We start from the raw sequence: 56181 nt of genomic DNA, 5'->3' as shown, positions 1-56181 counted from the left end.
TGCACTCGAGCCCAGCCTCGGCCATGCGCGCCGGCAGCGTCGCCATCACCGACAGCCGCTCCGTGCGGTCCATCTTGTGCCAGCGCGCGATCTCCGGGAGCGTGCGGCCACAGCCGAAGCAGAGCTTCGTCCTGGGGTCCATCATGCAGACTGCGATACACGGCGTCTCTGAGCTCATTGTTCAAGTGTTGAACGGTTTCGGCGGCCAGTGCAAGCCGGCTGACGTGGGGTGCTGCATCACGCCTCGGCTTTTTGTCGCGAGCATGGTCCTGGCGCGAACGCCTTGGGTTTATTGCCAAAGCGTTTTCGAGCGAAGTGGATACCGGTTCGCGTAAAGAAAACGCGTCAGAACCAAGATCTGGAGCCCTGTTCCGAATCGATCGGAACGGAAAGGGCTCTAGCGATAACCGCGTCACGATCTTCCGCGACATGCTCTACAATCCGGTGCCGGCACTCATGATCGACTTGCGGCGCACGCGTTTCCGGTCGGCGCCCATCGCGGGCTCGACGGGCTCCGGCGGCTGCATCGGCGGCGCTTCTTCCGCCATAGGCGCCAGCGCGCTCATCACCCGTTCCGGCGGCAAGGTGACGATCACCTCGGTGCCGATGCGCAGCTTCGACTTCAGCGTGAAGGTGCCACCATGCATGTCGATCAGGCTTTTCGCGATCGGCAGGCCAAGGCCCGCGCCCTGTTCCGCCGACTTGATCGAGTTGGAGCCCTGGCCGAAGGAGGCCAGCACGACCGGGATCTCGTCCTCGGCGATGCCGCTTCCGGTGTCCTTGACGCTCAGATATTGCCCGCCCGACGCGGTCCAGCCGACCTTCAGCCAGATTTCGCCGCCCTGCGGGGTGAACTTGATCGAGTTGGAGAGCAGGTTGAGCACGACCTGGCGGATGGCGCGCTCGTCGCCCCAGATCCTCGGCATGCCGTGCTCGAACACCTCGTGGATGGTGATGCCGCGGCTGGAGGCGCGCAGCTTCAGGAGATGGTGGCAGTCGGCGACGACATGCACCAGCGCCACGGCCTCCTCGTTCAGCTCGTAGCGGCCGGCTTCGATGCGCGACAGATCGAGGATCTCGTTGATGAGATTGAGCAGGTGCACGCCGGAATTATGGATGTCGGCGGAGTATTCCTTGTAGACCGGCACGGTATGCGCGCCGAAAATCTCGCTCTTCATCACCTCGGAGAAGCCGAGGATGGCGTTGAGCGGCGTGCGCAGTTCGTGGCTCATCTGGGCGAGGAAGCGCGATTTGGCGACGTTGGCGGATTCGGCACGGTGCCGCGCCTCGTCGGAGATCGCCTTGGCCTGTTCCAGCTCGCCGATCAGCGCATCTTTTTCGGCGCGGGCCTCCAGCGTCGCCAGCGTGGTCGAATGCAGGCGGTGCGCGAGCAGGGCGAAATAACCTTCGGCCGCAAGCGCCAGCAGTGCCAGCACGTAATTGTCGAACGCGCCGTTGAGCACGAGGTCGAGCGCGATCCCGACCGTCACCGGAACGGTTGCCGCAAGGGCTGCGATCGGCAGGCTCGCGGCCAGCATGCTGGAGACCGCGATCACCAGCAGCATCAAGAACATCATCAGGGTGTTGGAGGCGAGATCGCGCCCGGCGGGGTGGATCAGGATCGCGGTCCAGCACAGGCCGTAGAGCAAGTCGAGCAGCACGAAGCGGGTCCGCCATTTGCGGGTGACCGCGACCGAGGTTGGTTCGGCGAGGAAGCGGGAACAACTGCGGATGATCGCGAGATGGACGCAGAGGATGCCGACTGTCCAGGCGCCGGCCACGATCGGCTTCATCCAGAGGCCAAACAGCACGCCGGTTGCCACCACGAGCAGCATCACGACGTAGGACGCCGAGATCCGGGTCTGGGCGTATTGACGGAGCAGTTCGGCGTCGAACGCCGGGCGGGTTCCACTGGTTGACGTTAACCGATCCCGCGCCTCGCGCACCCGCTGCGCGGCGACGCGCCGGCTGTTCACCGGCACCGTCACCTGAGGTCCTGCCGGAAGCGCTACAACTTCAGGCTTTTCTGCGGGATTACTCATCAACAACACAAATCCTGCCCACGAACCGCGCGGGCTTTTTGCATTGTCTATCTGTGACGCTAAATCATTAAGCGTTGCCTTAAAGAGCTAAGGAAAAGCGTAAACGGGAAGTTAAATTAACTTTTGCGCGGGCGTCCCGCTGTTGTGCGATGGCGGGCGCACACGCGCACGCCGGGTCCGACAATTCCATGTTGTCATAGCCGGGCTGTCCCGGCCATTTACGTCTTGCTTCTCGTGGATCCAAAGACGTGGATGCCCGGGACAAGCCCGGGCATGACGAGATGGTGGGAAGTTTTACCGCTGCAGCCGCGCCAGCAGGCTCGACGTATCCCAGCGCTTGCCGCCCATCTTCTCGACCTCGGCATAGAACTGGTCGACCAGCGCGGTGGCGGGCAGGGTGGCGCCGTTGCGGCGGGCCTCGGCCAGCGCAATCGAGAGATCCTTGCGCATCCACTCGACCGCGAAGCCGAAATCGTACTTGCCCTCGTTCATGGTCTTGTAGCGGTTCTCCATCTGCCAGGACTGCGCCGCGCCCTTGGAGATGGTCTCGATCACGGCGGCGACGTCGAGGCCGCTCTTCTTGGCAAAGTGGATGCCCTCCGACAGGCCCTGAACCAGACCCGCGATGCAGATCTGGTTGACCATCTTCGTGAGCTGGCCGGCGCCCGCCGGCCCGAGCAATTTGCACATCCGCGCGTAAGCGCCGGTGATGATCGGCTCGGCGCCCGCGTAGGCGTCTTCGCTGCCGCCGCACATGACAGTCAGCACGCCGTTCTCGGCGCCGGCCTGGCCGCCCGACACCGGCGCGTCGACGAATTTGAAGCCGGCCTTGGTGGCGGCAGCATCGAGCTCGCGGGCGACTTCGGCGGAGGCGGTGGTGTGATCGACGAAGGTCGCGCCCTTCCTGATCCCGGCGAAGGCGCCGTCGGGGCCGATCGTGACCGCGCGCAGGTCGTTGTCGTTGCCGACGCAGCACATCACGAAATCCTGGCCTTCGGCGGCGGCCTTCGGGGTCGGTGCGGTCTTGCCGCCAAACTTGTCGGCCCATTCCTTCGCCTTCGCCGCGGTCCGGTTGTAAACGGTGACCTCATGGCCGCCCTTTTTCACGAGATGTCCCGCCATCGGGAAACCCATTACGCCGAGACCGAGGAAAGCGACTTTAGCCATGTCTGATACCTTGTGATTTGCCGTGGTGATCGCCCTTCGCCTGCCGGCAAATTCGCGGCGGGCAGGGCATTCCGTCCATGGAAGGAGCCGCACCATACCCCCTGTGCAGCGGAGGGCAACGGCCTTGGTGGGATGGCAGAAGGCGGTTTTGTGCTAGGATTGGCCCACCAACGAACTTCACAAAAAAGGGAGTATATCGCATGGGCATGAGCGTCGGTGTGCTCGATCATTTCAATATCCGGACCCGGAATCTCTCCGCCACGGTGCGGTTCTATGAGGACATCCTGGGCCTGGAAAAGGGCGCGCGGCCGAACTTCGCGTTCCCCGGTGCGTGGATGTACAGCGAGGGCAAGGCGGTCGTGCATCTGGTCGATATTTCGGCGACCGACGAGGCACAAAAGCCTGACTCGGGCGTCGTCCATCACGTCGCCTTTGCCAGTCAGGGCTTCGATGGGATGCGGCAGCGGCTTCAGTCCAAGGGCATGGAATTCGACTCGCGCCAGGTTCCCGGCGGCGATCTCTGGCAGATCTTCGTCAACGACCCCAACGGGGTCATGATCGAGCTCAACTACGAGGCCGCCAAGGAAGGCGGCTCGGCTGCGCCAGCCGAGCGGCGGGACGACGTCGGAGCGAGGTAGCCTTTTGCGCTGCAACGCTCTATGGGTCGGTCTCTTGAACTTTCCAGGAGATGCGCGGTGAGCGTGACGCAGCAACAGGTTCTCGATTGCCTTGCCAAGGTGATGTCGCCACGCGGCACAGCCTTGACCAACGCCAATGTGCTGTCGGCGATCACGGTCACCGACGGCAAGGTGTTCTTCTCGATCAATGTCGACGCCGCGGAGGCCCGCGCCTGGGAGAGCGTGCGTGCGCAGGCCGAGAACGCCGTGCGCGCCATTCCCGGCGTCAGCGTCGCGATGATCGCGCTGACCGCCGAGCGCAAGGCGGGCGCTGCGGCACCGGCGCCGCGGCCGGCCGCCGGCGTCCCGCCGGCGTCCGCCCATCGCCATCCACATCCGCCCGGCGGGCAATCGCCGATGGCCCGGCAGGCCGAGATCCCCGGCATCTCCGCCGTCATCGCCGTCGCCTCCGGCAAGGGCGGCGTCGGCAAGTCGACCACGGCGCTCAACCTCGCGCTCGGCCTGCGCGACCTCGGCCTGCGCGTCGGGCTGCTCGACGCCGACATCTACGGCCCATCGGTGCCGCGGCTGACCGGCATCCGCGAGAAGCCGCAGCTCAATGACGACAAGAAGATGGTCCCGCTGCAGCGCTTCGGCCTGTCGATCATGTCGATCGGCTTCCTGGTCGAGGAGGACACCGCGATGATCTGGCGCGGACCGATGGTGATGTCGGCGATCACCCAGATGCTGCGCGACGTCGCCTGGGGCACGCTCGACGTGCTCGTGGTCGACATGCCGCCCGGCACCGGCGATGCCCAGCTCACGCTGGCGCAGAACGTTCCGCTCAAGGGCGCCGTCATCGTCTCGACCCCGCAGGACCTCTCGCTGATCGACGCCCGGCGCGGGCTTGCGATGTTCAAGAAGGTCAATGTGCCGGTGCTCGGCATCGTCGAGAACATGAGCTATTTCCAGTGCCCGCATTGCGGCACCCGCTCTGATATCTTCGGCCATGGCGGCGCCCGCCACGAAGCCGAGAAGCTGGGGGTGCCGTTCCTCGGCGAGATCCCCCTGCACATCGCGATCCGTACCGCCTCCGATGCCGGCAACCCGGTGGTCGAGAGCGAACCGGACGGCCCGCACGCGGCGATCTACCGCGCGATCGGCGGCAAGGTTCGCGAGCAGCTGCAAGGCGTCATCGCGGCAGCCTGAGCCTGCGCTGCTGTCCCGCCGGGCCGATTGGCCGCGAAGTGTCGGGAGCCCGGCGGCTTTCTTCACAGGCCCGTGGCCCTTGGTGCCTCTGGACGATTGCTGAATCGGTTCCGGCCTGTATGTTTATGCAGGAGTGGCCGAATCGTACCACCGCTTCGATCAGCGGAAGGCGGCCACGGGTGAAGCCAAAACTGCGGGAAGGGGCCGTGAGGCGACCATCGACATGGCAGCATCACGCGAAGCAAACAAACAGCACCGCAAACATCTGACGCGGGAGAAACGCGCAGAGGCCTCCCGGCTGGCATTCAACATGGCCAAGAAATCCGACTCGATCGGCGAGGCTGCCGAGGCGATCGCCAAGACGTATGGCGTCAGCAAGACAACCGCGCAAAGCTGGATCCGGCGCGGGCGGTATTTGGCTGATCAAGCCAAGAAGGCGCGGGCGACGACGCGGCGCTGATTGCTCCGGTAACCCGACGGTTGAGAGCGGGCCGGACGGCCCGCACGCGGCGATTTACCGCGCGGTCGGCGGCAGCTCCGCGGCCACCTGCCAAGCGTCATCGTCGCTGCCTGAAGGCGCATTTTCCGGCTGATTTCCAGCCCCATCAGACTTTCGTTTAATTGGCGCGGTCATGCCATTGTCGCGTTTCCGTGAAGCCGCCTTCCGTGTTAAAGGGCCGACCCAGAGCGCCTCGGCAAGCCTTTCACGCGCCTGCCGGAGAACTGCTTGCGGTCACTGGGAAACGCCCCTGAAGGAGAAGTCGTACGATGAAGCGTCGTGATTTTTTGAAAGTTTCTGCGGCCGGTGCTGCCGCGACGGCGGTTGCCGCGCCGGCGATCGCGCAGTCCTCGCCTGAAATCAAGTGGCGCCTGACCTCGAGCTTCCCGAAGTCGCTGGACACCATCTATGGCGGTGCCGTCGAGCTGTCGAAGTACGTCGCCGAAATGACCGACAACAAGTTCCAGATCCAGGTGTTCGCGGCGGGTGAAATCGTCCCCGGCCTGCAGGCGCTGGACGCGACCTCGAACGGCACGGTCGAGATGTCGCACACTGTCGCCTACTACTATGTCGGCAAGGACCCGACCTTCGCGATCTACGCGTCGGTGCCGTTCGGTCTCAATGCCCGCATGCAGAACTCCTGGTGGTACCAGGGCGGTGGCCAGGAGCTCGGTAACGAGTTCTTCAAGAAGTTCGGCGTGATCGGCTTCCCGACCGGCAACACCGGCACCCAGATGGGCGGCTGGTTCCGCAAGGAGATCAAGACCGTCGCCGACATGTCGGGCCTGAAGATGCGCATCGGCGGCATTGCCGGCCAGGTGCTGCAGAAGGTCGGCGTGGTGCCGCAGCAGCTCGCCGGCGGCGACATCTATCCGGCGCTCGAAAAGGGCACCATCGACGCGGCCGAGTGGGTCGGTCCCTATGATGACGAGAAGCTCGGCTTCCAGAAGGTCGCCAAGTACTACTACTACCCGGGCTTCTGGGAAGGCGGTCCGACCGTGCACTCCTTCGTCAACCTGGAGAAGTGGAACGCGCTGCCGAAGAACTACCAGGCGATCCTGGCCAACGGCGCCGCCAACGCCAACAGCTGGATGGCCGCGCGCTACGACATGCAGAACCCCTCCGCGCTGAAGCGGCTGGTTGCCGGCGGCACGCAGCTGCGTCCGTTCACCAACGAGGTGCTCGAGGCCTGCCTCAAGGCGACCAACGAGCTGTGGGGTGAAATCTCGGCCAAGAATGCCGACTTCAAGAAGTCGATCGAGGCCATGCAGGCGTACCGCTCCGACCAGTATCTGTGGTGGCAGGTCGCCGAATACACCTTCGACAGCTTCATGATCCGCTCGCGCACCCGCGGCTGATCGGCGTCTAGCCTTTCGGACGAGCGTTCGCGCGATGCGAACGCATTGCCCGGCCTCCGCAAGGAGGCCGGGTTTTTTGCGTCTGGCATTCGTGAGGAGGATGCTCCATGCTCGCATCCGAAGCCTCGGCACGAAGGCGGCGTGTGATCGGTCACCGGTCATGACGGCAAAAAGAAAAGCGGCGCGACGATCGAAAGCAGTCGACGCTCGGACAACACAATCGAACAGGGCAGGATTCAAATGAAGCGAAGAGATTTCATCAAGGTCACGGGTCTGGGCGTCGCCGGCGCCGCCACGGTCGCAGCTCCCGCGATCGCGCAGTCGATGCCGGAGCTCAAGTGGCGCTTGACGACGAGCTGGCCGAAGTCGCTCGACACGCTGCACGGCGGCGCCGAGCTGATGGCGAAGGCGGTCGGTGAAGCCACCGACAACAAATTCCAGATCCAGACCTTTGCCGCGGGCGAGATCGTGCCGGGCCTGCAGGTGCTCGACGCCGTGCAGAACGGCACCGTCGAGATGGGGCACACCGCGCCCTATTATTATTTCGGCAAGGACCCGACCTTCACCTTCGGCTCGGCGGTGCCGTTCGGGCCCAACATGCGCCTCAACCAGGCCTGGTTCATGCTGGGCGGCGGCAAGGAGCTGCTCAACGAATTCTACAAGAGCTACAACGTCACCTCGCTGCTCGCCGGCAACACCGGCTGCCAGATGGGCGGCTGGTTCCGCAAGGAGATCAACAGCGTCGACGATCTCAAGGGTCTCAAATTCCGCATCGGCGGCTTTGCCGGCAAGGTGATGCAGAAGCTCGGCGCGGTGCCGCAGCAGCTCGCCGGCGGCGACATCTATCCGGCGCTGGAGAAAGGCACCATCGATGCGGCCGAGTGGGTCGGTCCCTACGACGACGAGAAGCTCGGCTTCTACAAGGTCGCGCCGAACTATTACTTCCCCGGCTGGTGGGAAGGCGGTCCCATGCTGGTGGCGATGATCAATCTCGACAAGTGGAACGCGCTGCCGAAGCATTATCAGTTCGTGCTCGAGCAGGCCGGCCATCTCGCCAACAACTGGATGATGGCGCGCTACGACCAGGCCAATCCGATCGCACTGAAGAAGCTGCTTGCGGTCGGCACCAAGCTGCGTCCGTTCCCGGCCGCGGTGATGGAAGCTTCCTTCAAGGCCGCCAAGGAGCTGCATGCCGAGGTTTCGGCGTCCAACGCCAACTTCAAGAAGGTCTATGACTCGCTGACCTCGTTCTCCAACAACGGCTATCAATGGTTCCAGGTCGCCGAGGTCGGCTACGACAATTTCATGGCGCGCCATTCGCAGGCGTGACTGCTGCGAGTTGGACAGGAAATCAGCCTCGGAGCGAAAGCGCCGGGGCTTTTTCATGCCGCGATCGCGGCCGCGGCGCGACGCGGCTTGCGAAGACGCATGACCGCCGGTCGCTGGCCGTGGCGGCAGCTGCCAGTTCTCGATCTCCGGGCGCGAACGCGCAATCCGTTATGTTATCATGGCTAGCTGACGTCAGCCTTACACGGGCGCAATCAAAGGCGCCTGGCGTAGATTTTGATTGCAGCGGGGAGGCGGTATCTGTTTTCAGGGCAGTAACACGAGCTGGAGCAACATGCGCTTGTGTCGCCATCGAGACGTCACCTTCGCATGCGTCTTGTTTTGACGACAGCAAGCAGAAGATCGATTGAATGAAGTCAGGACTGCTGCGATGCGCCTTCTGATCGTCGAGGACAATGTCGAGCTCTCGCGGCTGCTGGCCAGCGGGCTGATGGCGGCGGGATACGAGTCCGATGTCGTCAACAGCGTTGCCGAGGCGCGCGATGCGCTGCGCAGCGTCAGTTATGCCGCCATGATCCTCGATCTCGGTCTGCCCGACGGCGACGGCTTGTCGGTGCTGTCGGAGCTTCGCCGCAAGACCGATCCGCTGCCGGTCCTGGTGCTGACCGCGCGGGGCGGCCTGCAGGATCGGGTCAGCGGCCTGCGCAGCGGCGCGGACGACTATCTGGCGAAGCCGTTCGCGCTGGAGGAGCTGGTGGCGCGGCTCGAAGCCATCCTGCGTCGGCCCGGCCAGCTGCTCGGCTCCTCGCTGAAGCTCGCCAATCTGGTCTACGACACCGAGAGCAAGCAGGTGTTCGTCGACGGCGCTCCGCACGTGTTCTCCGCGCGCGAGACGTCGGTGCTGGAGATCCTGTTGCGACGGCAGGGGCGGGTGGTGCCGAAGAAGAATGTCGAGGACCACATCTTCGGCCTCGCCGGCGAGGTCGCCTCGAACGCGGTCGAGGTTTACGTGTCGCGGCTGCGCAAGCTGCTCGCCGAGCACCGCGCCAGGGTCATCATCCATACCATTCGGGGCGTCGGTTATCTGATGGCGGAGGAGAAGTAGGCGTGTTCCGCTTCAAGTCGCTGACGTCGCGGATCGTGTTCCTGCACATCGTGGCGGTCGCGGTCGCGGCGATCTTCCTGCCGCTGCTGCTGCTGTGGCTGTTGAATTCGGAGATTAATCAGCTGCATCGCGAAGCGATGCGCGACCAGGCCGCCGATCTCGGCCAGAACCTCTCGGTCGATGCCGCGGGCAAGGTGCAGCTCAACCTGCCGGACAGCCTGAGGGGGCTCTATTCCGACGCCTATGGCCGCTACCGCTACGACATCTACGATGCCGACGGTCATCTGCTGTTCTCGTCGCATCGCGAGGCGCCGCGACTGCCGGCGTCCGCCAACCGGATTTCCGGTGCCAGCGTCACCAAGCTGCTCGGCGGCCAGACGCTGCGCATCCTGGTCGCCGAGGACCTGTCGCATCGCGACGTCATCATCGACGACATCGTCTCCAATTTCTTCCGGCGGGTTGGCTGGATCACCATCCCGATCCTTCTGATCCTGCTTGCCACCGACATCCTGATCTTCCGCCGCGCGGTGACACCGCTGTTGCGGGCCTCGGAGGAGGCGAGAAGCATCGGGCCGGCAAGGACCGATATCCGCCTTCCGACGGAGGGGATTCCGAGCGAGATCCTGCCGCTGGTGACGGCCGTCAACCAGGCGTTCGATCGCCTTGAGGAAGGCTTTCACGTGCAGCGCCAGTTCACGGCCGATGCCGCGCATCAGTTGCGCACGCCGCTTGCGATCCTCAGGACCCGGATCGAGACGCTCGATGCGGCCAAGGGGACCAGGGAGCTGCATGCCGACATCGAGAGCATGAGCCGCATCGTCAGCCAGCTGCTCGAGATCGCCGAGCTCGACACGCTGGTGCTGGATCCCGGCGAGACCGCGGATTTGCGTGCGGTGTGCGCCGAGGTGGTCGGCTCGATCGCGCCCTACGCGCTGGCGCAGCAGAAGGACATCGCGCTGCGCGGCACCGACAATCCGGTGCAGGTCAGGGGCAATGCGGAGATGCTGCAGCGGGCCATCTTCAATCTGGCGGAGAACGCCATCAAGTATACCGCCGAGAGGACCTCGGTCGATGTCGAGGTGCACGACAATGGTTCGGTGCAGGTGCGCGACTGCGGGCCGGGAATTGCGCCCGCCGAGCGGGGCCTGATCTTCCAGCGCTTCTGGCGCAGCGATCGCCAGCGCACCGACGGCGCGGGGCTCGGGCTCTCGATCGTGCGCGGCGTCGTCGACGATCACGATGCGACGGTAAGAGTGGAGAACCTGCCGTCCGGCGGCGCCCAGTTCACGCTGCGCTTCCGCCTCGCCAAGGCGGAGCCGGCGGCGTCCTGAGCCGGCCTGCGGCCTTGCCGACCTATTTCACCTTGCCGTCGGACAGGTCCATGATCATGCGTGTGGTCAGCACCAGGCGCGGCACGATGCTGTTGATCTGCACGTATTCGGCATCGTTGGAGTGCGCGCCGAAGCTCGACAGGCCCATGCCTTCCACCACGGCGCCCTTGGTCTTGAGGGCGGCAAATGCGGCGTCGGTGCCGCCGCCGGTGGCCCGCTCGGCGACGTTCAGCGACATGCCGAGTTCCTGATAAATCGTCTTGCCGTGGCCGGCCACGCGGCGCGAGGCGTCGCTCGCTTCGAGCGGCGGGCGGCGCACCTCGAACTTCACGTCCACCCTGGAGTCCGGCAGCAGGCGATTCTTGATCTTGTCCTGCAGGGCTTTCTCGAGCTCGTCGAAATCCGCCACCTTGAGCGCACGCGCATCGGCCTGGGCGGTGGCTTCGGCGGGGATCACGTTGCGGTTGGTGCCGGACTTGGACACCGTCCAGTTCAGCTTCAGACCCTGCTCCGGCTTGGACAGGTCCTTCATCTGCAGCACCTGGTGTGACAACTCATAGAGCGCATTCACGCCGCCTTCGGGCCTGGCGCCCGCATGCGACGACTTGCCGTGCGCCGTGAGATAGGCCGAGCCGATACCGCTGGTGGCGAGGCGCAGCGTGCCGTCGGCGCCGCCGCTCTCGAACGAGAACACGGCATCCTGTTCCGCGGCGATGCGGGTGATGGTGCTGCGCCAGCCGGGCGAAGAGATCTCCTCGTCGCCATTGATCAGCACGGTGAGCGTACCGTAATTCTTGAAGTTCAGCTTCTGCAGCAACTCCACGGCGTGGAGGATGGTGGCGACGCCCTGCTTGTCGTCGGCAATGCCGAGCCCATAGGCCTTGTCGCCATCGATGCGGAAGGGTTGGTCCTTCAGCATGCCCTTGAGATACACCGTATCCATGTGCGCGATCAGCATGATCTTCGCGCTGCCCGTGCCCTTGAAGACGGCCTGCACGGCGGGACCGATTTTCTCGGGCGTGTCGTCGAGGCGGTAGATATCGGTGGTCTGCAGGATATCGACCGTGCCGCCGAGCTGCTTGAGCTGGCCGGCGATCCGCTCGGCGAGCTGGTTCAGGCCCTCGATGTCCTTGCTGCCGGATTCGATCTGCACGAGGTCGCGCAGGGTGTCGAGCAGCGGCTGCTGTTCCTGTTGCGCCAGCGCGCGAAGGTCGGCTGCATGCGCTGCGGGCGCGGCAAGCGCCAAACCAAGCGACAGCATCAGCGGGCGAATGAGCGAGTGGGCGGGACGCAGTTGAGGCATGGGCGGCGATCTGTGAGTTGGAGGACGATCCGTATCCTCGTCTTCACAGGCCTCGCCGGTGCCGTCAACAGCGGTGTGCCTTGCGCCCGCAAGAGCGCTTTCGAGCGAAGTGGACGCCGGTTCGCGCGAAGAAAACGCGTAAAACAAGAATCCAAGGCTTCGGTTCTGATTTAATCAGAACCGAAATGCTCCAGGCACGCCGAATGCGCTGATCCCGGCTACTGCTTCGGTTGTCCGAAGTCGAGCGGCGGCAGGTCGATCTGCGGCACCTCGATCTTGACCTTGTTGAGGTCGACATCGAGCGGCTTGTCGAGCAGTCCGGTGACGACGACCGGGAACGCGATCACCAGCGCCACCATGATCGCCTGCAGGCCGATCCACGGCATTGCGCCCCAGTAGATGTCCGAGCTCTTCACTTCCTTGGGCGCCACGCCGCGCAAGTAGAACAGCGCGAAGCCGAACGGCGGATGCAGGAACGAGGTCTGCATGTTGACGCAGAGCATCACGCCGAACCAGATCAGCGCGGCGTCGGGGCCGACCACCGGCGCCAGCACCTTCTGCGCGATCGGCGCCACCATCGGCAGGATGATGAAGGCGATCTCGAAGAAGTCGAGGAAGAACGCCAGGAAGAAGATGAACAGGTTGATGAAGATCAGGAAGCCCCAGACGCCGCCGGGCAGCGAGGTCAGATGGTGCTCCAGCCAGGTGCCGCCGGATACGCCGAGGAACACGACCGAGAAGCAGGTCGAGCCGATCAGGATGAAGGTGACCATGCAGGTGATCCGCATGGTGGTCTCGTAGCCCTGCTTGATCAGGTCACGCAGGTCCCGGATCTTGACGGCCTCGAGGCAGATCCAGACCACCGCGGCGTAGGTGATCGCGAAGGCGAGCTTGAAGATCAGGTTCTCGCTGTAGAGCATCGCGATGATGGTGCCGATGCCGCCGGCGATCACGCCTGTTATCAGCACCTTGTTGCCGGTGGCGCTGAAATCCTTGTGGTGGATGGCGGCGAGCACGATGGCGCCGACCGCGCCCATGGCGCCGGCTTCCGTCGGGGTCGCAAGGCCCATCATCATGGTGCCGAGCACGACGAAGATCAGCACGGCGGAGGGAATGATGCCGAGCAGGCACTTCTTCCACAGCGCCCAGCCGGTCAGCGTGCGCGCCTCGATCGGCACCGCAGGGACATGGCTCGGCTTGAAGATGCCGAGCAGGAAGGTGTAGCCGGCGAACAGCAGGATCTGGAACACCGATGGGCCCCAGGCGCCGAGATACATGTCGCCGACCGACTTGCCGAGCTGGTCGGCGAGCACGATCAGGACGAGAGAGGGAGGGACAAGTTGCGTGATGGTGCCGGAGGCGGCGAGCACGCCGGTGATGTAGCGGATGTTGTAGCCGTAGCGGATCATCACCGGCATCGAGATCAGCGCCATCGCGATCACCTGCGCCGCCACCGTGCCGGTGATGGCGCCGAGGATGAAGCCGACGATGATCACGGAATAGCCGAGGCCGCCGCGGATCGGGCCGAACAGCTGGCCCATCGAATCCAGCATGTCCTCGGCGAGCCCGCATCTCTCCAATATCGCGCCCATGAAGGTGAAGAACGGGATCGCCAGCAGCAGCTCGTTCGACAGCACGCTGCCGAAGATGCGGCCCGGGATCGCCTGCAGGAAGTTGAGGTCGAAGAAGCCGAGATAGATCGAGAGGAACCCGAACGACAGGCCGACGGCGGCGAGCGTGAACGCCACCGGATAACCGATCAGCATCGCTACGATCAGGCCGCCGAACATCAGTGGCGGCATCATCTCCAGCGTGATCATTGAGTCGGCCTCTCATACTTCGCGTCGATGGTCACGTAGCCCTGCAGCGCGGCGATCCGCTTGATCACCTCTGAGACGCCTTGCAGAGCAAGCATCACGAAGCCGGACGGGATAACGAACTTGATCGGCCAGCGCAGCAGGCCGCCGGCGTTGCCGCTCATCTCGCCGACTGCATAGGCCTGGTAGAAGAACGGCCAGGACAGATAGGCGAGCAGGAGGCAGGCCGGGATCAGGAAGAACAGCGTTCCGATCAGGTCGAGCCAGAGCTGGCCGCGTTCGGACAGCATCAGATACATGATCTCGACGCGGACATGCTCGTTGCGCTTGAAGGTGTAGGAGGCGCCGAACATCACGAGGATCGCGAACATGTACCACTGCGCCTCGAGCCAGCCGTTCGACGAGTAGCTGAACGCGTAGCGGATCATGGCGTTGCCGGCGCTGACCAGGCACGAGATCAGCACCAGCAGGTTGCAGATGTAGCCGATCTTCTCGTTGAGTTGGTCGATGGCCTGACTTAATGCCAACAATGGGCGCATCACGATCTCCACGGTCGCGCCATCCGCGCGCCGAATATCTCTTCAAGCATCATCTGGCCGCCGCGCGCATGCGCACGGAGCCACGGCTCACTTTCAGGAGCAGTTGCAAACGTTCGTCCTCCCCCGAAATCCGCTTCAGCCGTTCTTGGCTGCCGGGAATCGTCGACAGGAGCCGACGGAGGGCAGCGGCCTATGCTGGCCAGACTAGCGTGAAAGCTGATTCACCAAATCAGCGCCATGGAACGCCGTCAATCGGAAAATGGACAAATTGACGCCGCGGCAAACTGTTGTCCCGCCTTGGTAATCGGGGGACAGGCCGCGCGTCGGGAGGGAGCTTGAAGACTAGCCGCCGGTCACGCTCATGTGGCGGCTGACGCTCGGACGGTTGTGGCGGCGGTCGATGATGAAATCGTGCCCCTTCGGCTTCAGCCCGATGGCCCGGTCGATGGCCGCCGCCAGCAAATCGTCGTCGGCGGAGGCACGCAGCGGCCGGCGCAGGTCGGAGGCGTCCTCGTGGCCGAGGCAGGTGTGCAGCGTGCCGGTGCAGGTGATCCGCACCCGGTTGCAGGATTCGCAGAAATTATGGGTCATCGGCGTGATGAAGCCGAGCTTGCCGCCGGTCTCGGCGACCCGGACGTAGCGGGCGGGGCCGCCGGTGTCGTCGGACAGATCGGTCAGCGTGTAGTGCTTCTCGAGCCGCGCGCGCAGCAAGGACAGCGGTACGTACTGATCGATCCGGCCTTCGCCGATGTCGCCCATCGGCATCACCTCGATCAAGGTGAGGCCCATGCCCTTGCCGTGCGCCCATTCCATCAGCGCCGGAATCTCGTCCTCGTTCAGGTTCTTCAGCGCGACCGCGTTGATCTTGACCGCGAGTCCCGCCGAGCGCGCCGCCTCGATGCCCGACAGCACCTTGTCGATGTCGCCCCAGCGGGTGATGGCCCGGAATTTTACGGGGTCGAGCGTGTCGAGCGAGACGTTGACGCGGCGCACGCCGCAATCGGCCAGCTCCTGGGCGAAGCGCGCCAGCTGCGAACCGTTGGTGGTCAGCGTCAATTCGTCGAGTGCGCCCGTGGTCAGATGGCGCGACAGTGAGCGCACCAGGCCCATCACGTTGCGGCGGACCAGCGGCTCGCCGCCGGTGAGGCGGATCTTGCGCACGCCCTTGGCGACGAACGCAGAGCAGAGCCGGTCGAGCTCTTCCAGCGTCAAGAGATCGGCCTTCGGCAGGAAGGTCATGTCTTCCGACATGCAGTAGAAGCAGCGCAGGTCGCAGCGGTCGGTGACGGAGACGCGCAAATAACGGATGGTCCGGCCGAACGGATCGGTCATCGGACGAAACAGCGTGTCGGAATGTGCTTGCGTGGATCCGTTCATTCAGTTCGGGCCTTGCAATCTGTTTCCTGCCTGCCGCGCCGTGATCGGCTCCGGCATCCGCAATCTATGCATGTTGGCGCGTTGTCACAATGCGTCCCAAGGGATGATCGTATGGATGATCCGCAACATGCAAAGCGATAGGCGAGGCATATCGCGCGATGCATGATCGCAATCGCGGATGTGTCTCGGCCAAATACAAAAACCGGCTTTGGGCCGGGCTCTTGTGCAGTGCAAATCCGGTGCAGCCGCCCGCGCTAGCGCGACGGAGCCGCGGCCGGCGCCGGCGCAGCCGCGCTCGGGGCGGGGAACGCGGAGTCCGGAGCGGCGGCAGGCGCCGCAGCGGCAGCCGGTTTCGGCTTCTTCTTCCGTATCGGCTTCTTCGCCGCGCGCGGCGGCGGTCCGGCCGGCTGCAACTCGGCGAACACCGGACTCGGATCCAGCGTCGTGGTGGCCGGCGTGGTGAAGTCGCCGGGAACGCGGGTCACGGTGACCGGAACCGTCGCCGGCTGGAACTTCGGCATGTTGAAGGTGACGGAGAAGTTGGTCTCCGGCGCCGGGATCGACACAGTGCAGGGCGTCTTGCAGCCCGGTCCGAGCGAGGTCACGGCATCGGCGCCCGGCGGGTTCGAATCCAGCTGCACCGGCATCGGCGGTGGCGCCGACTTGAACGAATCCAATGAGAAGGAGGAGCAGCCGGCCAGGCTCAGCCCGGCGGCCGCAATCACGATGATACGATGCATGATCCACACTCTACTGCGGCAATCAGCCACAATCCCCGGAGCGGACCATAGGTGCGTCGGAACAGAGGCGCAACAGCGGGGGCCCTGCTCGTTAAAGGATGGTTAATGGTGGAATCGCATGGCTAAATATTGCCAAGCGATATCAGTATGTTGTGGAAAGTTTATGCCGCGCTCAGGCTGGCGACGGCGTCCGGCAGATCGCGCATATGGCTGATCAGCCGGTCCGGCTTCAGCTCGGTCATCGGAACGTCGGTATAGCCAAAATCGACGCCGATCACCGGGACCTGGGCGCGCCTTGCGACCCCGACATCGGGGCCGGCATCGCCGACCATGATGGCGCGGGGCAGCCGGCCGCCAGCACGGGCCACCGTCTCGCGCAGGAACGTCGGATCGGGTTTTGCGATGCCGAAGGTATCGGCGCCGCAGATCGCGGCGAAGCGCTTGGTCAGGCCGAGCCGGTCGAGCAGCAGCTTCGACAGCCATTCCAGCTTGTTGGTGCACACCGCAAAGCGATGGCCCTTTGCCTCGAGCCGGTCGAGCGCGGCCTCGAGCCCGTCGAACGGGCGCGAGCCGTCGGCGATATGCTCGGCATAATAGTCGACGAAATCCGCGGTCAAGCGGTCGAGGTCACCGACGCTGACCGCGCGTCCTTCCACCTCGAGCCCGCGTTCCAGCAGCTTGCGCGCGCCGGCGCCGATCATGTTGCGCGCGGCCGCCAGCGGCACCGGCCGCAGGCCCTCGCGGTCGAGCACATGGTTCAGCGCGCCGATCAGATCGGGCGCGGTGTCGACCAGCGTGCCGTCGAGATCGAATACGACGATGGGGGGAGAGGCGGCGGACATGATGCTTTTGGCTATCGGGCCAGGCGCTGCGATGCAAGAGTAGATGTGGGCACGTCATGAGATAGGGAGGGTGAGATGCGGGAACTTGCCGGAAAAGCCGCTTTTGTCACCGGCGCGGCCAGCGGAATCGGACTTGCGATGGCAACCGCCTTTGCCCGCGAGGGCATGAAGGTGATGCTCGCCGACATTGAAACCGGTCCGCTGGACAAGGCCGTCGATGCGCTGCGCGCCGGCGGTGCGGATGTTCACGGCGTGGTCTGCGACGTTGCCGATCCCGTAAGCGTCGATCGCGCGGCGGAGGCGTCGTTCCGCGCCTTCGGCAAGGTCCATGTCGTCTGCAACAATGCCGGCGTCGCGGCCGGCGGCGGCATTGACCCGATCTCGGTCGACGACTGGCGCTGGGTGATCGACGTCAATCTGATGGGCGTCGTGCACGGCATCAGGAGCTCCCTGCCGCACATCCGCGGGCACGGCGAGGGTGGCCATATCGTCAATACGGCTTCGATGGCCGGGATGAATGCCGGGCTCGGCTTGAGCCCGTATTCGGCGACCAAGTTCGCCGTCGTCAGCCTGTCCGAAGGGCTCGCCATGCAGCTCAGGCCGCTCGGGATCGGCGTCAGCGTGCTCTGTCCGAGCTTTGTGCGGACCCGGATCGGCGAGAGCGGGCGCAACCGCGGCGAGCAGTACGGCCCGACCCGTCAGCTCGATCCGGCAAGCCCGATGGCCGCTGTCGTCGCCGAGATCGCGCGACGCCTGGAGGCCGGTCTCGATCCGGCGTCGGTTGCAGGGCAGGTGCTGGCCGCGATCCGCGACGACCAGTTCTACATTTTCACCCACCCCGGGATGCGGGCCGAGGTCGAACAGCGTTTTTCGGCGATTTTGGCCGCGATGGACGCCGTTTCGGCCTAAAGACTGGTCCGCTTGCCGCTATTCCTGCCTGCAAAACGACGCTAGATATGCGCCCGCCGGGCCACCCGATGGCGGCCCGTAACGGACCAACCGAGGGGCTATCGGCACGTGGACATGGACGCACTGAAACGCCAGGCGGCGGCGCGCGCGCTCGAAGAGGTACGCGACGGCATGAAGCTCGGGCTCGGCACCGGATCGACCGCGAAGCATTTCGTCGAGCTGCTCGGCCAGAAGGTCCGGTCGGGCATGAAGGTGATCGGCGTGCCGACCTCGGAAGCGACCCGCGCGGATGCGATCCGCTGCGGCGTTCCGCTGACCACGCTGGACGAGATCGACCATCTCGACCTCACCATCGACGGCGCCGACGAGATCGACCCGGCGCTCAACCTGATCAAGGGCGGCGGCGGCGCGCTGCTGCGCGAGAAGATCGTCGCGGCCGCCAGTGATCGCATGATCGTGATCGCCGACGACAGCAAATGGGTCGACGTGCTCGGCCGCTTTCCGCTGCCGGTCGAGGTGATCCCGTTCGGGCTCGCCGCAACGCAGGCCGCGATGGCGCGGGCGTTTTCAGAGGCGGGCGTGTCCGGCGAAATGCTGATCCGGAAGGGCAAGGACGGTCACGTTTTTGTCACCGATGGCGGCCACTGGATCATCGATGCCCATCTCGGCCGGATCGGCGATCCGCCGCGTCTTGCCGGTTTGCTCAGCGTGATTCCGGGCGTGGTCGAACACGGCCTGTTCATCGGGCTTGGCAGCGTCGCCGTGCTGGCCGGCGCGCAGGGAATTCGGGTTGTTGAACGGCCATGAGGCCGCAAGCAAGGAGACTTGGAATGAAGCGTTTTTCGGGACTTTTGTCGGCTGCGGCCCTGGCGGCTGGACTGGCGCTCGCACCGGCGATGGCGCAGCAGCCGCAGCTGCCCCCCATGCCCAAGGACGTCAAGCAGTCGACCCCCGCGGCGATCGGATACGCCAAGGAAATCCTGACGATGAAGAACGTCTCGGTGATGTATGCCGGCGCCGTTCCTGGAATCATCGAGAAGACCAAGACCGGCCTGCTGCAGCAGTACCTGAACTACCAGAAGGATCTCAACGAGGTCGCGCTCGTCATCGCCAAGAATCTGGCTGGCAGCGAGAAGGAAATCGGCGAGGGCATGGCGCAGCTCTACGCCGCCGAGTTCACCGAGCAGGAGCTCAAGGATCTCGTGATCTTCTACAAGACGCCGCTCGGTCAGAAGCTTTTGACCTCCGAGCCCAAGGCTATCAACGATTCGCTGCAATATATGCAGCAGTGGGCGCAGCAGTTTGGCGTGATCGTCAACGCCCAGTTCAAGGCCGAGATGAAGAAGCGCGGCAAGGATATCTAAACGACGCCTCAGCATGACGGGCGTCAAGTTGAGTGCGCCGCACTAATCTACGTCATTGCGAGCGAAGCGAAGCAATCCATTGTCCCACAAGCGGAGAGATGGATTGCTTCGTCGCTATCGCTCCTCGCAATGACGGCGGTGAAAGACTAGTGTGCTGAATGCGAAGTTCGTGCGATTTCGCGGCAGCCACTTTCACGAACTTCGCATTCATAAAGCACACTAGAATCATAAGTTTGCTAGTGTCCTTATCGAATCCGAAGTTCGCTCCGAAGGTGCGGCAAATGATGCGAACTTCGGATTCGGGACACTAGATGCCCTCAAGATGAGGGAAAGCAGTTGATCAAGCCGAATTCCGGCGATTAGAGCTGAGATTTACCATGGCCGAGTTTGACGTTGACCTGTTTGTCATCGGTGGTGGTTCGGGCGGCGTTCGTGCCGCCCGCATCGCCGCGGGTTACGGCGCGAAGGTCATGGTCGCCGAAGAGTACCGGATGGGCGGCACCTGCGTGATCCGCGGCTGCGTGCCGAAGAAGCTGTTCGTGATCGGCAGCCACGTCCACGACGAGATCGAGGACGCGGCCGGCTTCGGCTGGAGCATCGGGCAGGTCTCGTTCGACTGGGCGACGCTGGTCGCCAACAAGGACAAGGAGATCGCCCGGCTCGAGGGCGCCTACACCACCAACGTCGAGAAGTCGGGCGCACGGATCGCGAAGACCCGCGCGGTGCTGGAGGATGCCCACACCATCAGACTCGCCACCGGCGAGAAGGTGACGGCGAAGTACATCCTGATCGCGACCGGCGGCGCGCCCAATCACGGGCCGATCGTGCCCGGCATCGAGCACGTGATCTCCTCCAACGAGGCGTTTCACCTCAAGGAGCTGCCGAAGCGGATCGTGATCCAGGGTGGCGGCTACATCGCGCTGGAATTCGCCGGCATCTTCGCCGGCTTCGGCTCCGACGTCACGGTGATCTATCGCGGCGACAACATCCTGCGCGGCTTCGACGAGGATGTGCGCAAGCATGTCCGCGCCGAAATGGAGAAGCGCGGCATCACCATCATCACCGGCTGCACGGTGGCGAAGATCGAGAAGCACGGCCGTGACTTCACCACGCACCTGTCGAGCGGCTCGAGCATCGCCTCCGACCAGGTGATGTTCGCGATCGGCCGGCATCCCAATGTCGCCAATCTCGGGCTGGAGACCGCCGGCGTCGCCATCAATCCGGCCAATGGCGGCATCCAGGTCGACGGCTGGTCGAAGACCTCGGTCGACAACATCTACGCGGTTGGCGACGTCACCCACCGCACCAATCTGACGCCGGTTGCGATCCGCGAGGGCCATGCCTTCGCCGACACGGTGTTCGGTAAGCGCGCGGTCGAGGTCGACCACGCCACGATCCCGACCGCCGTGTTCTCGCAGCCGGAGGTGGGCACCGTCGGACTCACGGAAGAGGAGGCGCGGGCGCAGTTCAGCCGCGTCGACGTCTACAAGACCGATTTCCGCCCGATCAAGGCGACGATGTCCGGCCGCGACACCCGCGTGCTGATGAAGCTCGTGGTCGACGGGGCGAGCGACCGCGTGCTCGGCTGCCACATCGTCGGCGATGGCGCCGCCGAAATCACCCAAGCCGTCGCGATCGCCGTGAAGATGAAGGCGACCAAGGCCGATTTCGACGCCACCATCGCGCTGCATCCGACCGCCTCCGAAGAGCTGGTGACGATGCGCACCCCGACCGCGCGCCACGTGCGCCAGGCGGCGGAGTAGCGGTAGCCCGCAGGCCGGCGCTGCCGTCCTGGTGCTCTCCTGGCGATGGGGAACGGGGAATGAGCCCTGCCTGACAGCCCAACGCCGCCCGCTTAAAATACATGCGGACGGCGCTGTCTCTAGCCCCAGGAAGGTTGGCAAAATCCTGATGAGTTTTTGTCTGCGGAAGCGGGGCAAAGGTTTCATACCTCAGAAGGGGTAGCGCGCCTCCGCAAGACCGGCGCCGACGGCCGCGCTTCGTGCCCGGGAATTAGGGCACCCTTGTTGACATGCACATCCACCCGGGACTTTTCCTCAGGGCCGCTTCGCGCGCTCAAATCGAACGCGGTTTCCGGCGAATGGTCTGCGCAACGGCGCTTGTGCACAGGCGACGCGCCATCGGCGCGCGGCCGTCTCGCGCACCCTGGAACCTTGCGCTATGCTGTCCGTTCCACTCTCAAACAGTTTGATGTCTCAAATTGAGGGAGCCGCGCATGAGAGGCCCAACCGAGCAGGAGATCCGGACCCGCGCCTACGAATTATGGAAGGACGCCGGCGAGCCGCCGGGCAAGATGGATCAGCTCTGGTATCAGGCCGAAAAGGAACTGCTGGCGCGGCGGGCCACCAACGGCGAAGCGCCTTGCGACATCAATAGGCACAATGGGCCGAGTGCGTATCCGGAGAGGCTAAGGGGCGTGCATTGAGTGCGTCGCACGGCTGAGCTAACGAGTCCGGCAGGCTGGCCCGGACCCGGAGGCATCATGAGCGGCGCGATCGATCTTTCGCAGAAACTGTCGACATTCTCCGACCACTGGTCGCCGCGCACCGTGGCGCAATTCAATGCCTGCGACGTCATGGTGGTGAAGGTGCAGGGCGAGTTCGTCTGGCACAAGCATGACGACACCGACGACTTCTTCCTCGTCCTGAAAGGCATCCTCGACATCGAGCTGCGCGATCGGACCGTCACGCTGAAGCCAGGTCAGATGTACATCGTGCCGAAGGGCGTCGAGCATCGGCCTGTCGCAAGGGAAGAGGTGCATCTGCTGCTGATCGAACCGACCGGGACGCCGAACACGGGTGACGCGGCGACGGCTGCGCCGCGGAAGGTGGTGTGAGACTGGTAGGATGGGTGGAGCGAAGCGATACCCATCATCTTGACCGCGAATCCGAGTTGAAGAGCAAAGCTCGCGCGATTCATGTCGCGAGAATGCGAATGTATGACTCACCGGCAGCGCAATACATGCGGTGTCGTCCCTGCTTTCACAGGGACCCATAGCCGCCGACGTCAGTTGGCTTGCTGCGCTGGAGCCACAACCCGTTTCAACAACAAAGCCCTGTGGTTATGGGTCCCTGCTTTCGCAGGGACGACGTGTGGAAAGAGCAGCAAGCTCTCATTCTCTTTGGTGTCATCCCCCGCGCATGCGGACGATCCAGTACGCCGCGGCCTCTCGGTTCAAGCACCAGCGTCTCTGGAATACCGGATCGCCGGTCGAGGCGGACGATGACAGCGAGATGAGCTACGCATCAGGTGCATCGTATCGTGCGAGAACCATCCTCATCGTCGTCCTGGCGCAGGCCAGGACCCATTACCCCAAATCTCAATTGTTGCGCGGCGCCGGAACGACGAGTCCCGACGACAACAAAGGCCGCGGCGTATGGGTCCCTTGCTTTCGCAGGGACGACGCCGGAGAGTGCTGCGCTTACCCCTCCGCCTCAATCCACTCCGCGGCGCCGCGCCACAGCGCATCGCGGTGTTCGCTGCGGAAGAAGCCGAGATGGCCGATCGCTTTTGCGCCGGCGTCGGCGGGACGGATCGAGATGATCTCCGGCGTGATCGACGTGAAGGCGGAGCACAGCAATTCGACGGCCGGCCGCGTCGCCCAGGTATCGTCGGTCATGACAAGCGCGCGGAGCTTGCCCTTGAACTTCGGAAAATTGTCGCGCGCCGTCAGCGTGGCATCATCGAGCAGATAGCGCTCCCGCATCACCCAGTTCCGCCATTGCTCGAACGCGCCCCTCGGCAGGTCCATGCCGAGGCCGGCCCAGGCGGGGAGGTAGCCGAGCGTGCGCGCCAGCGGCAGGCCGACGCCGTTCATGAAGGCGACGACGCGGTAGCGCTCGGGCAAGGCCATCAGCTTCCAATAGGCAGCCTGCGAGGCGATCAGGAGCGCGCGCGGGATCTCGGCATTGTTGGCCAGCAGCCCGAGCGCCTGGCCGCCGAAGGAGTGGCCGACATAGGCGAAGGGGAGGTTGCGGTAGCGCTCGCGCATCCAGCTCACCGCCGCGGTGGCGTCGAGCGCGGCCCAGTCGGCCATCGTGGCCTTGAAGCCGGCCAACGATTTCGGCTTGTTGAGGCCGGTCGCCGCCATCGGCCGGCTATCGCCGGTGCCGCGGTAGTCGTAGGTCAGCACCGCCGCGCCGCGGCGGGCGAGGTAGCCGGCAAAGCCGCGATAGACCTTGCGGGGCACGGCGGTCGCCGAATTGATCAGGACCGCGTGGCGCCGGGTGCCGCGCGGCAGGAACAGCGTCGCGGCAAGCGGATAGCCATCTGCGGCCGGCACGACGATGTCGTCGCTAAAAACGTCGTCCAGCGCGGCGGAGGCCACGGCGATTTCCCCGGCATTCATGCTATGCTCTACCAAATGCGAATTCGGATTTCCCTGCAAGGGCTTGACCAGATTGCAGGAATCCTTCTAGCGGGAAAGCGGGGGCCTGTGTATAAGCCGGGCTTTCCTCATGCCGTGATAAGTCGCGGTTTTTGCTCAGGAGTTGACCTCATGTCCGAGCGGTGGACACCCGATAGCTGGCGCGCCAAGAAGGTGCTGCAGGTGCCCGATTATCCCGATGCCAAGGCATTGGCCGATGTCGAGGCCCAGCTGGCGACCTTTCCGCCGCTGGTGTTCGCGGGCGAGGCGCGCAGCCTGAAGAAGGCGCTCGGGCGGGTCGCCGCCGGCGAGGCCTTCCTGCTGCAGGGCGGCGACTGCGCCGAGAGCTTTGCCGAGCACGGCGCCAACAACATCCGCGACTTCTTCCGCGTCCTGCTGCAGATGGCGGTCGTGCTGACCTATGCCGGCGCGCTGCCGGTGGTGAAGGTCGGCCGCATCGCCGGCCAGTTCGCCAAGCCGCGCTCGTCGCCGACCGAGAAGCAGGGCGACGTCGAGCTGCCGAGCTATCGCGGCGACATCGTCAACGACATCGCCTTCACCCCGGAAGCGCGCATTCCCGATCCGCAGCGTCAGCTGATGGCTTATCGGCAATCCGCCGCGACGCTGAACCTGTTGCGCGCGTTCGCCACCGGCGGCTTCGCCAATCTCGGCAGCGTGCATCAGTGGATGCTCGGCTTCCTGAAGGATTCGCCACAGTCACGCCGTTACAAGGAGCTGGCCGACCGCATCTCGGATGCGCTGAACTTCATGCGCGCCTGCGGCCTCGACCTCGAGAGCCATCCCGAGCTGCGCGCCACCGATTTCTACACCAGCCACGAGGCGCTGCTGCTCGGCTACGAGCAGGCGATGACGCGGGTCGATTCCACCACTGGCGACTGGTACGCGACTTCCGGCCACATGATCTGGATCGGCGACCGCACCCGTCAGCTCGATCACGGCCATGTCGAATATTTCCGCGGCATCAAGAATCCGATCGGCCTGAAATGCGGCCCGTCGCTGAAGCCGGACGAGCTGTTGAAGTTGATCGATATCCTCAATCCCGACGATGAGCCGGGGCGCCTGACCCTGATCAACCGTTTCGGCGCCGACAAGGTCGGCGACCATCTGCCCGGCCTGATCCGCGCCGTGCAGCGGGAAGGGCGCAAAGTGGTGTGGTCGTGCGATCCGATGCACGGCAACACCATCACCTCGACCTCGGGCTACAAGACGCGGCCGTTCGACCGCGTGCTGTCGGAAGTGCGGTCGTTCTTCCAGATCCACGCTGCTGAAGGCACCCATGCCGGCGGCGTGCACCTGGAGATGACCGGACAGGACGTCACCGAATGCATCGGCGGCGCGCGCGCCATCACCGATGAGGACCTCAACGACCGCTACCACACGGTCTGCGATCCCCGTCTCAATGCCGAACAGTCGATCGACATGGCCTTCCTGATCGCCGAGCTCCTGAAGCAGGAGCGCGCCGGCAAGGTCAAACCGATGCCGGCCGCTGCGGGGTTGTGATTTGGGGGCAGGCAGTGACTTGGGGGCAGTGACTTGCTGAGGTTCTGGCGAGCCACCATCAACTCGCGCAACGGGCTGGCATTCGCCATTCGCTCGGAGCAGGCGATTCGCGAGGAGGTGGTGGCGCTGGCGTTGTCGCTGCCGCTGGCCTGGCTGGTCGGCGCCACCGTGATGCGCCGGGTCGAATTGGTCGCGACCGTGGTGCTGGTGCTCGTCATCGAGCTGCTCAACACCGCGATCGAGAAACTCGCCGATCGCCTGACCATGGATCACGATCCGCAAATCGGGCGGGTCAAGGACATGGGCTCGGCCGCGGTCGGCGTCGCGCTCGTCATGGCCGGCCTGTTCTGGCTGTTCGCCCTCGCCGAACGCATGGGCGCGTTCTGATTCCCGAGCATGATCCGGAAAAGTGGGAACCGGTTTTCCGATCAGATCATGCTCAAAAGAAGCTCCCGCCGGTCATGGTGCGATTTCTGCAATCGCACCATGACCGGAAGGTGATTGAAGTTTGCTGTTGTGCAGGACAACTTAAGCGTATGAGCGAACAACAGATCAAGATTACCCTGGCGCAACTCAATCCGACGGTCGGTGACGTCACCGGCAACGCCGCGAGGGCGCGCGCCGCGCGCGAGAAAGCCAAGGCCGACGGCGCCGACCTCGTGGTGCTGTCGGAACTGTTCATCGCCGGCTACCCGCCGGAGGATCTGGTGCTCAAGCCGGCGTTCCAGTCGGCCTGCCGCGCCGCGATCGAGGAACTGGCGCGCGAGACCAGGGATGGTGGCCCAGCGATGCTGATCGGCACGCCGTGGGTCGAGGACGGCAAGCTCTACAATGCCTGCGCGCTGCTCGACGGCGGCCGCATCGCCGCGCTGCGCTTCAAGGCCAATCTGCCGAATTACGGCGTGTTCGACGAGAAGCGGCTGTTCGCGCGCGGCCCGGCGCCGGGCCCGGTGACGGTGCGCGGCGTGCGTATCGGCGTGCCGATCTGCGAGGACATCTGGCTCGAGGAGTCCGAAGAATACGAGAACGTCGTCGAATGTCTCGCCGAGACCGGCGCCGAGATTCTCGTGGTGCCGAACGGCTCGCCCTATGCCCGCGACAAGGCCGACCTCAGGCTGTCGATCGTCGTCGCGCGCGTCACTGAGAGCGGGCTGCCGCTGGTCTATCTCAACGAGGTCGGCGGCCAGGACGAGCTGATCTTCGACGGCGCCTCGTTCGCGCTGAATGCCGATCTTTCCGTCGCGGCGCAGCTTCCGGCGTTCGAGGAGAACATCACGACGCTGACCTGGCGCAAGACCGCCGACGGCTGGCGCTGCAACGGGCCGATCACGGCGCAGCTCGAGGGCGACAAGGCCGATTACGCGGCCTGCGTGCTCGGTCTGCGCGACTATGTCCGCAAGAACGGTTTTCCCGGCGTGCTGCTCGGCGTCTCCGGCGGCATCGACTCGGCGCTGTGCGCGGCGATCGCGGTCGATGCGCTCGGCGCCGACAAGGTGCGTGGCGTGATGCTGCCGTTCCGCTACACCGCGCAGGTGTCGCTCGACGATGCCGCCAAGCTCGCCGCGGCGCTCGGCATCCGCTACGAGATCCTGCCGATCGCCGATGCCGTGAACGGCTTCGAGACGATTCTGGCGCCGGTGTTCAAGGGGCTGGACCGCGACATCACCGAGGAGAATTTGCAGGCGCGCGCCCGCGGCACGCTGTTGATGGCGATCTCCAACAAGACCGGCGCCATGGTGGTGACCACCGGCAACAAGTCGGAGATGTCGGTCGGCTACGCCACGCTGTACGGCGACATGAACGGCGGCTTCAATCCGATCAAGGACATCTACAAGACCGAGGTGTTTCGCCTGTCGAGCCTGCGCAATGGCTGGAAGCCGGACGGCGCGCTCGGGCCGTCAGGCGAGGTGATCCCGGTCAACATCATCATCCGGCCGCCGACCGCGGAGCTGCGCGAGAACCAGACCGACCAGGATTCGCTGCCGCCCTACGACGTGCTGGACGCGATCCTCGAGCGGCTGGTGGAGCGCGAGGAGCCGCTGGCGACCATCATCGAAGCCGGCTTCGACCGAGACGTGGTGGCCCGGGTCGATCGCCTGCTCAACATCGCCGAATACAAGCGGCGGCAGGCGGCGCCGGGGGTGAAGGTGACGCGGAAGAACTTCGGCCGCGACCGCCGCTATCCCATCACCAACCGCTTCCGCGATTTCGGCAAGGCGCTGCCGGCGCCCGACGAGACGCTGGTGGCGCGCACCTCGCGCGCGTCGGCGGAAGCGTTCGAGGGCTGAACTCTTCTTTACCGTTTCGGGATGAAGGTCGGGCCGACGGTGCGGATCTGGCCGTCGTTCGCCGGCGCGGCCGCCGGTGCCGTGGCGTCAGCGGCGGCGGGCTGCTGTTGAGCTGCGGCGGCGGGCGCGCCCTTCTTGCCGGCGGCGGCCTTGGTCTGGGCGCGCTGCTGCATCTTCCGCGCGCTCTCCTCGGTGACGATGATGTCGCCCTGCTGCTCGGCGGACGCCTTGTCGTCGACCGCCTTCAGCGCCTCGGCCCAGCTCTGGCCGGCCGGCTTGCAGGAGCAGGACGGATTGAACTCGGTGCGGTACTTGAAGGCGTTCGGCAGCGACGAGTAGGACACACCGCTGATCGAGACCGCCTGGTTGATGTCCTCGCCGGGATTTCGGTAGGTGAACAGGCTGGCATCGGCGGCAGGGCACTGCGCCTTGCAGATTTGCTCGTCGGCGGCGAAGCGCGCCTGCACCGTCGCGAACGAGATCGGGAAATAGGCGCCGTCGCAGGTGCGGACGCAGACGGTGCGGAAGGTGCCGGACTGGGCGCCATACTGCGCATCGGGCGGGGGCAGCGGATTGTTGGGATTGCCGCCACCACCGCCGCCGAACAGGTTCTCGAGGAAGTTGCCGGGGCCACGCGCGGCCGCGGCATATTGCGGGCCGCAATTATTCTGCGCCAGCGCGGTCAGGACCGAGCGGCGCTGGTTCTCGCGGTCGGCGCCGCCGAGCCCGCCGGAGCGCAGCCGCTCGAGATTGGCGGTGATCTGGTCGAGATTGGCGCGCATCTGCTGGATCTGGGTGTTGACCGGACCGCACTGCGCCGAATTGTTGTTGAAGAGCGAGAAGAACCCGGAGCTGTCGCAGCCCATGCGCCGGGCCTGCGCCGTCACGCGATCGAGTTCGCCCTGCTGGCGGGTTGCCGCGTCCTGGTAGCGGCGGATCTGCTCGTCCTTGGCCGGGTCGCCGGAGCCGCCGCCGCGGTCGATCGCCGCCAGCTGGCCTTCGAGCCGGCCGCACATCGGATTGGCCTGCGGATTGGGCTGCGGCGCGCCTTGCGGAGCCGGACCGGGCGGGCCGGGCGGCACTTGCGCCAGGGCATGCGTGGCGGGCAGGGACATGCCGGCCAGCACGGCGCAACTCAGAAACCAGCGGGAGAAGCGAGAACGGGAGCTATTGGGCATATCCGGCCATTAAAACGACGCCGCGCGGCGATCAACGCCAAAGCGCGCGGGCAAGGCCGCTGCAATAGCCGTTTCTCGGGGCAGCGTCACGTCGTTTCCGGGGCGCCGGTGTGGCAATAACCCCGTCTGGCCAGCGGCTTGGCTTAGCGCTGGCAGGTGATGGCTACGAATTCGCCGCAGCCGTTGCCGTTGCATTTTTCATTAGCGGCGTGCGGAACCGCGCCGGTGATCTCGTCGGGATCGACGCGGCGGTAATTTGTGGCCTGCGCAAAATCGCGTGAGCGGCAGTAGGCGCGGGCGGCGGAGGCACCGCAGCGGTCGCCGCGGGCGAGGCACTGGTCGATGCCGTAGCCGTCCGCCTGGTTGGCGACGATGAAGACGCGGCTGTCGGCCAGCGCGGCCGAGGAGACAAGGAAGGACGGAGCAAGGACGAGCGTGCAGGCAATCAATGCTGAAATGAGCCGCATGGTGCACCAGTGAAAATGGCGGGGAATCCGCAAGCGACCGGATACGCCCAAATCCTTAATAATGATTAACCATGAGGGCGTTGACGTGATTTCGGTGCGGGGCGGGGTGGCAAACCGCCCGAAAACAGCCCCTTGACGCAATAATGGGGCCGTGAGACATGGTGGAACCATGAACGGCCACCTCGCCATCTGCAGCATTTGCCGCGAGATTATGAGCTAGCGATTCGCTGGCTGAGGCCGTCTTTTCTCAACACATGAGAGCATTGGACCGCCCGGCCGCAAGGGAACGGTTTCCATGGATTTGCGCCTCTACGATACGCTGACCCGGGAGAAGCGGCCGTTTGTGCCGCTCGATGCCGACAACGTCCGCATGTATGCCTGCGGACCGACGGTCTACGACTTCGCCCATATCGGCAACGGCCGCGCCGCCATCGTTTTCGACGTGCTGTTTCGCGTCCTGCGCCATCGCTATGGCGCCGATCACGTGACCTATGTCCGCAACATCACCGACGTCGACGACAAGATCAACGTCCGCGCCGCGCGGGATTATCCCGGCGTGCCGCTGAACGAGGCGATCCGCAAGGTCACCGAGCTGACCTATCAGCAATATCAGGACGACGTCACCGCGCTCGGCTGCTTGCCGCCGACCGTGCAGCCGCGCGCGACCGAGCACATCCCGGAGATGCGCGCCATCATCGAGAAGCTGGTCGCCGGCGGCTTTGCCTATGTCGCCGAGGATCACGTGCTGTTCTCGCCGCAGGCGATGAACGCGGCCAATTCGATGCTGCCGCGCTACGGCGCGCTGTCGAAGCGTTCGCTCGACGAGATGATCGCCGGCGCCCGCGTCGACGTCGCGCCCTACAAGCGCGACAACACCGATTTCGTGCTGTGGAAGCCGTCGAAGCCGGGCGAGCCGTCATGGCCGTCGCCCGCAGGCATCAAGGTCGAGGGCCGCCCCGGCTGGCACATCGAGTGCTCGGCGATGGCCTGGAAGCATCTCGGCGAGAAGTTCGACATCCATGGCGGCGGCATCGACCTGGTGTTCCCGCACCATGAGAACGAACTCGCCCAGACCTGCTGCGCGTTCCACTCCGACCGCATGGCCAATGTCTGGATGCACAACGGCTTCCTGCAGATCGAAAGCGAGAAGATGTCGAAGTCGCTCGGCAACTTCTTCACGATCCGCGATCTGTTGGCCGATTGGCCCGGCGAGGTGCTGCGGCTTGCCATGCTGAAGACGCATTATCGTTCGCCGCTCGACTGGACCGCCAAGGCCACCGAGGAGGCCGCGAAGACACTCGACGACTGGTACGCGGTCGCGGCCGACGCCGATCCCGGCGCGCCGTCGCCGGCGATGGTCGAGGCGCTCTACGACGACCTCAATACGGCGCAGGCGATGGCCGTGCTGCACGGCCTGCGCGGTGCTGCGTCGAGCAGCGAACAGAGCCGCAAGGAGTTTGCCGGCTCGCTCCGGCTGCTCGGCTTCCTGTCGGAGAGCGCGGCCGCGTGGGAGGCCCGCAAGCAGCAGGCGAGCGGCGTCGATGCCACAGCCGTCGAGGCACTGATCGCCGAGCGCACCGCGGCGCGGGCCCGCAAGGACTTCAAGGAGTCCGATCGGATCCGCGATCAACTCGCCGCGATGGGCGTGGCGATCAAGGACGGCAAGGATGCCGAAGGAAAGCCGATCACCACCTGGGAGGTCGCGCGATGAGCCGCTCCGCGCCCGCCTTGCGCCCGTATCTGCCCGACGACGCGCCGCTGCTGGCGGCGATCTTCGCGGCCTCGATCATGGACCTGACCGGCGACGACTACAGCGAGGCGCAGCAGGAAGCCTGGGCGATGGCCGCCGACGACGAGCAGGCGTTCGGCAAGAAGCTCGCCGGCCAGCTCACGCTGATCGCGACCTTGCAGGGCGCCCCGGTCGGATTCGCCTCGCTGAAGGGCGCCGATCTCATCGACATGGTTTATGTGCATCCGAGCGCGGTCGGGCAGGGTGTCGGCAGCGCGCTGTGCGATGCGCTGGAGAAAATCGCGAGCGCCCGCGGCACCAAGACCCTGAAGGTCGATGCCAGCGACACCGCGCTGGAATTCTTCCGCAAGCGCGGCTACGTCGCCCAGCAGCGCAACTCTGTCACCATCAACGACGAGTGGCTCGCCAACACCACGATGCAGAAGCAGCTCGATGGTGTCGTGACCCCGGGAGGCCACGCGTGAGCCGCGAGCGCCTCTATCTGTTCGACACCACGCTGCGCGACGGCGCGCAGACCAACGGCGTCGACTTCACCCTGCAGGACAAGCAGGTGATCGCGGGCATGCTCGACGCGCTCGGCATCGACTATGTCGAGGGCGGCTATCCCGGCGCCAATCCGACCGACACCGAGTTCTTCAGCAAGAAGCCTGCGTTCGACCACGCACGCTTCACCGCGTTCGGCATGACGCGGCGGCCGGGCCGCTCGGCGTCGAACGATCCCGGGCTTGCCGGCATCCTCGAGGCCAAGGCGGACGCGATCTGCTTCGTCGCGAAATCCTCCGCCTACCAGGTCCGCGTCGCGCTCGAGACAACGAATGAGGAGAACCTCGCCTCGATCCGCGATAGCGTCGCGGCCGCGAAGGCGCTCGGCCGCGAGGTGATGGTCGACTGCGAGCATTTCTTCGACGGCTACAAGGAGAACCGCGACTACGCGCTCGCCTGCGCCAAGGCGGCCTATCAGGCCGGCGCCCGCTGGGTGGTGCTGTGCGACACCAATGGCGGCACCATGCCGCATGAGATCGAGACCATCGTCGGCGAAGTCATCAAGCAGGTGCCCGGCGCACATCTCGGCATCCACGCCCATAACGACACCGAGCAGGCGGTGGCGAATTCGCTCGCCGCGGTGCGGGCCGGCGCGCGGCAGATCCAGGGCACGCTCAACGGCCTCGGCGAGCGCTGCGGCAACGCCAACCTCTGCTCACTGATCCCGACCTTGAAGCTGAAGCAGGAGTTTTCCGACAAGTTCGAGATCGGCGTCACCACGGAGAAGCTGGCGACGCTGATGAAGGTGTCGCGCACGCTCGACGACATGCTGAACCGCGCGCCCAACCGCCATGCGGCCTATGTCGGCGAAAGCGCATTCGTCACCAAGACCGGCATCCATGCCTCGGCTGTCATGAAGGATCCGCAGACCTATGAGCACGTGCTGCCGGATTCCGTCGGCAATCACCGCAAGGTGCTGGTGTCCGATCAGGCGGGCCGCTCCAACGTGATGGCCGAGCTCGACCGTGCCGGCATCGCCTATGACAAGAGCGATCCGCGGCTGACGCGGCTGGTCGAGGAATTGAAGGAGCGCGAGGCCGCGGGCTTCGCCTATGAATCAGCCAACGCGTCGTTCGATCTCTTGGCGCGCCGCACGCTCGGCAAGGTGCCGGAATATTTCAAGGTCGAGCAGTTCGACGTCAATGTCGAGCAGCGCTACAACGCCAACGGCCAGCGCGTCACCGTGGCGCTCGCGGTGGTGAAGGTCGATGTCGACGGCGAGCGGCTGATCTCGGCCGCCGAAGGCAACGGCCCGGTCAACGCGCTCGACGTCGCGCTGCGCAAGGACCTCGGCAAGTACCAGAAATATATCGACGGCCTGAAGCTGATCGACTACCGCGTGCGTATCCTCAATGGCGGCACCGAGGCGGTCACGCGCGTCTTGATCGAGAGCGAGGACGAGACCGGCGAGAGCTGGACCACGGTCGGCGTCTCGCCCAACATCATCGACGCCTCGTTCCAGGCGCTGATGGATTCGGTGTTCTACAAGCTGGTGAGGTCAGGCGCGCAGGCGTGAGTGATTGAGCCGTCATTCCGGGGCGATGCGAAGCAGCGAACCCGGAATCTCGAGATTCCGGGTCTGGTCCTTCGGACCATCCCGGAATGACAACGGGGAGGGAGTATCCATGATCGACCACGTCTCCGTTGGCGTCCGCGATCTCGAGCGCGCCGCACGGTTTTATGAGCCGACGCTGGCCGCGCTTGGCCTGAGCCGCCTCGTCACGCGGCCGGCGACGATCGGCTTCGGCAAGGCCTATCCCGAATTCTGGATCAATCTGCGCGCCATGATGGCGCAGGTGCCGCATGGGAGCGGCACCCATATCTGCCTGCGCGCGAAGACCACCGCCGAGGTCGATACCTTCCACGCCGCCGCGCTGGCGTCCGGCGGCCTCTCCGATGGTCCTCCGGGCCTGCGCCCGCACGACCGCGTTCGCTACTATGCGGCCTTCGTCCTCGATCCCGACGGCAACCGCATCGAGGCCGTGACGTTTCCGAGCGAGTAGTAAGGATTTCAGGCTAGCACTTGTCTCGACCCGTCATCCTGAGGAGCGCGTAGCGCGTCTCGAAGGATGCACGGCCACCAGCGGGGCCGTCGTGCTTCGAGACGGCCGCTCTGCGGCCTCCTCAGCATGACGGTCATGGAGCCGAAAGTGCGGCGAACAGTTACAGCCTCCGCGCCACTTCGGGCGCGAGTTCCTTCGCGGCCTCGGGCATGCGTGCCACCGCCGAACGCAGCCGCGGCAGGATCTCATCGACGCGGTCGGCCATCAGCACGTTGATTGGCAGCGTCGGGCGGATGAACTCGGTCATGCGCATGTGGTTCAAAAGCGAGAGCAGGGGCTCCCAGAAATTGTCGATGTTGGCGAGCAGGATCGGCTTGTGGTGACGGCCGAGCTGCTGCCAGGTCAATTGCTCGACCAACTCCTCCAGCGTGCCGATGCCGCCGGGCAGCGCGACGAACGCATCCGAGCGCTCGAACATCAGGCGCTTGCGCTCATGCATGTCGGGCGTGACGATCATCTCCTGAACCGAGGTCAGCGCGTTCTCGCGCGCGCGCAGGAATTCGGGAATGATGCCGGTGACGGAGCCGCCGTGGTCGAGCGTGGATTTCGCAACCGCGCCCATCAGGCCGATCGAGCCGCCGCCATAGACCAGGCGAACGTTGCTTTCGGCAAAGCTCTTGCCGAGTGCGACGGCAGCTTCAACGAAACGGGGATTGTTACCGGGGCCGGAGCCGCAATAAACACAGACAGTCTTGATTTGGTTCATACGTTCCTTGTGGCACTGCAGCGTAAACAGGGTCAAGACTCCCATATGGGGATGGAGAGCCAAAAAATCCCGTAAATTCCCGCGAATCGCGAACAATTTTCGTCATAAGCCTGTACGCCGCGTTCAAACGATCTATATGACGGGCACAATGGCAAACCGTGGAAAAGATGTGGCAGCGGACCGCCGCGCCGTGACCGCGCGGGCGGGCGCCTGATGGTGCCGCCGCAACAGAGTGTGACCGGCGCCGCACAGCCCACGGCCACGTCGCCGGCCGCCGAGAAGGGGACGCTGCTCGGCACCCTCGTTCATCTCTGGCCCTATATCTGGCCCGGCGATCGCGCCGATTTGAAGACGCGCGTGATCTGGTCGGTGGTGCTGCTGCTGCTCGCCAAGCTTGCCACGCTGTCGGTGCCGTTCACCTTCAAATGGGCGATCGATGCGCTGAACGGCACCGGCTCGGCGCCGGTTGCGGCCTCGAACTGGGTGGTCTGGCTGATCGCCTCGCCGGTGCTGATGACGATCAGCTACGGCACGGTGCGCATCATCATGGCGGTGCTGACGCAGTGGCGCGACGGCATCTTCGCCCGCGTCGCGATGCATGCGGTGCGGCGGCTCGCCTACATCACCTTCGTGCATATGCACGAGCTGTCGCTGCGCTTCCATCTCGAGCGCAAGACCGGCGGCCTGACCCGCGTCCTCGAGCGCGGCCGCTCCGGCATCGAGACCATCGTGCGGATGGTGATCCTGCAGCTGATCCCGACCATCGTCGAGGTCGCGCTGCTGGCGGCGGTGCTGCTCTGGCAGTTCGACTGGCGCTACGTGCTCGCGGTGCTGCTCACGGTCGTCGTGTTCATGTACTTCACCTATATCGCGACCGAGTGGCGGATCGAGATCCGCCGCAGGATGAACGATTCCGACACCGAGGCGAACACCAAGGCGATCGACTCGCTGCTCAACTACGAGACGGTGAAATATTTCGGCGCCGAGGAGCGCGAGGCGCGGCGCTACGACCGCTCGATGGAGCGTTACGAGCAGGCCAGCGTGAAGACCTATACCTCGCTTGCGGTGCTCAACACCGGGCAGGCGATCATCTTCACCGCGGGACTGACCGCGACCATGCTGATGTGCGCGTTCGGCATCCGCAACGGCACCCACACCGTCGGCGATTTCGTGCTGATCAATTCGATGATGATCCAGCTGTACCAGCCGCTGAACTTCATGGGCATGGTCTATCGCGAGATCAAGCAGGCGATCATCGACATCGAGAAGATGTTCGACGTGCTGGCGCGCGATCCCGAGGTGCAGGACATTCCGGGGGCCAAGCCGCTCGCGGTGTCGTCCGGCAGCGTGCGGTTCGAGGATGTCCGCTTCTCCTACGAGGCGGACCGGCCGATCCTCAAGGGCCTGAGCTTCGAGGTGCCGGCCGGCAAGACGGTTGCGATCGTCGGTCCCTCCGGCGCCGGCAAGTCGACGATCTCGCGGCTGTTGTTCCGCCTCTACGACGTCTCGAGCGGCCGCATCCTGATCGATGGCCAGGACATCAAGACCGTGACGCAGGCCTCGCTGCGCTCGGCGATCGGCATGGTGCCGCAGGACACCGTGCTGTTCAACGACACCATCCGCTACAACATCCGCTATGGCCGCTGGGACGCCGGCGACGACGAGGTGGAGGAGGCGGCGCGCCTCGCGCAGATCGACGGCTTCATCCGGATGTCGCCGCAGGGCTATGAGACGCAGGTCGGCGAGCGCGGTCTGAAACTCTCCGGCGGCGAGAAGCAGCGCGTTGCGATCGCGCGCACGGTGCTGAAGGCGCCGCCGATCCTGGTACTGGATGAGGCGACCTCCGCGCTCGACAGCCACACCGAGCACGAGATCCAGGGCGCGCTGGAGCGGGTCTCGCGCAACCGCACTTCGCTGGTGATCGCGCACCGGCTGTCGACCATCGTCGGCGCCGACGAGATCATCGTGCTGGACCAGGGCCGGATCGCCGAGCGCGGCACCCATGCGCGGCTTTTGGCCGCCGACGGCCTCTATGCCAGCATGTGGAACCGGCAACGCGAGGCCGAGGAGGCCCGCGAACGGCTCGCCCAGGTCGATGACGACGGCACCGCGCCGAATCGGCTGCCGCCGGCGGTCACCGAATCGTCGGAGGATTCCACCCCTGATGCGGGTGAGAAACCCTTGCCGACCGCCGCGGAATAGTCGATTTAGGGCCTCTCCCGCCAAATGGGGCGGGGAAACGCAAGCGAGCTCTGATGTCGATCGCCAATTCCATCCGGGCGCAGATCCCGCCGATCCACCCCGAGGGCTATCCCTTCATTGGCGGCTTCGCTCTGGCGAGCCTGATCCTGTTCTGGATTTGGACCCCGCTGGGCTGGATCGGGACGCTGCTGACCGTCTGGTGCGCGCTGTTCTTCCGCGATCCGGTCCGGGTGACGCCGCTGCGCGACGGCATCGTGGTATCGCCGGCCGACGGCCGCGTCTCGATGGTGGTGCAGGCGCTGCCGCCGGCCGAGCTCGGGCTCGGCGACAAGCCGCTGCCGCGCGTCTCGGTGTTCATGAGCGTGTTCAACTGCCATGTGAACCGCAGCCCGGTGGTCGGCCGCATCGACCGCATCGCCTACCGGCCCGGCGCCTTCATCAATGCCGAGCTCGACAAGGCGAGCGAGGACAATGAGCGTAATTCGCTCGTGATCTCGACCTCCAACGGGCGCATCGGCGTGGTCCAGATCGCGGGCCTCGTGGCGCGGCGCATCGTCTGCTTCGTCAAGGAAGGCCAGTCGATCGGCGCCGGCGAGCGCTTCGGCCTGATCCGCTTCGGCTCGCGGCTCGACGTCTATCTGCCCGAGGGCACCAAGGCGCTGGTCTCCGAGGGGCAGACCGCGGTTGCCGGCGAGACGATTCTGGCGGATTTCCGCAACGCTGATCCGGGCCGGACTTACCGCGCCGATTAACTCTGTTTCGCCAGCCCCATCAGCCGGTTCCCGCCGCAATGGCGGAGCCGGGCGGCGCTTGCTATATTCATCAGGCCATGACGCCATTCGATCCGAATTCCACCGAGTATCGCCGCCGCCGGTTCCGCCCGATCCCGGTGCGGATGCTGGTGCCGAACATGATCACGCTGCTGGCGATCTGCGCCGGGCTGACCGCGATCCGGCTGTCGACGGAAGGGCGGATGGAGCTTGCGGTTGCCGCGATCGTGTTTGCCGCGATCCTCGACGGCATCGACGGCCGCGTCGCCCGCATGATCAAGGGCCAGTCGAAATTCGGTGCCGAGCTCGACAGCCTCGCCGACTTCGTCAATTTCGGCGTCGCGCCGGGCCTGATCCTGTATTTCTGGCAGCTGCATGAATTGAACAATGGCGGCTGGATCGCCGCGATGGTGTTCGCGATCTCCGGCGGCCTGCGGCTTGCGCGCTTCAATGCCTCGATCGACGATCCGAACAAGCCGGCCTTCGCCGCCAACTATTTCACCGGCGTGCCGGCGCCGGCTGGTGCGATCACCGTGCTGCTGCCGATCTATCTCGCCTTCCTCGGCGTGCCGATGCCGCCGGCGACGCTGACGGCGTTCTACACGCTGTTGATCGCCTTCCTGATGGTGTCGCGGCTGCCGGTGTTCTCCGGCAAGACCGTGAAGATGCGCGTGCCGCCGGAGATGGTGCTGCCGGTGTTTGTGTCGGTGGTGTTCTTCGTCGCGCTGCTGATCGGCTATCCCTGGCACATCCTGTCGGCGGGTTCGGTGCTGTATCTGATCAGCCTGCCCTGGGGCTGGAAATCCTATCGCGACCAGGAGCGCCAGCTTGCCGCGCAGACGCAAGCTGCGGGCGCGCCGGTGGCGGCCGCTGCTGCTCCCTATGCAACGCCGGTCACGGAGAGCGATCGCGACGATCGTCCGACGCATCTGCACTGAGGCTTCTGCCTATCCCGTCATCCTGAGGGCGCGTAGCGCGTCTCGAAGGATGGACGGCCACCAGCGGGGCCGTCGACCCTTCGAGGGCCGCTGAAGAAGCGGCCACCTCCAGCGACAACGGCTTCGCCGTTGCGCGGGGGTGACGGTAATAAAGTTTGTTCGCACTTCCCAAATATCAGCCATGAGCGTGCCTCGGTTGGGTTCGCCGGCGATCTCGGCTATAGGCTGAGACGGCCCAGCGAACGCCAAAAATCAGGAGAGAAACGCCGTGACGACATCCGCTTCCGCCCCGCTTCCTGCTTCCGTCCTTGAAGCGTTGGCGCGCTACGACACGCCGACGATCTGCAACGCGATGGAAATCGTCGCGCCGGAGCGCCGTCTGATCGGCTACACCGTGAAGCCGCTGGTCTGCCCGTTCCCGACGCTGCCGCCGATGGTCGGCTACGCCCGCACCACGACGATCCGCTCGGTGCTGAAATCCGGTCTCTCGGCCGAGGAGCAGTCGAAGCGCCGCATCGAATATTACGAATATGTCGGCACCGGCTTCGGCCCGCGCATCTCTGTCATCCAGGACATCGACGGTCCGGACGTCGGCTACGGCGCATTCTGGGGCGAGGTACAGAGCAACGTGCACAAGGCGCTCGGCTGCCTCGGCGTCATCACCGACGGCTCGATCCGCGACATCCCGCAATGGGCGCCGGGCTTCCAGGCGCTGGCCGGCTCGATCGGCCCGTCGCACGCGTGGGTGCATGCGGAGAGCTTCGGCGGCGAGGTCCGCGTCGCCGGCATGACGGTGCGCTCCGACGATCTGATCCACGCCGACAGCCACGGCGCCATCGTGATCCCCTATGAGGTCGCGGCGAAGCTGCCCGAGGCCGCCGAACTCTGCGGCCGCCGCGAGACCCCGATCCTGGACATCGCGCGTTCCAAGGATTTCTCGCTCGAGAAGCTCAAGGACGCGCTGAAGCGTTCGGCGGAAATCCACTGAGGCAGGCGCATCGTGCTGACGGCGGGCAGGTGCCCTCCGTCATTGCGAGGAGCTCGCGACAAAATTGCAGAGCAATTTTGCGCTGAAGCGACGAAGCAATCCATGTCTCCGCGAGTGTCGAGATGGATTGCTTCGCGGAGCCTGTCATCCGGCGGCGCTTTGCGCCGACCGGGTGGCTCGCAATGACGCAAAACAGGTTGGCTAAGGTCAGGCCGGAGCCACCTTCGCGATCTCGTTCGCTCCGCGCACCGTCATGTCGATGGCGACATAGAGGATCACGGCGAGTCCGACATAGGCGATCCAGCGGTGGTTCTGCAGCAGCCGCGCGATGAAGGAGGCCGCCGCGCCCATCATCGCGATCGAGAGCGCGAGGCCGAACACCAGCACGATCGGCTGCTCCCGCGCCGCACCCGCGACCGCCAGCACGTTGTCGAGCGACATCGAGACGTCGGCAACGATGATCTGCGTGGTGGCCTGCCACAGCGTCTTGCGCTGGCCCTTTGCACCATCGGCGTGTTCGGCCGCGGTCTCGTGCGCGTCGGCGCGCAGCTCGCGCCACATCTTCCAGCACACCCACAATAGCAGGATGCCGCCGGCCAGCAGCAGGCCGACGATCTGCATCAGCTGCGTGGTGACCAGGGCGAACATGATGCGCAGCAGTGTCGCGGCACCGATGCCGATCAGGATCGCCTTGCCGCGCTGCTTCTCCGGCAGGCCGGCCGCGGCAAGGCCGATCACGACGGCGTTGTCGCCGGCCAGCACGAGGTCGATGACGACGACTTGCAGCAATGCGCTGAGGGCGTCGAGTGAAAACAACTCGGGCGAAAATAGTTCGGACATGGGTCATGTTCCCCTTGAGGTCGGGGAGCGGACCCTTTCGACGAAACCGGCTCTTGCCGTCATGCGGACGGCAAATCCACCGCGACGCTTATCCGCGTCACGGGTCGAAGCAGGGCCACTCCAACTGAGTTCCAGTCCGACATCGCAGCTTGTGGCTGCCAGAGGGGCCCGGCCTGGGATTACGGTCGTGACACCGGACGCATTGCTGCTTCTTCCTCGAAGAACAGCGCCGCCTGATCCGGTTCGCCGAGGATCGCCGCTGCGCACCCCATGAAGGTGAACGCGCCGGCAAAATCCCACAGCGTGAGGTTCGCCACGGTTGAGCGCACGTGGATCACGCGCGCCGCAATCGCAGCAATGGCTGCCTGGACGAACAACAACAGGCTGAGCACGGGCAGCACGAGTGCAGGCTCAACCAGACGGAGCGTCAGGACGATCGGCAGCGCGGTCAGCGCGCCGAACAACAGCAGCATGCCGAACGGCTCCAGAGAGGGAGTCTTTCGCAGCATCGTGTCTGGAATGATCGAGGACATTCCGGTCCTTTACCGATCCTGACTTGTCGTTCACGTCGAGGATATCAGAACGCGATCTCCTTGACGCGCGACGCGGCGCCGCGCGACCGCCGGCCGCGCGACAAGATGTACGTATGCGGTTCCGGAGAAGGCCCGAGCCCCCGGGGGTGATCTTGGACGCCATTTTGGCGCCGCCGGCGCGGTGGCATGCCATGGCAAAGTCTGCGCGGCGCCTTTATCTTTGCTGACAGCGCTGGGTGAACGATCGAAAGGCAATTTCGATGGATATGGAAGGCAAGACGGTGCTGATCACCGGTTCCACCGACGGCGTCGGCCGCTACGTCGCGATGAAGCTGGCGTCGGCCGGCGCCCGGGTCCTGATCCACGGCCGCGATACCAAGCGGGCGCAGACGCTCGCCGACGAGATCAAGCGTCTCAGCGGCCGCGAGCCGATGTTCTACCAGGCCGATCTGTCCTCGCTCGCCGAGGTCCGCGAGTTCGCCCAGCTGGTGCTCGACGACCAGGAACGCCTTGATGTGTTCGTCAGCAACGCGGGCATCGGTTCGCAAAACGAGGGGCCGGCGCGGCAGACCAGCAAGGACGGCCACGAGCTGCGCTTCGCGGTCAACTATCTCGCCGGCTTCCTGCTCGCGCATCTGTTGCTGCCGCGGCTCAAGGCGAGCGCGCCGGCGCGCATCGTCAATGTCGCGTCGCTCGGCCAGCACCCGATCGATTTCGGCGACGTGATGATCACGAAGAACTACAGCGGTGCGCGCGCCTATGCGCAGAGCAAGCTGTCGCAGATCATGTTCACCATCGACCTGGCCGCGGAGCTGGAAGGCTCCGGCGTGACCGTCAACTCGCTGCACCCCGCGACCTACATGAACACCACGATGGTGCGCGCCAGCGGCGCGACGCCGATCTCGACCGTCGAGCAGGGCGGTGATGCCATTCTGCGTCTTGTCCAGGATGACGATGTGGCAGGCCGGAGCGGGCTGTTCTTCGACGGCAAGCGCGAGGCGCGCGCCCATGCCCAGGCCTATGACGCCGAGGCGCGCAAGCGGCTCAAGGCGTTGAGCCTGACGCTCACCGGGCTGCGGGCTTCCTGATCCGGCGCGAGACCGGCGCACTTTGGACGCGACCTTGGGCGCGGATCGCCTCGAACAGGCGCTTGCATGCGGCCGGAACGCCGCGATCCGGCACCGTTGCAATGCCGAGCAAGAGACCCGGCTGCGCGCGCTTCGGTGAGACATACCAGGGCGAGAGCGGGGCGGGCGCCAGCCCGTGCGCGAGCAGTGCCCTGACGATCTCGACATCAGCGGTCTTGTCCGGCAGCGTCAGCATGACGGCGAGGCCGGCAACCTGCACGTCGTTGCTCCAGCTCCGTAGCGCCGTCGTTAGCGCATCGCGGTTGTCGCAATAGGCCCGTTTGGTTCGCCTGAGATGGCGGATGTAGTGACCGTCGCGCATGAACTCGGCGGTCGACAGCTGCACCGCCGGGCCGGGAGCCGGGACGAGGCACGTCGCGACATCGGCGAACTGCGCCGCCAACGGCTCCGGAGCAACCAGGAAGCCGAGGCGAAGCGTCGGCGAGATCGTCTTGCTGAAGGAGCCGAGATGGATCACCCGGCCGGCGCGATCGAGCGAGGCAAGCGCCGGCGCGGCACGGCCATCGAGCTGCAACTCGCCGAGATAGTCGTCCTCGATGATGAAGGCTCCGGTTTGGGCGGCCCAGTCGAGCAGCTGCGTGCGACGTTGCGGCGACAGCGGCGGGCCGAGCGGTGCCTGCTGGCCCGGCGTCACGACCGCGAGCGCCGCGTCGGGGGCGTGCTTGAGGCCGTGGTCGACATCGACGCCGTTGGCATCGACAGGGATCGGGACGACCTCCAGCCGGCCGAGCTCGAGGCCCTTTCGCGTCAATGGAAATCCCGGGTCTTCCATCCACGCCCGGCGGCCTTCGAGGCCGAGCACGCGCAGCGCGAGGCCGAGTCCTCCGCTGAATCCCGAGGTGATGACGATCTGCGCGGGCGAGCATTCGAGCCCGCGCGCGATCGCGAGGTGCGCCGCGATCTCGCGTCTCAATTCGAGCTCGCCGCGTGGATCGACATAGCGCATCACCGCGCTCAATTCCGCCCGGACGGCGCGCGCGCGGATTCGCGCCAGCAGCTTGGCGGGGAGGCTATCCTGCGCGGGGACGCCCATCCGAAAGTGTCCCTGACCGCTCAGATCGCGAAACATCTCCACGACCGACCCGGGAGCGACCGGCACATCGGGCTTGGCGGCCTTCCTGGGCCGCCTCGCGACGGTGGTGCCGCCCGCCTTCGACGACACGATGTGCTGGGCGTCCGACAGCTTGTCGTAGGCCGCCCGCACCGTGCCGCGCGCAACGCCGAGCTGCGCGGCGAGGTCGAGCCACGATGGCAGTCGGGCGCCCGGCACCAGCACGCCGTTGTCGATCGCCGCCGCGATCGCCTTGCGGATCTGCTCGGAGAGCGGCGTCCTGGCCGACCGGTCGAGCGCGATGGGAAGCGGGTTGGGCATGGCTCGTGGTACACCAATTCAGTTCATTCTTGGTGCTTCTTTTTGGCCATGCGTGCCCGCATCTATCCGGTAGCAATGGAGGCACGAGATGAAGACCTTGATGACGACGCTGCTGGCCTGCGCGGCGCTTGCGACCCCGGCGATGGCGCAATCGGTGACGCCGAAGTTCGAGCATATGATCACGAACATTCCCGGCAAGTCGCTGATCGCGGTGGAGGTGAACTTCCCGCCGGGCGAGCCGTCGGCGCCGCATCATCACGCCAAGTCGGCGTTTCTCTATGTCTACGTGCTCCAGGGCGCGATCGAGAGCCAGCTGGAAGGCGAGGCCGCGCATGTCTATCGGGCCGGCGACAGCTTCTTCGAGCCGCCCGGCGCGCATCACGTGCTCGGGCGCAACGCCAGCGCGACCGAACCGGCGAAGCTGCTTGCGGTGTTCGTCGTCGACAGCAACGACAAGGCGCTGACTGTGTTCGACAAGGAAGGACACAAGCAATGAGCATGCGGATCGATTACAACAAGGTCGCCCCCGCGGGCATCAAGGCGCTCGGTGGCGTCTATGGCTACATCACGCAAAGCGGGCTTTCCGCGCAGCTCGTCGAACTGGTCTATCTGCGGATATCGCAGATCAACGGCTGCGCTTATTGCCTGGACTCGCATACCCGCAGCCTGCTGAAGATGGGCGTCAAGGTCGAGAAGCTTGCGGTGCTGCAGGTCTGGCGCGAGGCGGGGGAGCTGTTCGACGCCGAGGAACGCGCCGCGCTGGCCTGGGCGGAAACCGTCACCCGCGTGGCGGAGACCGCGATTCCGGACGACGCGTATGAAGCGGCGCGCGCCACCTTCAGCGAGAAGCAACTGGTCGACCTGACCATCGCGATCGGCCTGATGAATACCTACAACCGCATCGCAATCGGCTTCCGCAACCCGCCGCAGGCTGTGGTCGAGCATTCCGCTGCGGCGGCTTGATCTTGGCAGGATGGGTCAACTCCTCGACAGGAGCAACTCATTCGTTGCGGGCCGCATGCTCAGCAGCAGGAGTGCGCCGGAGAGCAAGTACAGCGCCATGACGAAGTACATGCCATAGATGTTGTCGCCGGTGTTCCGCACGATGAACCCGGTGATCGACGGGCTTACCGCCGGACCGAGGTTTCCGAGGCTGGTGACGAGGGCAAGGCCGCCGGCCGCCGCGCCTGCTGAGAGATACTCACTGGTCAATGCATAGAAGAGCGGCGGCGCTGACACAAACCCGATGACGGCGAAGGAGAGAGCCAGGATCGAACCAACAAAAGTGCCGTGGAGCAACATGAGAAAGAACAAGCCGCCGGCGGCAATCGTGGCGCAGGTCGCATAGTGCCAGCGGCGCTCACGCCGCTTGTCCGAATGACGACCGATCAGGATCATGCAGACGATACCCGCAGCGTTGGCTACTGCGTGATAGACGCCGACCAGTAGCGGATCCTTTACTCCCCAGCTATGGATCAGGGTCGGCATCCAGAACACCATCGTGTAGTTGGCGCCCAGCAGACAAAAACAGGCCAGCGACAACAGGTAGACCTTCGGGTCTCGCAGCAGCTGCCGGAACGTCCCCGAGGTCGCCTTCACGATGTTCTCTTCGTCATGCTGTAAAGCATCGTCCAGCAGCGCCTTCTCCCCCTTCGAGAGCCACGCGGCCTGGAACGGCTTGTCCTTGAGCAGGTAATACACGAGAACGCCGAGGATTGGCGCGGGCAACCCCTGGATCAGAAACAGCCATTGCCAGCCGTAAAGACCGCTGACGCCGTCGAAATACTTCAGGATCGAACCACACAGCGGACCAGCGATGAACATCACAATGGGGGGCGCCGACGCGAGGATCGCGATGACCTGCCCGCGCCTCACCGACGGGTACCAGTACGTCAAGTACAGCAGCACGCCCGGGGCGAAGCCGGCCTCAAAGACACCAAGAAAGAACCTCGCCGCATAGAACTGGAGCGGCGTCGATACGAACATCATGGCGGTCGCCGCCAATCCCCAGAGCACCATGATCCGCAACAGAGTCTTGCGCGCGCCGATCCTTTCCAGAAGAAGATTGCTGGGCACTTCAAACAGGAAATATCCGACGAAGAAGATGCCCGCGCCGAGCCCGTAGACTGCATCATCAAACGGCAGTGTCTGCTTCATCTGAAGCTGTGCGAAGCCGATGTTGATGCGGTCGAGAAAGGCGACCATGCTGGCGATCAGTAGCAAAGGTATAAGGCGCCAGTCGACCCTGGCGAACACGGCCTTGTACGCCGGGTTCTCCAATATCGGCGACGATGACTTGCTTGCAGCAGGCAGATGCATTCTTGTTCCTTCCAGAATATGCTCTTGCCTATGATGTCCTTCAAACCAGTCGCTGCTCCATTGCGCGCGAGTAATGGTCTGACCTCGAAAGCTCAGGTGACCTTTGCCTCGATGACGGTGAGACGCCCGGCCGGACAGGTCGCGGTGTGAGTAAAGCCGGATTCGCGAAACAGCCAGGCGTACTGCTTTTCCGTTCTTTCGAGACCGCCAGGCCCGCGAAGCATGAGCAGATCGGTCAGCGTCTGTTCCCTGTGCGCATCGCTTACGCTCGGGAATTCCGGCATGACCCGTTCGATAAGCAGGAGCACGCCCCCTCCGGGGAGCGCCCTTCGACAGTTTGCGAGGATGACCATGCTGCGCTCATCGCTCCAATCGTGAATGATGTTCTTCATGACGATGGCATCCGCGATCGATGGAATCGTCTGGAAGAAATCGCCGGCCATGAATTCGACGCGATCACTGAGCCCGCTGCGCCTCAGGTGGCCAGTCGCGGATTCGGCGCAGCGCGGAAGGTCGAAAATAGTCCCTCGGATATGCGCATGCTGCCCGGCTATGGCGCCAACGAGTTCGCCGGAGCCGCCGCCGACATCCATGAGATGAGCGAACGCACCGAAGTCGTAGGCCCCCAGGATATCCGGAATCGCCAGACGGGTCCCCTCCGTCATAGCGGCATTAAATATGCTGACCATCTCCGGATCGCGCGCCATCAGATCAAAGCTGTTTTCATGGTCAAGCAGTTGCGCGGCGGTCTTGCCGGTCATGATCGAGTCCAGCAACCCGGTCCACGATTCGGTCAGAAACTGGCCTTCAAAGATCGTCCAGTTCTTGAGGGACTGGGTTGCGGCCCCGTCAAGGCAAGCCCCCAGTTCGGTCAATGCGTATCGCTCTTCAGCGACCGTGCAAATGCCTATGGTCGAAAGCGCGGTCAGCAGGCGGCGGAGCGCCTGCTTGTTCGCACCGGTCGCCTCGACGAGTTCGCCAAGGGGCCGCGATCCATCGCGCATTAGCTCGGCGATCCCCAGCTTCGCGGCGACATAGATGACCGCGGTCACGCGCTGCGACTGAATAAGGTGCAGCAATCTTGCGGATGCGTGGACAGAGGCCATCGATCATTCCCTCTCATGTTGCTCGTTGGTGCCGGTCCAGCACTCCCGGGCAAACCTGCTCAGGCTCGAAAGCGGCGCGCTGCGCGGCATTGATTGGCCGATCCTGATCTCGGTGTCGGTGACGCCGGGGCCGCATCGCCGGTCCGTCCCCGCAACTGGGGAAGGGTTGAAACCTGAAATACTTAGCGCAGTATGGATGACAGAACTGATCATGGAGGCCTGCCTGGCGCTGACCGCTTTTGGTGGATCGCTGCTCGGGACGGTTTTGCTATCCCGCGCCGCAAGATGATGCTGTACAATTGCCGCCAGGTCCCGAAACCTCGCCGATATTCTGCCGATATTTTCCGAAATGGCCCAACGAGGCATTCTTGCTTAAGTCATCGCAGCCTTCGATTGTGATCGGCGACCGGACCTTGGACCTGGCCCGTGAATTGCTGCTCGACGGGCGCGGCGACATCGTGCCGTTGCGTCCTCAAGCCTGGGCGGTGCTGCGGCTCCTCGCGCAACGCGTCGGGCGCCTGGTGCATAAGGACGAGATATTGGATGAGGTCTGGTCGGACTGCGAGGTCACGGAAGACTCGCTTGTCCAGGCCATCGGCGACATCAGGCAGGCCCTGGGAGGGGCGGGCCGATTGGCCCTGAGAACCTTGCCTCGCCGCGGCTACATGCTGGTCGTGGATGGCGAGCAGGCCGACCGCCCGGCTTCTGCCAGTGTCACGACCTCGTCGATGCCGGACAACGCCGGAAGGCCAGCGGGTTCATCTTCGATCCCACACCTGTCCATTGTTGTTCTACCATTCACAAATATTGGCGGCGATCTGGAGCAGGAATATTTCGTCGATGGCGTGACTCACAGTCTGACCACCGACCTGTCGCGCATCGCCGGCGCGTTCGTCATCGGCCGGGGCACTGCGTTCACCTTCAAGGGAAAGGCGGTGGACGTGAGGGAGATCGGTCGCGAATTGAATGTCCGTTACGCGCTGGAAGGGTCGGTGCAACGCGGCGGCAATCGCTTTCGCCTGAACGTTCAGTTGACTGACACGGAAACCGGAGCCCATGTGTGGGCCGAGCGCTTCGACAAGCCCGCTGCCGACTTGCTGGACATGCAGGATGAGATCGTATCCCGGCTCGCCAATACATTGAACGCCGAGCTTATCAAGGCCGAAGCACGACGGGCAGAACGGTTGCCCCAGCCGGACGCGATGGATCTCTATTTTCAGGGCAGGGCTGTCCTGAACAAAGGAATAGCGCCTGCAGTTATGGCGCGAGCAAGGGATTTCTTCATGCGCGCCCTCGCGCTTGATCCCGACAATATTGAAGCAGCGGTTGCCGCGGCTCAGGTCGATTTTGCGATCGGTTCTTCCTCCATGGCCGATGACGGACCGGCATATTTCAGGGCCGCGGAGAAGGCGCTGAATGGCGTGTTGTTGCGTGCGCCCAATCACCCCCGAGCCCACATGTTGCTCGGCGCGGTTCAAATTCGGACGCACCGCGCTGCAAAGGGTATCGCTGAATGTCGCCAGGCGCTGGCGCTCGATCGGAATTTGGCCGATGCGCATGGGTTCATTGGCCTCGGGAAGCATGCGCTGGGGCGTGGTGAGGAAGTCGAGGGGCATATTCAAGAGGCGTTACGACTGTCCCCTCGCGATACGCGTGCCTTTCTCTGGATCATGGTTGTCGGGATGGCCAAGTTGATGTCCTGCACCAACGCAGACCTCGAGGCGCTGGACTGGCTTCGCCGGAGCATTGAGGCTAATCCCAATTTTGCGCTCGCTCACTTTCACTTGGCTGGCGCGTTGGCCATGATGGGAGACCTCGAGGAAGCACGATCCAGTGCCAAAGCCGGACTGGCACTCGATCCCAACTTCAGCATTCGTCGATACGACGTCAATGTCGTCTTCCTGTCCGACAATCCGGTATGGCTCGCCAAGCGTAAGCGCTTTTATGAGGGAATGCGCATGGCCGGCGTGCCGGAGAGCTAGTGCCGCGTTCGATCATCTGCGTGAATGGGATAAAGCTGCGACGAGGAGCTACATTTGAGCTCCAGCAGCGGCGCGCCATACACTCGTCTTGGTCAGCGGCGGAGCACCACTCACGAACCCGGCTTCGCCTCGACAGGCTTCTGCGCGAACTGCGGGAATGTCTCGGCGACGACAGGCCCATCCAGCCGCCATGAATAGCAGCCGCCGACGAAGAATGGCGGCTCGGTGACATCGCGCTGGTGATCGAGCGCGCCGCGGCCCTGCGGGTCCTTGCCGGAGGTTGCGGTCTGGAACAGCGTGGTCACCGCAGGACCCAGCAGCTCGGCGAGATGGGTGCAGGTTTCGAGCCTGCCGATCTTGCGACGGACCAGTTCGCGCCAGCCCTTGCCGATGCGTTCGCCGACCAGCCGCTGCAAAATGCCTTCTACATCGAGGCAGGACGGGTAGGGCGTCGAGGCCATCGTGGTACCGGTCTCGCGGATCGTAAAACTGTCGTCGACCGCGAGCCGCAGGCGGATGTCGTGCACGGGATCGTCCGGCTGCTGCAGGCCACGATGCTTGTCCTGCCGCGCATAGGGCTTGGTGTCGACCAGCCGCGCCTCGACTTCCCACAGCCCGTCGTCACGGAGATAGCCGAGACATTCGACGGAGCGGCGGTGCATCAGGCGGCGGGGCTTGCCGTCGGCATTGGTATCGGGTGCGGACATCGGAACTCGCTGGATTGAATCTAGAGCTGATCCAATCGGCCGTGCGCTCCGATGTCAACGCTCGCGGTCGAATGGCGTCATGAGACGTCGTCATTCCGGGATGGCGCGTTAGCGCCAGACCCGGAATCTCGAGATTCCGGGTTCGATGCTTCGCATCGCCCCGGAATGAGGGGGGTGACGTTGAGAGCTGTCCCTCAGCTCACCCGCCGTTCGCGGTTCTCCCAATACGGCTTGCGCAGCTCGCGCTTTAAGATCTTGCCGGCGCCGGAGAGCGGCAGCGGCGTCGCGGTGATGTCGACGCTGCGCGGGCATTTGTAGCCGGCGATCAGCACCTTGCAGTGCTCTATCAGCTCTTCCGGCGTGGCGCTGGCGCCGCTCTTCATCACCACGACGGCGTGAACCTGCTCGCCCCAGCGTTCGCTCGGGATCCCGATCACGGCGCATTGCGCCACCGCCGCGTGCTGGGCGAGCGCGTTCTCGACCTCGGCCGAATAGACGTTCTCGCCGCCAGAGATGATCATGTCCTTGACGCGGTCGACGACGTAGACGAAGCCGTCCTCGTCCATGTAGCCGCCGTCGCCGGTGTGCATCCAGCCGTCGATCACGGCGCGCGCGGTCTCCTCCGGCCGCTCCCAATAGCCCATCATCACCATGTCGCCGCGCACCGCGATCTCGCCGACGGTGCCCGTCGGCACGACCTTGTCCTCCGCATCGACGATCTTGACCTCGGCGCCGAGCGTGGCGCGGCCGGCGCCGCGGTGCCGTCCCTTGGCGCGGCCGTCGCCGATATGCTCCTTCCAGTGCAGCAGCGTCGCGATCGGCGACAGCTCGGTCATGCCGTAGGCTTGCGTGAACTCGACATGCGGCAGCGCCTTCATGGCGCGCATCAGCACGGCGTCGCTGATCACGGAGGCGCCGTAGGAGATCCGCTTCAAGGACGACAGGTCGTAATTGCCGAGCGTCGGGTGATCGACGAACATCTGGATCATGGTCGGCACCAGCAGCACGTCGGTGATGCGCTCCTTCTGCACGGCGGCCGCGACGCCGTCAGGCGTAAAGCCCTGGATCACGACGTTGGAGCCGCCGGACAGCAGCACCGAATACATCGCCGCGCCATTGGCGAGGTGGAACATCGGCGCCGCGTGCAGGTAGATCGTGCTGCTCGGCCACAAGCCTTCGCCGAGCGCGTTGAGCGCGTTGGCCATCAGATTGCCGTGGCTCAGCATCACGCCCTTGGAGCGGCCGGTGGTGCCGCCGGTGTAGAAGATGCCGGCGAGATCGTCGCGGCCGCGCATCGCATCCGCCACCGGTTCGCTGCGCGCGATCAGCGTCTCGTAATTCGCCATGCCGGCAGGCGTCTCGCCCTCGTCGGCATAGACCAGCTTCAGGCCGGGGATGGCGCCGGCCAGCGCCGTGCCGACCGGCGCAAACGCCTTGTCGACGAACAGGATCGTTGCGCGGCAGTCGCGCAGCGCGTCCTCGTTCTCGATCGGAGACCAGCGGATGTTGAGCGGCACGATCACGGCGCCGGCCCAGCCGACCGCGAGGTAGAGCTCGAGATAGCGGTCGGAGTTCAACGACAGGATCGCGACGCGGTCGCCGTCCTGGGCGCCGAGGCCGCGGATCGCGGCGGCGAGGCGGGCGACGCGTTCGCCGACCTCGCGCCAGTTGCGCCGCCGCTCACCGCAGACGACCGCGAGCCCGTTTGGATTGACCTGCAGCGCGCGCCGCAGTCCGTGCGTGATGTTCACTCGTCTCCTCCCTTGGTGCGTTTCCCTTGCGAGGCGGTTTGTCCGCCTTCTCGTGCGCCGTTGTCTTGCGCGTTGATGTCATTTGCGTTGTTGTTTTGGCGATGCCTTCGGTGAGGCGGATCGCGAATTCCTCGGCGACGGCACGTCCGCTCAGCTCGCCGCCCGGCTGGAACCAGTGGCCGATCCAGTTCAGCGAGCCGGCGATCGCGAAAGCCGCGAGCTTCGGGTCGCACGGTTTCACCGAACCGTCTTCGACGCCCTGTGCGATATAGTCGCGGAAGGCGCGGTCGATCCGCCGCTTGGCAGTCTGCACGATCTTGCGGTTGTCCTCGCTGAGATCGCGGATGTCGAAGCGGACCAGGCTCTTGCCGTAGTCCGCGGTCATCAGCTCGGCATAGCGGACGGTGAGCTTGCGCAGCTTGTCGAGCCCCGAGCCGCCGCCCGCCGACGTCTCGGCAATGCATTCGTCGACCAGCTCATTGCCGATCGACCAGCACTCGAACAGGATCTCGTCCTTGCCGCGGAAGTAGTTGTAGAGCGCCGGCTTGGTGATGTTGAGCCGCTTGGCGACGTCGTTCAGCGTGGCACGGTGATAGCCCTGTTCAAGGAACAGGGCTACGGCCGTGCGCAGCACTGCCTCGCGCTTCTCGTCGCGGGCGCGGCGCCGGCTTTCGAATGGCAGCCATGGCGACTCGTTGCTGGAAGAGGGGGAGTGGGCGTCCATCGCGTCGGCTGTTGTCGCATTGACTCCGGAAGATCGTCCGTATATTACCCATGGGTAACAAATAGTCCAGTGGGTAATTTCCGGGAGGACACGCGATGACGTCACGCACCTATATTGCCGGGGTCGGCATGATCCCGTTCGTCAAGCCCGGCGCCAATGCGCCGTATCACGTGATGGGCGCGGAGGCCGCGAAGCTGGCGCTCGCCGACGCCGGGCTCGACTACGGCCGCGTGCAGCAGGCCTATGTCGGCTATGTCTATGGCGACTCCACCTGCGGGCAGCGCGCGCTCTATCCGGTCGGCATGACCGGCATCCCGATCGTCAACGTCAACAACAACTGCTCGACCGGCTCGACCGCGCTGTTCCTGGCGCGGCAGGCGATCGAGTCGGGCGCGGCCGATTGCGTGATGGCGCTCGGCTTCGAGCAGATGAAGCCCGGCGCGCTCGGGGCCGTGTTCACCGACCGTCCCAGTGCGTTCGACGATTTCGACGCCGCGGCCGACAAGCTGGTCGACGCGCCCGGCGTGCCGCTGGCGCTGCGCTATTTCGGCGGCGCCGGCCTCAGCCACATGAAGAAATACGGCACGCCGCTCTCCGCCTTTGCAAAAGTGCGCGCCAAGGCGAGCCGTCATGCCAAGAACAATCCGTTGGCGCTATTCCGCAAGGAGGTCACCGCCGACGACGTGATGAACGACCAGGTGATCTGGCCCGGCGTGATGACGCGGCTGATGGCGTGCCCGCCGACCTGCGGCGGCGCCGCCGCGATCCTGGTCTCGGAGAAATTCGCCGACCAGCACGGCCTCAGCAAGCAGGTCCGCATCGCGGCGCAGGCGATGACGACCGACACGCCCTCGACCTTCGGTGCGTCAGACATGATGCAGGTGGTCGGCTACGACATGGCGCGGGATGCCGCGCGCAAGGTCTATGAGGCCGCCGGCATCGGGCCTGATGATCTCGACGTCGTCGAGCTGCACGACTGCTTCGCGCACAACGAGCTGATCACCTATGAGGGGCTCGGCCTGTGCGGCGAGGGCGAGGCCGCGAAATTCATCGACGACGGCGACAACTCCTATGGCGGCAGGATCGTCACCAACCCGTCCGGCGGGCTGCTGTCGAAGGGCCATCCGCTCGGCGCCACCGGGCTTGCGCAGTGCTATGAGCTGACGCGGCAGTTGCGCGGCACCGCTGCGGCGACGCAGGTGGAGGGCGCGCGGGTCGGCTTGCAACACAATCTCGGCCTCGGCGGCGCCTGCGTCGTGACGCTCTACGAACGCGCTTGAGGTCGTCATGGTCGATCAATCCGCTGTCGGGCGTACATTTACGCCCGTGACCGCGCGCGTCGAGCCGGGGCGGCTGCGCTTCTTCCTCGATACGCTCGGCGAGACGAATGCCGTCTATCGCGACGAGACGGCCGCGCAGGCGGCCGGCTTCACGGCGGCGCCGGTGCCGCCGACCTATCTGTTCTGCCTCGAGATGATGGATGCGCCGGACCCGTTCGAGTTCCTCACGGCGCTCGACATCGATCTGGCGCGCGTGCTGCACGGCGAGCAGCGCTTCGACTATCATGCGCCCGTCGTGGTCGGCGACACCCTGACCTTCCGCCCGCGCGTCACTGGCGTGACCGACAAGAAGGGCGGGGCGATGACGCTGATCGTGGTTGACACCCCGGTCACCAACCAGAACGGTGTCCATGTCGCCGATGTCTCGCGCACCGTCGTGGTACGCAATGCGAGGCCGTCATGAGCAGCTCTCCCTCTGTCGGCGACCGCATCGTCCACAAGGAGTTTCCACCGATCACCCGCCATCGCCTCGCGCTGTATTGCGGCGCCTCCGGCGATCACAATCCGATCCATGTCGACATCGATTTCGCGAAGGCGGCCGGCTTCCCCGACGTGTTCGCGCACGGCATGCTGGTGATGGGCTATCTCGGCCAGGCGCTGACCGACGCGGTGGCGCCGTCGCGCATCCGCTCGTTCTCGACCCGCTTTGCGGCTATCACCCAGCTCGGCGCGAAGCTGACCTGCGAGGGCACGGTGACCGAGCTGGTCGAGCAGGGCGGTGAGAGGCGCGCAAAACTCGCGCTGACTACCAGGGATCAGAACGGCGAGATCAAGCTCGCCGGCGAGGCGGTTATCGCGCTGTAGCGCGAAGGTCTCGCCACGAAGGATTGTGCGCTCCCTCGCCCCGCTCTTGCGGGGAGAGGGTTGGGGTGAGGGGCTGCTTCCGCGCACTCTGGAGGTGGTGAGACCTGTACCCCCTCACCCGGAACGCATCTGACGATGCGTTCCGACCTCTCCCCGCAAGCGGGGCGAGGTGAGGCGGGCATACCGCAAAGATCACGTTGTTTGAGGGAGGTTTGAATGTCAAAGCTGCAAGGCAAAGTCGCGCTCGTCTCAGGCTCCGGCCGCGGCATCGGGCGCGCGATTGCGTTGAAGCTCGCCAGCGAGGGCGCGCGCGTCGTGGTCAACGACCTCGATGCCGAGCCGGGCGACGCGGTCGTCGCCGAGATCAAGGCCATGGGCGGCGAGGCGATCGCGGTCAATGGCAGCGTGACCGAAGCCGGCTTTGCCGATCGCTTCGTCGGCGCCGCGATCGAGCAATTCGGCGGTCTCGACATCATCGTCAACAATGCCGGCTACACTTGGGACTCGACGATCCAGAAGATGACCGACGAGCAGTTCCAGGCGATGCTCGACGTCCACCTGGTCGCGCCGTTCCGCATCATGCGCGCGGCGTCGGAGCCGATCCGGGTGATGGCGAAGAGGGAGGCCGAGGCGGGCCGCGAGGTGTTCCGCAAGGTCGTCAACATCTCCTCGATCGCGGGCCTTTACGGCAATGCCGGGCAGGCCAGCTACTCGTCCGCCAAAGCCTCGCTGATCGGGCTGACGCGCACGATGTGCAAGGAGTGGGGCCGCTACAAGGTCAACGTCAATTGCGTGGCGTTCGGCCTGATCAACACCCGCCTGACCCAGCCGATCGAGACCCAGCAGAAGACCATCGACGTCGCCGGCCGCGACATCAAGGTCGGCGTGCAGCCGCAGATGCTGGAGGCGATGGGCCGCATGATCCCGCTCGGCCGCGGCGGCACGCCGGAGGAGGCGGCCGATGCGGTCTATCTGTTCTGCGCTCCGGAATCGAATTACATCAGTGGTCAGGTGATCGTCGCCGGCGGCGGTCTTCTGATTTAACACGAGGGCAGAATGCACTACCGATCGTCCTGGATGACCGAGGAGCTGGACACTTTCCGAGACCAGTTCCGCAAATTCCTCGCCAAGGATCTGGCGCCGCACGCCGAAAAATGGCGCGAGCAGAAGCTGGTCGATCGCTCGGCCTGGCGCGCGCTCGGCGAGATGGGCGCGTTGCTGCCGAGCGTGCCCGAGGCCTATGGCGGCTTAGGGGCCAGCTTCGCCTATGACGCCGCGGTGCTCGATGACCTCGAGAGCACGGTGCCGGAGCTGACCACCGGCGTCTCCGTGCACAGCGCGATCGTCGCGCACTACATCGTCAACTATGGCTCGGAGGAGCAGAAGAAACGCTGGCTGCCGAAGATGGCGTCGGGCGAGATGGTCGGTGCCATCGCGATGACCGAGCCGGGCACCGGCTCCGATCTGCAGGCCGTCAAGACCACGGCGAAGAAGCATGGCAATTCCTACGTCATCAACGGCCAGAAGACTTTTATCACCAACGGCCAGGCCGCCGATCTCGTCATCGTGGTCGCGCGGACCGGGGCTCCGGGCGCCAAGGGCATCTCGCTGATCGTGGTTGAGACCGCGGGCGCCGAGGGCTACCGCCGCGGGCGCAACCTCGACAAGATCGGGCTGCACGCATCAGACACGTCGGAGCTGTTCTTCGACAACGTCACGGTGCCGCCGGAGAACCTGCTCGGCGCCGAGGAGGGCAACGGCTTCGTACAGCTGATGCAGCAATTGCCGCAGGAGCGGCTGTCGCTCGCGATCGGCGCGGTCGCCTCGATGGAGCGTGCGGTCAGGATCACCGCCGAGTACACCAAGGAGCGCACCGCATTCGGCAAGCCGCTGCTCGAATTCCAGAACACCGCCTTCAAGCTCGCCGAGCGCAAGACCGAGGCGATGATCGCCCGCGTGTTCGTCGACTGGTGCGTCGAGCGCCTGGTCGCCGGCGACCTCGACACCGTGACGGCGTCGATGGCGAAATGGTGGTGCTCGCAGAAGCAGGTCGAGACCGCCGACGAATGCCTGCAGCTGCATGGCGGCTACGGCTACATGCAGGAATATCCGATCTCGCGCATGTTCATCGATTCCCGCATCCAGAAGATCTATGGCGGCACCAACGAGATCATGAAGCTCCTGATCGCGCGTTCGCTGTAGGCGGGCGCGTCTTTGGCCGTCATTCCGGGGCACGCGAAGCGTGAAC

55 protein-coding genes (1 of these 55 cut by a window edge) are annotated in these 56181 nt (G+C 64.9%); 34 read left to right on the top strand and 21 right to left on the bottom strand.

Annotation, left to right across the window (positions count from 1 at the left end; all coding sequences use genetic code 11):
• The 3 genes from J6525_RS01635 to J6525_RS01625 form a co-directional block, all read right to left on the bottom strand.
• On the bottom strand, positions 1 to 178 hold the 5' portion of the coding sequence (locus J6525_RS01635; RefSeq protein ID WP_225641505.1) for a DUF1289 domain-containing protein. The gene continues 26 nt to the left of window position 1, outside the view; only the first 178 of its 204 coding nucleotides appear in the window; the start codon lies at positions 176 to 178; its stop codon lies off the left edge, out of view.
• A gap of 256 nt (positions 179 to 434) precedes the next feature.
• Entirely contained in the window at positions 435 to 2042 is a 1608-nt protein-coding gene (locus J6525_RS01630; RefSeq protein ID WP_057017245.1) for a sensor histidine kinase, read from the bottom strand.
• A gap of 294 nt (positions 2043 to 2336) precedes the next feature.
• On the bottom strand, positions 2337 to 3239 hold the full coding sequence (locus tag J6525_RS01625) for an NAD(P)-dependent oxidoreductase (RefSeq protein WP_312009720.1): 903 nt from the start codon (positions 3237 to 3239) through the stop codon (positions 2337 to 2339).
• 170 nt (positions 3240 to 3409) lie between these two features.
• Between J6525_RS01625 and J6525_RS01620 the strand changes: the two genes are divergently transcribed.
• The 7 genes from J6525_RS01620 to J6525_RS01590 all read left to right on the top strand — a co-directional run bounded on the left by J6525_RS01620 (position 3410) and on the right by J6525_RS01590 (position 10615).
• Positions 3410 to 3847 (top strand): VOC family protein, encoded by a 438-nt coding sequence (locus tag J6525_RS01620; protein WP_016843272.1) that lies wholly within the window; start codon positions 3410 to 3412, stop codon positions 3845 to 3847.
• Between the two features lie 57 nt (positions 3848 to 3904).
• Positions 3905 to 5035, top strand: a complete 1131-nt coding sequence (locus J6525_RS01615) for an Mrp/NBP35 family ATP-binding protein (RefSeq protein ID WP_225641503.1) — start codon at positions 3905 to 3907, stop codon at positions 5033 to 5035.
• Between the two features lie 133 nt (positions 5036 to 5168).
• The gene (locus tag J6525_RS01610) at positions 5169 to 5495 is read left to right on the top strand and encodes a hypothetical protein (protein WP_225641502.1); all 327 of its coding nucleotides are present in this window, start codon (positions 5169 to 5171) and stop codon (positions 5493 to 5495) included.
• 308 nt (positions 5496 to 5803) lie between these two features.
• Positions 5804 to 6892 (top strand): TRAP transporter substrate-binding protein, encoded by a 1089-nt coding sequence (locus tag J6525_RS01605; RefSeq protein WP_028334237.1) that lies wholly within the window; start codon positions 5804 to 5806, stop codon positions 6890 to 6892.
• A 240-nt stretch (positions 6893 to 7132) separates the two neighbouring features.
• Positions 7133 to 8221 (top strand): TRAP transporter substrate-binding protein, encoded by a 1089-nt coding sequence (locus J6525_RS01600; RefSeq protein ID WP_225641500.1) that lies wholly within the window; start codon positions 7133 to 7135, stop codon positions 8219 to 8221.
• Between the two features lie 388 nt (positions 8222 to 8609).
• Positions 8610 to 9284, top strand: a complete 675-nt coding sequence (locus J6525_RS01595; RefSeq protein ID WP_225641498.1) for a response regulator transcription factor — start codon at positions 8610 to 8612, stop codon at positions 9282 to 9284.
• 2 nt (positions 9285 to 9286) lie between these two features.
• Positions 9287 to 10615 carry a sensor histidine kinase gene (locus J6525_RS01590; RefSeq protein ID WP_225641496.1) on the top strand — a complete coding sequence of 443 codons (1329 nt, stop codon included), beginning with the start codon at positions 9287 to 9289 and terminating at the stop codon, positions 10613 to 10615.
• Between the two features lie 22 nt (positions 10616 to 10637).
• On the opposite strand, the gene J6525_RS01585 is transcribed toward J6525_RS01590, so the two are convergent.
• The 6 genes from J6525_RS01585 to J6525_RS01560 all read right to left on the bottom strand — a co-directional run bounded on the left by J6525_RS01585 (position 10638) and on the right by J6525_RS01560 (position 17233).
• Entirely contained in the window at positions 10638 to 11918 is a 1281-nt protein-coding gene (locus J6525_RS01585) for a M20/M25/M40 family metallo-hydrolase (protein ID WP_225641494.1), read from the bottom strand.
• Positions 11919 to 12136: 218 nt separating this feature from the next.
• Positions 12137 to 13738 (bottom strand): TRAP transporter large permease, encoded by a 1602-nt coding sequence (locus J6525_RS01580; RefSeq protein ID WP_225641492.1) that lies wholly within the window; start codon positions 13736 to 13738, stop codon positions 12137 to 12139.
• Positions 13735 to 14274: a TRAP transporter small permease subunit gene (locus J6525_RS01575; protein WP_028334243.1), complete on the bottom strand. Its 540-nt coding sequence runs from the start codon at positions 14272 to 14274 to the stop codon at positions 13735 to 13737. Before J6525_RS01575 ends, J6525_RS01580 begins: the two co-directional genes overlap by 4 nt.
• Before the next feature lie 342 nt (positions 14275 to 14616).
• Positions 14617 to 15651, bottom strand: coding sequence for a GTP 3',8-cyclase MoaA (gene moaA, locus J6525_RS01570; RefSeq protein ID WP_225641490.1), 1035 nt, complete (start codon positions 15649 to 15651; stop codon positions 14617 to 14619).
• Between the two features lie 254 nt (positions 15652 to 15905).
• Entirely contained in the window at positions 15906 to 16391 is a 486-nt protein-coding gene (locus J6525_RS01565) for a PEGA domain-containing protein (RefSeq protein WP_225641488.1), read from the bottom strand.
• 161 nt (positions 16392 to 16552) lie between these two features.
• Positions 16553 to 17233 carry an HAD-IA family hydrolase gene (locus J6525_RS01560; RefSeq protein ID WP_225641486.1) on the bottom strand — a complete coding sequence of 227 codons (681 nt, stop codon included), beginning with the start codon at positions 17231 to 17233 and terminating at the stop codon, positions 16553 to 16555.
• 75 nt (positions 17234 to 17308) lie between these two features.
• Here J6525_RS01560 and J6525_RS01555 point away from each other — a divergent pair, with 75 nt between their 5' ends.
• From J6525_RS01555 to J6525_RS01530, 6 genes are all read left to right on the top strand, one after another.
• The gene (locus J6525_RS01555) at positions 17309 to 18142 is read left to right on the top strand and encodes an SDR family NAD(P)-dependent oxidoreductase (RefSeq protein WP_225641484.1); all 834 of its coding nucleotides are present in this window, start codon (positions 17309 to 17311) and stop codon (positions 18140 to 18142) included.
• Between the two features lie 114 nt (positions 18143 to 18256).
• Positions 18257 to 18949, top strand: coding sequence for a ribose-5-phosphate isomerase RpiA (rpiA, locus tag J6525_RS01550; RefSeq protein ID WP_225641482.1), 693 nt, complete (start codon positions 18257 to 18259; stop codon positions 18947 to 18949).
• Between the two features lie 23 nt (positions 18950 to 18972).
• A complete protein-coding gene (locus tag J6525_RS01545; protein ID WP_225162313.1) occupies positions 18973 to 19506 on the top strand; it encodes a DUF2059 domain-containing protein in 534 nt (177 codons plus the stop codon).
• Between the two features lie 377 nt (positions 19507 to 19883).
• Complete coding sequence (gor, locus tag J6525_RS01540; protein WP_225641479.1) at positions 19884 to 21269, top strand: glutathione-disulfide reductase; 1386 nt, start codon at positions 19884 to 19886, stop codon at positions 21267 to 21269.
• A gap of 473 nt (positions 21270 to 21742) precedes the next feature.
• Entirely contained in the window at positions 21743 to 21952 is a 210-nt protein-coding gene (locus J6525_RS01535) for a DUF2934 domain-containing protein (protein WP_092084379.1), read from the top strand.
• A 57-nt stretch (positions 21953 to 22009) separates the two neighbouring features.
• Positions 22010 to 22363, top strand: a complete 354-nt coding sequence (locus tag J6525_RS01530; RefSeq protein WP_225641477.1) for a cupin domain-containing protein — start codon at positions 22010 to 22012, stop codon at positions 22361 to 22363.
• 585 nt (positions 22364 to 22948) lie between these two features.
• Here J6525_RS01530 and J6525_RS01525 read toward each other — a convergent pair.
• On the bottom strand, positions 22949 to 23875 hold the full coding sequence (locus J6525_RS01525) for an alpha/beta hydrolase family protein (RefSeq protein WP_225641475.1): 927 nt from the start codon (positions 23873 to 23875) through the stop codon (positions 22949 to 22951).
• Between the two features lie 150 nt (positions 23876 to 24025).
• Here J6525_RS01525 and J6525_RS01520 point away from each other — a divergent pair, with 150 nt between their 5' ends.
• The 3 genes from J6525_RS01520 to J6525_RS01510 all read left to right on the top strand — a co-directional run bounded on the left by J6525_RS01520 (position 24026) and on the right by J6525_RS01510 (position 27702).
• A complete protein-coding gene (locus J6525_RS01520) occupies positions 24026 to 25414 on the top strand; it encodes a class II 3-deoxy-7-phosphoheptulonate synthase (RefSeq protein WP_028334252.1) in 1389 nt (462 codons plus the stop codon).
• A 33-nt stretch (positions 25415 to 25447) separates the two neighbouring features.
• Entirely contained in the window at positions 25448 to 25801 is a 354-nt protein-coding gene (locus J6525_RS01515; RefSeq protein WP_028334253.1) for a diacylglycerol kinase, read from the top strand.
• Between the two features lie 149 nt (positions 25802 to 25950).
• Entirely contained in the window at positions 25951 to 27702 is a 1752-nt protein-coding gene (locus J6525_RS01510; RefSeq protein WP_057017264.1) for an NAD+ synthase, read from the top strand.
• Between the two features lie 8 nt (positions 27703 to 27710).
• Here the strand turns inward: J6525_RS01510 and J6525_RS01505 are convergent, their stop codons facing one another.
• Both J6525_RS01505 and J6525_RS01500 read right to left on the bottom strand, forming a co-directional pair.
• Positions 27711 to 28880, bottom strand: a complete 1170-nt coding sequence (locus tag J6525_RS01505) for a DUF2865 domain-containing protein (RefSeq protein ID WP_376708405.1) — start codon at positions 28878 to 28880, stop codon at positions 27711 to 27713.
• Positions 28881 to 29023: 143 nt separating this feature from the next.
• Positions 29024 to 29347 carry a hypothetical protein gene (locus J6525_RS01500; protein ID WP_225641601.1) on the bottom strand — a complete coding sequence of 108 codons (324 nt, stop codon included), beginning with the start codon at positions 29345 to 29347 and terminating at the stop codon, positions 29024 to 29026.
• A gap of 295 nt (positions 29348 to 29642) precedes the next feature.
• Between J6525_RS01500 and cysS the strand changes: the two genes are divergently transcribed.
• The 4 genes from cysS to J6525_RS01480 all read left to right on the top strand — a co-directional run bounded on the left by cysS (position 29643) and on the right by J6525_RS01480 (position 33643).
• Positions 29643 to 31058, top strand: a complete 1416-nt coding sequence (cysS, locus tag J6525_RS01495) for a cysteine--tRNA ligase (RefSeq protein ID WP_225641471.1) — start codon at positions 29643 to 29645, stop codon at positions 31056 to 31058.
• On the top strand, positions 31055 to 31561 hold the full coding sequence (locus tag J6525_RS01490) for a GNAT family N-acetyltransferase (protein WP_225641469.1): 507 nt from the start codon (positions 31055 to 31057) through the stop codon (positions 31559 to 31561). The genes cysS and J6525_RS01490 overlap by 4 nt, the downstream gene beginning before the upstream one ends.
• Positions 31558 to 33156, top strand: coding sequence for a citramalate synthase (cimA, locus tag J6525_RS01485; RefSeq protein ID WP_225641467.1), 1599 nt, complete (start codon positions 31558 to 31560; stop codon positions 33154 to 33156). The genes J6525_RS01490 and cimA overlap by 4 nt, the downstream gene beginning before the upstream one ends.
• A gap of 109 nt (positions 33157 to 33265) precedes the next feature.
• The gene (locus J6525_RS01480) at positions 33266 to 33643 is read left to right on the top strand and encodes a VOC family protein (protein ID WP_225641465.1); all 378 of its coding nucleotides are present in this window, start codon (positions 33266 to 33268) and stop codon (positions 33641 to 33643) included.
• 160 nt (positions 33644 to 33803) lie between these two features.
• Here the strand turns inward: J6525_RS01480 and J6525_RS01475 are convergent, their stop codons facing one another.
• Entirely contained in the window at positions 33804 to 34409 is a 606-nt protein-coding gene (locus tag J6525_RS01475; RefSeq protein ID WP_092085612.1) for an LOG family protein, read from the bottom strand.
• Between the two features lie 213 nt (positions 34410 to 34622).
• On the opposite strand from J6525_RS01475, the gene J6525_RS01470 reads away from it, so the two are divergent.
• The 4 genes from J6525_RS01470 (at position 34623) to J6525_RS01455 (ending at position 39307) form a co-directional block, all read left to right on the top strand.
• The gene (locus tag J6525_RS01470; protein WP_225641463.1) at positions 34623 to 36611 is read left to right on the top strand and encodes an ABCB family ABC transporter ATP-binding protein/permease; all 1989 of its coding nucleotides are present in this window, start codon (positions 34623 to 34625) and stop codon (positions 36609 to 36611) included.
• Between the two features lie 53 nt (positions 36612 to 36664).
• Positions 36665 to 37363 carry a phosphatidylserine decarboxylase gene (locus J6525_RS01465; protein WP_016846296.1) on the top strand — a complete coding sequence of 233 codons (699 nt, stop codon included), beginning with the start codon at positions 36665 to 36667 and terminating at the stop codon, positions 37361 to 37363.
• Between the two features lie 77 nt (positions 37364 to 37440).
• Entirely contained in the window at positions 37441 to 38319 is an 879-nt protein-coding gene (gene pssA / locus J6525_RS01460; RefSeq protein WP_092085638.1) for a CDP-diacylglycerol--serine O-phosphatidyltransferase, read from the top strand.
• Between the two features lie 268 nt (positions 38320 to 38587).
• On the top strand, positions 38588 to 39307 hold the full coding sequence (locus J6525_RS01455) for an RraA family protein (protein ID WP_028344569.1): 720 nt from the start codon (positions 38588 to 38590) through the stop codon (positions 39305 to 39307).
• A gap of 207 nt (positions 39308 to 39514) precedes the next feature.
• Here the strand turns inward: J6525_RS01455 and J6525_RS01450 are convergent, their stop codons facing one another.
• Entirely contained in the window at positions 39515 to 40147 is a 633-nt protein-coding gene (locus J6525_RS01450) for a TerC family protein (protein WP_225641461.1), read from the bottom strand.
• A 179-nt stretch (positions 40148 to 40326) separates the two neighbouring features.
• Positions 40327 to 40680, bottom strand: a complete 354-nt coding sequence (locus J6525_RS01445) for a hypothetical protein (RefSeq protein ID WP_092085604.1) — start codon at positions 40678 to 40680, stop codon at positions 40327 to 40329.
• Positions 40681 to 40940: 260 nt separating this feature from the next.
• Here J6525_RS01445 and J6525_RS01440 point away from each other — a divergent pair, with 260 nt between their 5' ends.
• Positions 40941 to 41768, top strand: coding sequence for an SDR family NAD(P)-dependent oxidoreductase (locus J6525_RS01440; RefSeq protein ID WP_225641459.1), 828 nt, complete (start codon positions 40941 to 40943; stop codon positions 41766 to 41768).
• Here J6525_RS01440 and pdxR read toward each other — a convergent pair.
• Positions 41746 to 43200 carry a MocR-like pyridoxine biosynthesis transcription factor PdxR gene (pdxR, locus tag J6525_RS01435; RefSeq protein WP_225641457.1) on the bottom strand — a complete coding sequence of 485 codons (1455 nt, stop codon included), beginning with the start codon at positions 43198 to 43200 and terminating at the stop codon, positions 41746 to 41748. The genes J6525_RS01440 and pdxR overlap by 23 nt on opposite strands.
• Before the next feature lie 88 nt (positions 43201 to 43288).
• Between pdxR and J6525_RS01430 the strand changes: the two genes are divergently transcribed.
• Entirely contained in the window at positions 43289 to 43696 is a 408-nt protein-coding gene (locus tag J6525_RS01430; protein ID WP_141340552.1) for a cupin domain-containing protein, read from the top strand.
• Positions 43693 to 44163 (top strand): carboxymuconolactone decarboxylase family protein, encoded by a 471-nt coding sequence (locus tag J6525_RS01425; protein WP_225641455.1) that lies wholly within the window; start codon positions 43693 to 43695, stop codon positions 44161 to 44163. The genes J6525_RS01430 and J6525_RS01425 overlap by 4 nt, the downstream gene beginning before the upstream one ends.
• Before the next feature lie 15 nt (positions 44164 to 44178).
• Here J6525_RS01425 and J6525_RS01420 read toward each other — a convergent pair whose 3' ends face one another.
• Both J6525_RS01420 and J6525_RS01415 read right to left on the bottom strand, forming a co-directional pair.
• Positions 44179 to 45519, bottom strand: a complete 1341-nt coding sequence (locus J6525_RS01420; protein ID WP_225641453.1) for an MFS transporter — start codon at positions 45517 to 45519, stop codon at positions 44179 to 44181.
• A gap of 92 nt (positions 45520 to 45611) precedes the next feature.
• Positions 45612 to 46625 (bottom strand): methyltransferase, encoded by a 1014-nt coding sequence (locus J6525_RS01415; RefSeq protein ID WP_225641452.1) that lies wholly within the window; start codon positions 46623 to 46625, stop codon positions 45612 to 45614.
• Between the two features lie 28 nt (positions 46626 to 46653).
• Here J6525_RS01415 and J6525_RS01410 point away from each other — a divergent pair, with 28 nt between their 5' ends.
• Together J6525_RS01410 and J6525_RS01405 are read left to right on the top strand one after the other, a co-directional pair.
• Positions 46654 to 46914, top strand: a complete 261-nt coding sequence (locus J6525_RS01410) for a hypothetical protein (protein WP_143029653.1) — start codon at positions 46654 to 46656, stop codon at positions 46912 to 46914.
• A gap of 79 nt (positions 46915 to 46993) precedes the next feature.
• Entirely contained in the window at positions 46994 to 48607 is a 1614-nt protein-coding gene (locus J6525_RS01405; protein WP_225641450.1) for a winged helix-turn-helix domain-containing tetratricopeptide repeat protein, read from the top strand.
• A gap of 110 nt (positions 48608 to 48717) precedes the next feature.
• Here the strand turns inward: J6525_RS01405 and J6525_RS01400 are convergent, their stop codons facing one another.
• From J6525_RS01400 to J6525_RS01390, 3 genes are all read right to left on the bottom strand, one after another.
• Positions 48718 to 49314 (bottom strand): DUF2889 domain-containing protein, encoded by a 597-nt coding sequence (locus J6525_RS01400; protein WP_157341374.1) that lies wholly within the window; start codon positions 49312 to 49314, stop codon positions 48718 to 48720.
• 194 nt (positions 49315 to 49508) lie between these two features.
• Positions 49509 to 51065 carry an acyl-CoA synthetase gene (locus J6525_RS01395; RefSeq protein ID WP_225641447.1) on the bottom strand — a complete coding sequence of 519 codons (1557 nt, stop codon included), beginning with the start codon at positions 51063 to 51065 and terminating at the stop codon, positions 49509 to 49511.
• Entirely contained in the window at positions 50995 to 51789 is a 795-nt protein-coding gene (locus tag J6525_RS01390; RefSeq protein ID WP_225641445.1) for a TetR/AcrR family transcriptional regulator, read from the bottom strand. Before J6525_RS01390 ends, J6525_RS01395 begins: the two co-directional genes overlap by 71 nt.
• A gap of 95 nt (positions 51790 to 51884) precedes the next feature.
• On the opposite strand from J6525_RS01390, the gene J6525_RS01385 reads away from it, so the two are divergent.
• The 5 genes from J6525_RS01385 to J6525_RS01365 all read left to right on the top strand — a co-directional run bounded on the left by J6525_RS01385 (position 51885) and on the right by J6525_RS01365 (position 56135).
• Entirely contained in the window at positions 51885 to 53069 is a 1185-nt protein-coding gene (locus J6525_RS01385; protein WP_225641442.1) for a lipid-transfer protein, read from the top strand.
• Between the two features lie 7 nt (positions 53070 to 53076).
• On the top strand, positions 53077 to 53532 hold the full coding sequence (locus tag J6525_RS01380; protein WP_028344581.1) for a MaoC family dehydratase N-terminal domain-containing protein: 456 nt from the start codon (positions 53077 to 53079) through the stop codon (positions 53530 to 53532).
• Complete coding sequence (locus J6525_RS01375; RefSeq protein ID WP_225641440.1) at positions 53529 to 53933, top strand: MaoC family dehydratase; 405 nt, start codon at positions 53529 to 53531, stop codon at positions 53931 to 53933. Before J6525_RS01380 ends, J6525_RS01375 begins: the two co-directional genes overlap by 4 nt.
• A 216-nt stretch (positions 53934 to 54149) precedes the next feature.
• Positions 54150 to 54977 carry an SDR family NAD(P)-dependent oxidoreductase gene (locus tag J6525_RS01370; protein ID WP_092085575.1) on the top strand — a complete coding sequence of 276 codons (828 nt, stop codon included), beginning with the start codon at positions 54150 to 54152 and terminating at the stop codon, positions 54975 to 54977.
• 12 nt (positions 54978 to 54989) lie between these two features.
• Positions 54990 to 56135: an acyl-CoA dehydrogenase family protein gene (locus tag J6525_RS01365; protein ID WP_225641438.1), complete on the top strand. Its 1146-nt coding sequence runs from the start codon at positions 54990 to 54992 to the stop codon at positions 56133 to 56135.
• Positions 56136 to 56181 lie beyond the last annotated feature (46 nt).

The organism is Bradyrhizobium australafricanum, assembly GCF_020329495.1.
Classification (GTDB): domain Bacteria; phylum Pseudomonadota; class Alphaproteobacteria; order Rhizobiales; family Xanthobacteraceae; genus Bradyrhizobium; species Bradyrhizobium australafricanum.
The sequence above is the reverse complement of the archived record's forward strand: the minus strand, read 5'-3'. Positions and strand labels throughout refer to the sequence as shown.

Bases quoted from the DNA above. Each gene is read 5' to 3' on its own strand.
- J6525_RS01630 (WP_057017245.1), bottom strand. From the start codon at position 2,042: ATGAGTAATCCCGCAGAAAAGCCTGAAGTTGTAGCGCTTCCGGCAGGA.
- J6525_RS01620 (WP_016843272.1), top strand. From the start codon at position 3,410: ATGGGCATGAGCGTCGGTGTGCTCGATCATTTCAATATCCGGACCCGG.
- J6525_RS01605 (WP_028334237.1), top strand. From the start codon at position 5,804: ATGAAGCGTCGTGATTTTTTGAAAGTTTCTGCGGCCGGTGCTGCCGCG.
- J6525_RS01600 (WP_225641500.1), top strand. From the start codon at position 7,133: ATGAAGCGAAGAGATTTCATCAAGGTCACGGGTCTGGGCGTCGCCGGC.
- J6525_RS01595 (WP_225641498.1), top strand. From the start codon at position 8,610: ATGCGCCTTCTGATCGTCGAGGACAATGTCGAGCTCTCGCGGCTGCTG.
- J6525_RS01585 (WP_225641494.1), bottom strand. From the start codon at position 11,918: ATGCCTCAACTGCGTCCCGCCCACTCGCTCATTCGCCCGCTGATGCTG.
- J6525_RS01580 (WP_225641492.1), bottom strand. From the start codon at position 13,738: ATGATCACGCTGGAGATGATGCCGCCACTGATGTTCGGCGGCCTGATC.
- J6525_RS01575 (WP_028334243.1), bottom strand. From the start codon at position 14,274: ATGCGCCCATTGTTGGCATTAAGTCAGGCCATCGACCAACTCAACGAG.
- moaA (WP_225641490.1), bottom strand. From the start codon at position 15,651: ATGAACGGATCCACGCAAGCACATTCCGACACGCTGTTTCGTCCGATG.
- J6525_RS01565 (WP_225641488.1), bottom strand. From the start codon at position 16,391: ATGCATCGTATCATCGTGATTGCGGCCGCCGGGCTGAGCCTGGCCGGC.
- J6525_RS01560 (WP_225641486.1), bottom strand. From the start codon at position 17,233: ATGTCCGCCGCCTCTCCCCCCATCGTCGTATTCGATCTCGACGGCACG.
- J6525_RS01555 (WP_225641484.1), top strand. From the start codon at position 17,309: ATGCGGGAACTTGCCGGAAAAGCCGCTTTTGTCACCGGCGCGGCCAGC.
- rpiA (WP_225641482.1), top strand. From the start codon at position 18,257: ATGGACGCACTGAAACGCCAGGCGGCGGCGCGCGCGCTCGAAGAGGTA.
- J6525_RS01545 (WP_225162313.1), top strand. From the start codon at position 18,973: ATGAAGCGTTTTTCGGGACTTTTGTCGGCTGCGGCCCTGGCGGCTGGA.
- gor (WP_225641479.1), top strand. From the start codon at position 19,884: ATGGCCGAGTTTGACGTTGACCTGTTTGTCATCGGTGGTGGTTCGGGC.
- J6525_RS01535 (WP_092084379.1), top strand. From the start codon at position 21,743: ATGAGAGGCCCAACCGAGCAGGAGATCCGGACCCGCGCCTACGAATTA.
- J6525_RS01530 (WP_225641477.1), top strand. From the start codon at position 22,010: ATGAGCGGCGCGATCGATCTTTCGCAGAAACTGTCGACATTCTCCGAC.
- J6525_RS01525 (WP_225641475.1), bottom strand. From the start codon at position 23,875: ATGAATGCCGGGGAAATCGCCGTGGCCTCCGCCGCGCTGGACGACGTT.
- J6525_RS01520 (WP_028334252.1), top strand. From the start codon at position 24,026: ATGTCCGAGCGGTGGACACCCGATAGCTGGCGCGCCAAGAAGGTGCTG.
- J6525_RS01510 (WP_057017264.1), top strand. From the start codon at position 25,951: ATGAGCGAACAACAGATCAAGATTACCCTGGCGCAACTCAATCCGACG.
- J6525_RS01505 (WP_376708405.1), bottom strand. From the start codon at position 28,880: ATGCCCAATAGCTCCCGTTCTCGCTTCTCCCGCTGGTTTCTGAGTTGC.
- J6525_RS01500 (WP_225641601.1), bottom strand. From the start codon at position 29,347: ATGCGGCTCATTTCAGCATTGATTGCCTGCACGCTCGTCCTTGCTCCG.
- cysS (WP_225641471.1), top strand. From the start codon at position 29,643: ATGGATTTGCGCCTCTACGATACGCTGACCCGGGAGAAGCGGCCGTTT.
- J6525_RS01490 (WP_225641469.1), top strand. From the start codon at position 31,055: ATGAGCCGCTCCGCGCCCGCCTTGCGCCCGTATCTGCCCGACGACGCG.
- J6525_RS01480 (WP_225641465.1), top strand. From the start codon at position 33,266: ATGATCGACCACGTCTCCGTTGGCGTCCGCGATCTCGAGCGCGCCGCA.
- J6525_RS01475 (WP_092085612.1), bottom strand. From the start codon at position 34,409: ATGAACCAAATCAAGACTGTCTGTGTTTATTGCGGCTCCGGCCCCGGT.
- J6525_RS01470 (WP_225641463.1), top strand. From the start codon at position 34,623: ATGGTGCCGCCGCAACAGAGTGTGACCGGCGCCGCACAGCCCACGGCC.
- J6525_RS01465 (WP_016846296.1), top strand. From the start codon at position 36,665: ATGTCGATCGCCAATTCCATCCGGGCGCAGATCCCGCCGATCCACCCC.
- pssA (WP_092085638.1), top strand. From the start codon at position 37,441: ATGACGCCATTCGATCCGAATTCCACCGAGTATCGCCGCCGCCGGTTC.
- J6525_RS01450 (WP_225641461.1), bottom strand. From the start codon at position 40,147: ATGTCCGAACTATTTTCGCCCGAGTTGTTTTCACTCGACGCCCTCAGC.
- J6525_RS01445 (WP_092085604.1), bottom strand. From the start codon at position 40,680: ATGTCCTCGATCATTCCAGACACGATGCTGCGAAAGACTCCCTCTCTG.
- J6525_RS01440 (WP_225641459.1), top strand. From the start codon at position 40,941: ATGGATATGGAAGGCAAGACGGTGCTGATCACCGGTTCCACCGACGGC.
- pdxR (WP_225641457.1), bottom strand. From the start codon at position 43,200: ATGCCCAACCCGCTTCCCATCGCGCTCGACCGGTCGGCCAGGACGCCG.
- J6525_RS01430 (WP_141340552.1), top strand. From the start codon at position 43,289: ATGAAGACCTTGATGACGACGCTGCTGGCCTGCGCGGCGCTTGCGACC.
- J6525_RS01425 (WP_225641455.1), top strand. From the start codon at position 43,693: ATGAGCATGCGGATCGATTACAACAAGGTCGCCCCCGCGGGCATCAAG.
- J6525_RS01420 (WP_225641453.1), bottom strand. From the start codon at position 45,519: ATGCATCTGCCTGCTGCAAGCAAGTCATCGTCGCCGATATTGGAGAAC.
- J6525_RS01415 (WP_225641452.1), bottom strand. From the start codon at position 46,625: ATGGCCTCTGTCCACGCATCCGCAAGATTGCTGCACCTTATTCAGTCG.
- J6525_RS01400 (WP_157341374.1), bottom strand. From the start codon at position 49,314: ATGTCCGCACCCGATACCAATGCCGACGGCAAGCCCCGCCGCCTGATG.
- J6525_RS01390 (WP_225641445.1), bottom strand. From the start codon at position 51,789: ATGGACGCCCACTCCCCCTCTTCCAGCAACGAGTCGCCATGGCTGCCA.
- J6525_RS01385 (WP_225641442.1), top strand. From the start codon at position 51,885: ATGACGTCACGCACCTATATTGCCGGGGTCGGCATGATCCCGTTCGTC.
- J6525_RS01380 (WP_028344581.1), top strand. From the start codon at position 53,077: ATGGTCGATCAATCCGCTGTCGGGCGTACATTTACGCCCGTGACCGCG.
- J6525_RS01375 (WP_225641440.1), top strand. From the start codon at position 53,529: ATGAGCAGCTCTCCCTCTGTCGGCGACCGCATCGTCCACAAGGAGTTT.
- J6525_RS01370 (WP_092085575.1), top strand. From the start codon at position 54,150: ATGTCAAAGCTGCAAGGCAAAGTCGCGCTCGTCTCAGGCTCCGGCCGC.
- J6525_RS01365 (WP_225641438.1), top strand. From the start codon at position 54,990: ATGCACTACCGATCGTCCTGGATGACCGAGGAGCTGGACACTTTCCGA.